The sequence below is a fragment of the Mesorhizobium sp. B2-4-12 genome (assembly GCF_006441575.1).
Classification (GTDB): Bacteria; Pseudomonadota; Alphaproteobacteria; order Rhizobiales; family Rhizobiaceae; genus Mesorhizobium.
The window spans coordinates 1-47716 of sequence record NZ_VFVC01000046.1 but is presented as its reverse complement, the minus strand read 5'-3'; the positions used below and the strand labels follow the sequence as shown (position 1 = coordinate 47716).

48 protein-coding genes, 1 tRNA gene and 3 pseudogenes are annotated in these 47716 nt (G+C 63.2%); 16 read left to right on the top strand and 36 right to left on the bottom strand.

The annotated features are described in order from the left end of the window. Nucleotides 1–189 precede the first annotated feature (189 nt). The 6 genes from FJ934_RS22930 to gcvA all read right to left on the bottom strand — a co-directional run bounded on the left by FJ934_RS22930 (nucleotide 190) and on the right by gcvA (nucleotide 6302). Nucleotides 190–960 carry an L-iditol 2-dehydrogenase gene (locus FJ934_RS22930; protein ID WP_140612716.1) on the bottom strand — a complete coding sequence of 257 codons (771 nt, stop codon included), beginning with the start codon at nucleotides 958–960 and terminating at the stop codon, nucleotides 190–192. Between the two features lie 2 nt (nucleotides 961–962). After that, nucleotides 963–1961 (bottom strand): ABC transporter ATP-binding protein, encoded by a 999-nt coding sequence (locus tag FJ934_RS22925; RefSeq protein WP_140612714.1) that lies wholly within the window; start codon nucleotides 1959–1961, stop codon nucleotides 963–965. Nucleotides 1962–2027: 66 nt separating this feature from the next. Beyond that, nucleotides 2028–2852 (bottom strand): carbohydrate ABC transporter permease, encoded by an 825-nt coding sequence (locus tag FJ934_RS22920; RefSeq protein ID WP_140612712.1) that lies wholly within the window; start codon nucleotides 2850–2852, stop codon nucleotides 2028–2030. 10 nt (nucleotides 2853–2862) lie between these two features. Further along, the gene (locus FJ934_RS22915) at nucleotides 2863–3735 is read right to left on the bottom strand and encodes a sugar ABC transporter permease (protein WP_140612710.1); all 873 of its coding nucleotides are present in this window, start codon (nucleotides 3733–3735) and stop codon (nucleotides 2863–2865) included. Between the two features lie 122 nt (nucleotides 3736–3857). Next, on the bottom strand, nucleotides 3858–5168 hold the full coding sequence (locus FJ934_RS22910) for a sugar ABC transporter substrate-binding protein (RefSeq protein WP_140612708.1): 1311 nt from the start codon (nucleotides 5166–5168) through the stop codon (nucleotides 3858–3860). 228 nt (nucleotides 5169–5396) lie between these two features. Next, nucleotides 5397–6302, bottom strand: coding sequence for a transcriptional regulator GcvA (gene gcvA, locus FJ934_RS22905; protein WP_140612706.1), 906 nt, complete (start codon nucleotides 6300–6302; stop codon nucleotides 5397–5399). A 110-nt stretch (nucleotides 6303–6412) separates the two neighbouring features. Here gcvA and FJ934_RS22900 point away from each other — a divergent pair, with 110 nt between their 5' ends. Continuing rightward, the gene (locus FJ934_RS22900) at nucleotides 6413–6598 is read left to right on the top strand and encodes a hypothetical protein (protein ID WP_140612704.1); all 186 of its coding nucleotides are present in this window, start codon (nucleotides 6413–6415) and stop codon (nucleotides 6596–6598) included. Between the two features lie 64 nt (nucleotides 6599–6662). Here the strand turns inward: FJ934_RS22900 and FJ934_RS22895 are convergent, their stop codons facing one another. After that, nucleotides 6663–7622 carry a sugar-binding transcriptional regulator gene (locus tag FJ934_RS22895; protein WP_140612702.1) on the bottom strand — a complete coding sequence of 320 codons (960 nt, stop codon included), beginning with the start codon at nucleotides 7620–7622 and terminating at the stop codon, nucleotides 6663–6665. A gap of 243 nt (nucleotides 7623–7865) precedes the next feature. Here FJ934_RS22895 and FJ934_RS22890 point away from each other — a divergent pair, with 243 nt between their 5' ends. Beyond that, nucleotides 7866–8498, top strand: a complete 633-nt coding sequence (locus FJ934_RS22890) for an HAD family phosphatase (protein ID WP_140612700.1) — start codon at nucleotides 7866–7868, stop codon at nucleotides 8496–8498. 205 nt (nucleotides 8499–8703) lie between these two features. On the opposite strand, the gene FJ934_RS22885 is transcribed toward FJ934_RS22890, so the two are convergent. The 8 genes and pseudogenes from FJ934_RS22885 to ureC all read right to left on the bottom strand — a co-directional run bounded on the left by FJ934_RS22885 (nucleotide 8704) and on the right by ureC (nucleotide 14922). Then, nucleotides 8704–9471, bottom strand: a complete 768-nt coding sequence (locus FJ934_RS22885; protein WP_140612698.1) for a class II aldolase and adducin N-terminal domain-containing protein — start codon at nucleotides 9469–9471, stop codon at nucleotides 8704–8706. A 104-nt stretch (nucleotides 9472–9575) separates the two neighbouring features. Continuing rightward, nucleotides 9576–10184: pseudogene (ureG, locus tag FJ934_RS22880) on the bottom strand (urease accessory protein UreG); the annotation flags it as partial. After that, nucleotides 10181–10621, bottom strand: a complete 441-nt coding sequence (locus tag FJ934_RS22875; RefSeq protein WP_140612696.1) for a DUF3995 domain-containing protein — start codon at nucleotides 10619–10621, stop codon at nucleotides 10181–10183. The gene FJ934_RS22875 and the pseudogene ureG, both read right to left, overlap by 4 nt. Further along, a complete protein-coding gene (locus FJ934_RS22870; protein WP_140612694.1) occupies nucleotides 10618–11289 on the bottom strand; it encodes an urease accessory protein UreF in 672 nt (223 codons plus the stop codon). The genes FJ934_RS22875 and FJ934_RS22870 overlap by 4 nt, the downstream gene beginning before the upstream one ends. Next, the gene (gene ureE / locus FJ934_RS22865; protein WP_140612692.1) at nucleotides 11282–11872 is read right to left on the bottom strand and encodes an urease accessory protein UreE; all 591 of its coding nucleotides are present in this window, start codon (nucleotides 11870–11872) and stop codon (nucleotides 11282–11284) included. The genes FJ934_RS22870 and ureE overlap by 8 nt, the downstream gene beginning before the upstream one ends. Then, nucleotides 11869–12474, bottom strand: coding sequence for a glutathione S-transferase family protein (locus FJ934_RS22860; RefSeq protein WP_140612690.1), 606 nt, complete (start codon nucleotides 12472–12474; stop codon nucleotides 11869–11871). Before FJ934_RS22860 ends, ureE begins: the two co-directional genes overlap by 4 nt. Nucleotides 12475–12516: 42 nt before the next feature. After that, nucleotides 12517–13111: pseudogene (locus tag FJ934_RS22855) on the bottom strand (hypothetical protein). 98 nt (nucleotides 13112–13209) lie between these two features. After that, the gene (gene ureC, locus FJ934_RS22850; protein ID WP_140612688.1) at nucleotides 13210–14922 is read right to left on the bottom strand and encodes an urease subunit alpha; all 1713 of its coding nucleotides are present in this window, start codon (nucleotides 14920–14922) and stop codon (nucleotides 13210–13212) included. Between the two features lie 167 nt (nucleotides 14923–15089). Here ureC and FJ934_RS22845 point away from each other — a divergent pair, with 167 nt between their 5' ends. Both FJ934_RS22845 and FJ934_RS22840 read left to right on the top strand, forming a co-directional pair. After that, the gene (locus tag FJ934_RS22845) at nucleotides 15090–15467 is read left to right on the top strand and encodes a hypothetical protein (RefSeq protein ID WP_140612686.1); all 378 of its coding nucleotides are present in this window, start codon (nucleotides 15090–15092) and stop codon (nucleotides 15465–15467) included. A 111-nt stretch (nucleotides 15468–15578) separates the two neighbouring features. Next, on the top strand, nucleotides 15579–16073 hold the full coding sequence (locus FJ934_RS22840; RefSeq protein ID WP_140612684.1) for a hypothetical protein: 495 nt from the start codon (nucleotides 15579–15581) through the stop codon (nucleotides 16071–16073). A gap of 98 nt (nucleotides 16074–16171) precedes the next feature. Here the strand turns inward: FJ934_RS22840 and FJ934_RS22835 are convergent, their stop codons facing one another. Genes FJ934_RS22835 through FJ934_RS22815 form a run of 5 tightly spaced genes read right to left on the bottom strand, consistent with a single transcriptional unit; the run spans nucleotide 16172 to nucleotide 18530 of the window. Next, entirely contained in the window at nucleotides 16172–16477 is a 306-nt protein-coding gene (locus FJ934_RS22835) for an urease subunit beta (protein ID WP_140612682.1), read from the bottom strand. Between the two features lie 6 nt (nucleotides 16478–16483). Then, the gene (locus FJ934_RS22830; RefSeq protein WP_140612680.1) at nucleotides 16484–17071 is read right to left on the bottom strand and encodes a HupE/UreJ family protein; all 588 of its coding nucleotides are present in this window, start codon (nucleotides 17069–17071) and stop codon (nucleotides 16484–16486) included. Between the two features lie 35 nt (nucleotides 17072–17106). After that, a complete protein-coding gene (locus FJ934_RS22825; protein ID WP_140612678.1) occupies nucleotides 17107–17361 on the bottom strand; it encodes a DUF1272 domain-containing protein in 255 nt (84 codons plus the stop codon). A gap of 10 nt (nucleotides 17362–17371) precedes the next feature. Continuing rightward, nucleotides 17372–17674, bottom strand: coding sequence for an urease subunit gamma (locus FJ934_RS22820; protein WP_140612676.1), 303 nt, complete (start codon nucleotides 17672–17674; stop codon nucleotides 17372–17374). A 13-nt stretch (nucleotides 17675–17687) separates the two neighbouring features. Further along, nucleotides 17688–18530, bottom strand: a complete 843-nt coding sequence (locus FJ934_RS22815; RefSeq protein WP_140612674.1) for an urease accessory protein UreD — start codon at nucleotides 18528–18530, stop codon at nucleotides 17688–17690. A gap of 202 nt (nucleotides 18531–18732) precedes the next feature. Here FJ934_RS22815 and FJ934_RS22810 point away from each other — a divergent pair, with 202 nt between their 5' ends. The 3 genes from FJ934_RS22810 (at nucleotide 18733) to FJ934_RS22800 (ending at nucleotide 21053) form a co-directional block, all read left to right on the top strand. Further along, nucleotides 18733–18987 (top strand): acyl carrier protein, encoded by a 255-nt coding sequence (locus tag FJ934_RS22810; RefSeq protein WP_140491308.1) that lies wholly within the window; start codon nucleotides 18733–18735, stop codon nucleotides 18985–18987. A gap of 4 nt (nucleotides 18988–18991) precedes the next feature. After that, nucleotides 18992–20200, top strand: coding sequence for a beta-ketoacyl-[acyl-carrier-protein] synthase family protein (locus FJ934_RS22805; protein ID WP_140612672.1), 1209 nt, complete (start codon nucleotides 18992–18994; stop codon nucleotides 20198–20200). A gap of 148 nt (nucleotides 20201–20348) precedes the next feature. Continuing rightward, nucleotides 20349–21053 carry a glutathione S-transferase N-terminal domain-containing protein gene (locus FJ934_RS22800; RefSeq protein WP_140612670.1) on the top strand — a complete coding sequence of 235 codons (705 nt, stop codon included), beginning with the start codon at nucleotides 20349–20351 and terminating at the stop codon, nucleotides 21051–21053. Between the two features lie 53 nt (nucleotides 21054–21106). Here the strand turns inward: FJ934_RS22800 and FJ934_RS22795 are convergent, their stop codons facing one another. The 3 genes from FJ934_RS22795 to FJ934_RS22785 form a co-directional block, all read right to left on the bottom strand. Next, nucleotides 21107–21424, bottom strand: coding sequence for a hypothetical protein (locus tag FJ934_RS22795; RefSeq protein ID WP_140612668.1), 318 nt, complete (start codon nucleotides 21422–21424; stop codon nucleotides 21107–21109). Between the two features lie 93 nt (nucleotides 21425–21517). Next, nucleotides 21518–22129, bottom strand: a complete 612-nt coding sequence (locus tag FJ934_RS22790; RefSeq protein WP_140612666.1) for a nucleoside triphosphate hydrolase — start codon at nucleotides 22127–22129, stop codon at nucleotides 21518–21520. Nucleotides 22130–22224: 95 nt separating this feature from the next. Further along, complete coding sequence (locus FJ934_RS22785; protein ID WP_140612664.1) at nucleotides 22225–23325, bottom strand: hypothetical protein; 1101 nt, start codon at nucleotides 23323–23325, stop codon at nucleotides 22225–22227. Between the two features lie 201 nt (nucleotides 23326–23526). Between FJ934_RS22785 and FJ934_RS22780 the strand changes: the two genes are divergently transcribed. The 6 genes from FJ934_RS22780 (at nucleotide 23527) to FJ934_RS22755 (ending at nucleotide 29851) form a co-directional block, all read left to right on the top strand. After that, complete coding sequence (locus FJ934_RS22780; RefSeq protein WP_140612662.1) at nucleotides 23527–24420, top strand: D-alanyl-D-alanine carboxypeptidase family protein; 894 nt, start codon at nucleotides 23527–23529, stop codon at nucleotides 24418–24420. Nucleotides 24421–24843: 423 nt separating this feature from the next. Further along, a complete protein-coding gene (locus tag FJ934_RS22775; RefSeq protein ID WP_140612660.1) occupies nucleotides 24844–25773 on the top strand; it encodes a DUF1003 domain-containing protein in 930 nt (309 codons plus the stop codon). Nucleotides 25774–26034: 261 nt separating this feature from the next. Continuing rightward, nucleotides 26035–26111: transfer RNA gene (locus FJ934_RS22770), tRNA-Arg, on the top strand. A gap of 851 nt (nucleotides 26112–26962) precedes the next feature. Then, a complete protein-coding gene (locus FJ934_RS22765; protein WP_246671600.1) occupies nucleotides 26963–28039 on the top strand; it encodes a hypothetical protein in 1077 nt (358 codons plus the stop codon). Further along, nucleotides 28036–29172, top strand: coding sequence for a DUF262 domain-containing protein (locus FJ934_RS22760; RefSeq protein ID WP_140612656.1), 1137 nt, complete (start codon nucleotides 28036–28038; stop codon nucleotides 29170–29172). Before FJ934_RS22765 ends, FJ934_RS22760 begins: the two co-directional genes overlap by 4 nt. Beyond that, nucleotides 29156–29851: an MAE_28990/MAE_18760 family HEPN-like nuclease gene (locus FJ934_RS22755; RefSeq protein ID WP_140612654.1), complete on the top strand. Its 696-nt coding sequence runs from the start codon at nucleotides 29156–29158 to the stop codon at nucleotides 29849–29851. The genes FJ934_RS22760 and FJ934_RS22755 overlap by 17 nt, the downstream gene beginning before the upstream one ends. A 241-nt stretch (nucleotides 29852–30092) precedes the next feature. Here the strand turns inward: FJ934_RS22755 and FJ934_RS22750 are convergent, their stop codons facing one another. The 3 genes and pseudogenes from FJ934_RS22750 to FJ934_RS22740 form a co-directional block, all read right to left on the bottom strand. After that, nucleotides 30093–31373: a DNA sulfur modification protein DndB gene (locus FJ934_RS22750; RefSeq protein WP_181165735.1), complete on the bottom strand. Its 1281-nt coding sequence runs from the start codon at nucleotides 31371–31373 to the stop codon at nucleotides 30093–30095. A 354-nt stretch (nucleotides 31374–31727) separates the two neighbouring features. Then, nucleotides 31728–32329 (bottom strand): annotated as a pseudogene (locus FJ934_RS22745) (hypothetical protein). A 208-nt stretch (nucleotides 32330–32537) separates the two neighbouring features. Continuing rightward, nucleotides 32538–33635, bottom strand: coding sequence for a LacI family DNA-binding transcriptional regulator (locus FJ934_RS22740; protein WP_181165734.1), 1098 nt, complete (start codon nucleotides 33633–33635; stop codon nucleotides 32538–32540). A gap of 606 nt (nucleotides 33636–34241) precedes the next feature. Between FJ934_RS22740 and FJ934_RS22735 the strand changes: the two genes are divergently transcribed. The 3 genes from FJ934_RS22735 (at nucleotide 34242) to FJ934_RS22725 (ending at nucleotide 37918) form a co-directional block, all read left to right on the top strand. Further along, on the top strand, nucleotides 34242–35204 hold the full coding sequence (locus FJ934_RS22735) for a sugar-binding protein (RefSeq protein WP_140612650.1): 963 nt from the start codon (nucleotides 34242–34244) through the stop codon (nucleotides 35202–35204). Between the two features lie 121 nt (nucleotides 35205–35325). Then, nucleotides 35326–36864 (top strand): sugar ABC transporter ATP-binding protein, encoded by a 1539-nt coding sequence (locus FJ934_RS22730; protein WP_140612718.1) that lies wholly within the window; start codon nucleotides 35326–35328, stop codon nucleotides 36862–36864. A gap of 58 nt (nucleotides 36865–36922) precedes the next feature. Next, nucleotides 36923–37918, top strand: a complete 996-nt coding sequence (locus tag FJ934_RS22725) for an ABC transporter permease (protein ID WP_140612648.1) — start codon at nucleotides 36923–36925, stop codon at nucleotides 37916–37918. An 80-nt stretch (nucleotides 37919–37998) separates the two neighbouring features. On the opposite strand, the gene FJ934_RS22720 is transcribed toward FJ934_RS22725, so the two are convergent. The 10 genes from FJ934_RS22720 to iolB form a co-directional block, all read right to left on the bottom strand. Continuing rightward, a complete protein-coding gene (locus FJ934_RS22720; protein WP_140612646.1) occupies nucleotides 37999–38214 on the bottom strand; it encodes a hypothetical protein in 216 nt (71 codons plus the stop codon). Beyond that, the gene (locus FJ934_RS22715) at nucleotides 38211–38966 is read right to left on the bottom strand and encodes a COG4280 domain-containing protein (RefSeq protein ID WP_140612644.1); all 756 of its coding nucleotides are present in this window, start codon (nucleotides 38964–38966) and stop codon (nucleotides 38211–38213) included. Before FJ934_RS22715 ends, FJ934_RS22720 begins: the two co-directional genes overlap by 4 nt. A 76-nt stretch (nucleotides 38967–39042) precedes the next feature. After that, on the bottom strand, nucleotides 39043–40086 hold the full coding sequence (locus FJ934_RS22710) for an ABC transporter ATP-binding protein (protein ID WP_140612642.1): 1044 nt from the start codon (nucleotides 40084–40086) through the stop codon (nucleotides 39043–39045). Next, on the bottom strand, nucleotides 40083–41912 hold the full coding sequence (locus FJ934_RS22705) for an ABC transporter permease subunit (protein WP_181165733.1): 1830 nt from the start codon (nucleotides 41910–41912) through the stop codon (nucleotides 40083–40085). Before FJ934_RS22705 ends, FJ934_RS22710 begins: the two co-directional genes overlap by 4 nt. A 16-nt stretch (nucleotides 41913–41928) precedes the next feature. Next, nucleotides 41929–42933: an extracellular solute-binding protein gene (locus FJ934_RS22700; protein WP_181165732.1), complete on the bottom strand. Its 1005-nt coding sequence runs from the start codon at nucleotides 42931–42933 to the stop codon at nucleotides 41929–41931. A gap of 91 nt (nucleotides 42934–43024) precedes the next feature. Continuing rightward, nucleotides 43025–43942, bottom strand: coding sequence for a MurR/RpiR family transcriptional regulator (locus FJ934_RS22695; RefSeq protein ID WP_140612636.1), 918 nt, complete (start codon nucleotides 43940–43942; stop codon nucleotides 43025–43027). Nucleotides 43943–44135: 193 nt separating this feature from the next. Continuing rightward, on the bottom strand, nucleotides 44136–44765 hold the full coding sequence (gene phnN / locus FJ934_RS22690) for a phosphonate metabolism protein/1,5-bisphosphokinase (PRPP-forming) PhnN (RefSeq protein ID WP_181165731.1): 630 nt from the start codon (nucleotides 44763–44765) through the stop codon (nucleotides 44136–44138). Then, entirely contained in the window at nucleotides 44762–45901 is a 1140-nt protein-coding gene (locus tag FJ934_RS22685) for an alpha-D-ribose 1-methylphosphonate 5-triphosphate diphosphatase (RefSeq protein WP_140612634.1), read from the bottom strand. The genes phnN and FJ934_RS22685 overlap by 4 nt, the downstream gene beginning before the upstream one ends. Nucleotides 45902–45949: 48 nt before the next feature. Next, nucleotides 45950–46657 carry a DUF1045 domain-containing protein gene (locus FJ934_RS22680; protein ID WP_140612632.1) on the bottom strand — a complete coding sequence of 236 codons (708 nt, stop codon included), beginning with the start codon at nucleotides 46655–46657 and terminating at the stop codon, nucleotides 45950–45952. A gap of 152 nt (nucleotides 46658–46809) precedes the next feature. Beyond that, nucleotides 46810–47622: a 5-deoxy-glucuronate isomerase gene (gene iolB, locus FJ934_RS22675; protein WP_140612630.1), complete on the bottom strand. Its 813-nt coding sequence runs from the start codon at nucleotides 47620–47622 to the stop codon at nucleotides 46810–46812. Nucleotides 47623–47716 lie beyond the last annotated feature (94 nt).

Sequence of the window (47716 nt, the reverse complement as noted above, 5' to 3'; positions counted from 1 at the left end):
GAGTTTCACGGTCATCTGCTTTACCCTTCGGCCGGGCTGCGGCCTTGATCATTCTCCCTCTCCCCGTCCTTCACGGGGAGAGGGTAAGGGTGAGGGGCAGCGCCAACGCTTCCGATGGCTGCGATGCCCCTCATCTGCCTGCCGGCATCCTCTCCCGTGAAGGACGGGGAGAAGAGCGCTTTCACCCCCTCAACTCATCCACTGGCCGCCATCGACATTGTAGGTCTGGGCGACGATGTATTCGGCGTCGCTGCTGGCCAGAAACACCGCCATGCCGGTGAGATCCTGCGCCGTGCCCATGCGGCCGTAAGGCACGCTCTCGCCGACCAGCTTCTTCTTTTCGCCCTTCGGTCGGTTCTCGTATTTGGCAAACAGTGAATCGACGTGGTCCCAGTGCTCGCCGTCGACGACGCCGGGCGCGATGGCGTTGACGTTGATGCGGTGCTTGATGAGGTCGAGCCCCGCCGACTGGGTCAGCGAGATGACAGCGGCCTTGGTGGCACAATAAATTGCGACCAAGCCTTCGCCGCGCCGTCCGGCCTGGCTTGCCATATTGATGATCCTGCCGCCCTTGCCCCGCGCGATCATCGAGCGTGCCGCCGCCTGCAGCGTGAACAGCGTGCCGGCGACATTGACCGAGAACAGCTTGTCGTAGCTCGCCCGGGAGATCTCGACGATCGGCGCCAAATCGAACAAGGCGGCGTTGTTGATCAGGATGTCGAGGCCGCCGGCCTTGTCCTCCACCGCCTTTACCGCGGCATCGATGGATGCCTGATCCGTGACGTCGAGCTTCACCGCATAGGTGCCGCCGCCAATCTCGGCGGCTGTCTTCTGCGCGGCCTCGAGGTTGATGTCGGCAATCGCGACGATAGCGCCCTCGCGCACATAGGCTTCGGCGAAGGCCTTGCCGATGCCGCGCGCCGAACCCGTGATCAGCGCCGATTTGCCAGCCAGTCGCATGCTTACATCGCCTTTCCGTCAGGACCGAAGCGATGCAGCTTGGCCTTGTCTGGCGTCAGGTAGATCGTGTCGCCGTGATGAACGGCCAGTTCGCCGTCGGCGCGGACCGTCAGTGGGCCCACGCCATCGGCTTGGACATGCAGGAACGTGTCGGATCCCAAATGCTCGGCAACGCCGACGGTCGCCTTCCAGTCGCCCGCCGTCGTCGAGATCTGCATGTGCTCGGGTCGGATGCCGATGGTCTTGGCGCCGTATTTGGTGGCGGGCGCGCCCTCGATGAGGTTCATTTTCGGCGAACCGATGAAGCCGGCGACGAACAGATTGTTCGGGCTTTTGTAGAGCTCCATCGGCGAGCCGACCTGCTCGATATTGCCGGCGTTCAGCACGACGATCTTGTCGGCCATGGTCATGGCCTCGACCTGATCGTGGGTGACGTAGATCATCGTGGTCTTGAGCTGGTGGTGCAGTTCGCTGATCTCCAGCCGCATCGTGCCGCGCAGCGCCGCGTCGAGGTTGGACAGCGGCTCGTCGAACAGGAAGGCCGAGGGCTGGCGCACGATGGCGCGGCCGATCGCGACGCGCTGGCGCTGGCCGCCGGAGAGCTGGCCCGGGCGGCGCTCAAGATAGTTGGTGAGGTTCAGGACGCGCGCCGCGTCCTTCACCTTCTTGTCGATCGTCGCCTGATCCTCGCCCGCCATCTTCAGCGGGAAGGCGATGTTCTTGGCCACGGTCATGTGCGGGTAGAGCGCATAGGACTGGAACACCATCGCGAGCTTGCGCTTGGCCGGCGCCTCGCCGGTGACGTCGCGGCCGTCGATGTTGATGGTGCCGCCGCTGGTGTCCTCCAGTCCGGCGATCAGCCGCAGCAGCGTGGACTTGCCGCAACCCGACGGGCCGACGAAGACGACGAACTCGCCATTCTCGATCACCAGGTCGAGGCCGGGGATGATGGACGTCGATCCGAAGGATTTGGAGACGTTCTTGAGCGTGATGTTTCCCATGGTTTCCTCCCCGAGGGGTTATTGTCCGCCGTCTGTTTGTTCGTGGCGCTGCCTACGATCTGCCCGCTATTTCACGGCACCGAATGTCAGGCCGCGCACCAGCTGTTTCTGGCTGAACCAGCCCATGATCAGGATCGGCGCGATCGCCAGCGTCGAGGCCGCCGAAAGCTTGGCCCAGAACAGGCCTTGCGGGCTGGAGAACGAACTGATGAAGGCAGTGAGCGGCGCGGCATCCGTGGTGGTCAGGCGGATCGTCCAGAACGCCTCGTTCCAGGCCAGGATGATGTTGAGCAGCATGGTCGAGGCAATGCCCGGCACCGCCATCGGGGTCAGCACATAGATGATCTCGTTCCACAGCGAGGCGCCGTCCATGCGCGCCGCTTCCAAAATCTCGCCGGGGATTTCGCGGAAATAGGTGTAGAGCATCCACACCACGATCGGCAGGTTGATCAGCATTAGCATCACCATCAGGCCGATGCGGCTGTCCAACAGTCCGAGGTTGCGGAAGATCAGGTAGATCGGGAACAGCACGGCGACCGCCGGCATCATCTTGGTGGACAGCATCCACATCAAGATGTCCTTGGTCCGCTTGGTCGGCGAGAACGCCATCGACCATGCCGCCGGTATCGCCACCAACAGGGCCAGGATGGTCGAGCCGACCGAGAGCAGCACCGAGTTCAGGAAGAACTTGAAATAGCCGCTCTGCGCCTGAACCTCGGAATAGCTCTCGAATGTCCCCGACGGGATCAGGTTGAAGCCCTGGATCGCCTCCTGTTCCGACTTGAACGAGGTGATGATCGTATAGAGGATCGGGAAAAAGATCAGCAGGGCGACGATCCAGGCGGCTGCCGTCGCGATGGTCTTGTGCCGGGTGGTGACTGCGCGTGCCATCTTTTCCTCCTTATCTGTCCAGGTTCTTGCCGACGGCGCGCATGGCGAAGAAGGCGACGATGTTGGCGAGAATGACGGCGATCACACCGCCCGCGGATGCCTGGCCGATTTTGAACTCCAGCAGCGCCTTCTGGTAAACGAGGAAGGGCAGGTTGGTGGAGGCGTAGCCGGGGCCGCCATTGGTGGTGACCAGGATTTCGGCATAGACCGAGAGCAGGAAGATCGTCTGGATCAGGATGACGACGGTGATCGCCCGCGACATGTGCGGCAGCGTCAGATAGATGAAGCGGCTGATGAAGCCGGCGCCGTCCATCTCGGCGGCTTCCTTCTGCTCGCCGTCGAGCGACTGCAGCGCGGTGAGCAGGATCAATGTCGCGAAAGGCAGCCACTGCCAGGCGACGATGATGATGATCGCCGTCATCGGATGCTGCCCGAACCAGTCGATTGGTTGTGCCCCGAAGAAGCGCGCTATGTCGGCGAACACGCCATATTGCGGGTGCATGATCATGTTCTTCCAGACCAATGCGGCCACCGGCGGCATGACGAAGAACGGCGAGATGACGAGGATGCGCACGATCCCCTGGCCCCACATCGGCTGATCGATGAGCAGCGCCAGCAGGATGCCGCCGATCACCGTGATCAGCAGCACGCTGACGACGAGTGTGAGTGTGTTGAGGATCGATTGCAGGAAGGCCGGGTTGGAATAGAAGAGCTTGTAATTGGAGAACCAGACAAATCCATCGCGGACCGGATTGAGCGGGTTGTACTGGAGGAATGAGAACCAGATGGTGAAAATCAGCGGCACGATCATCCAGACGAACAGCAGCACCACGGAAGGCGCCATCATGAATCGGGCAAGCGAACGGGTCTGCTGAGTAGCCATGACGGTCACCCTTCAAGGATCAGGCTGAATTTTCAGAGGCATTGAAGACGGCCGCCCGAACTGGGTTTCGGGCGGCCGTTGCCGGTCAGCAAGCTGGCCGGCATTCGGCACCGGGAGGAGCCTTACTTGATATACCCGCCCTCGGTCATCGTCGCGGTGGCGGCGTCCTGGGCCTGCTTCAGCGCATCGTCGACGCTCGACTGGCCGGCAAGAGCCGCCGAGAAGAGCTGGCCGACGGTGGTGCCAAGACCCTGGAACTCAGGGATGGCGACAAACTGCACGCCGACATAGGGCACCGGCTTGACGGTTGGATGCGTCGGATCGGCGGCGTTGATGGACTCCAGCGTCATCTTGGCGAACGGAGCCGCCTTCTGGTACTCGGGGTTGGCGTAGAGCGAGGAGCGCGTGCCCGGAGGAACGTTGGCCCAGCCTTCCTTCGACGCGACGAGCTCCGCATAGTGCTTGCTGGTCGCCCACGACACGAACTTCTCTGCGGCGTCAGCCTTCTTGGTGCCGGCGGGAATGGCCAGCGACCAGGCCCACAGCCAGTTGCCGCGCTTGCCCAGGCCGTTGTCGGGCGCCAGCGCATAGCCGACCTTGTCGGCGACGGTCGAGTTCTTCGGATCGGAGACGAAGGACGCCGCGACGGTGGCGTCGATCCACATGCCGCACTTGCCCTGCTGGAACAGCGCCAAGTTCTCGTTGAAGCCGTTCGACGAAGCGCCCTCGGGGCCGTCGGCCTTCATCAGGTCGACGTAGAACTGCAGCGTCTTCTTCCATTCGGGCTGGTCGAACTGCGGCTTCCAGTTCTCGTCGAACCAGCGGGCGCCGAAAGAGTTCGACATCGCGGTCAGGAAGGCCATGTTCTCGCCCCAGCCGGCCTTGCCGCGCAGGCAGACCCCGTTCACGCCGTTGGCGCGGTCGGTCATCTTGTCGGCGGCCTGCTTGATGAAGTCCCAGGTGGGGGCATCGGGCATCTTCAGCCCGGCCTTGTCCATCAGGTCCTTGCGGTACATGACGAAGGAACTCTCGCCATAAAAAGGCGCTGCATAGAGCTTGCCGTCGACCGTAAGGCCGCCGGCAATGGCCGGGATGATATCCTTGACATCATAGTCGTCGCCGAGCTTGTCGAGCGGTAGGAGCCAGCTTTGCTTGGCCCAGATCGGAACCTCATAGGTGCCGATGGTCATCACGTCATACTGGCCGCCCTTGGTGGCGATGTCCGTGGTGACGCGCTCACGCAGCACGTTTTCCTCGAGCGTGACCCAGTTGAGCTGGATGTCGGGATTGGCCTTGGTGAAGTCGTCGGTCAGCTTCTGCATGCGGACCATATCGCCATTGTTGACGGTGGCGATGGTGATGGATTCGGCATGTGCGGCGAAGGCGAGGGCGCTGGCCGACAACAAGCCCAGGGTGAGCGTGCGAAGTTTCATCAAATTCCTCCCATAAACCAAGATGAGCATTTGCCTTGGCTGTGAGCAATTACTCACTTAGTCTTAATTGTGTCAAGACGGATTCGATGCTGCAGCGCAGCACGCGACCCAAGAATGGCGACGAACGGTCGAGGATTCGGGGGGTGCAATGGCCGGGTTGCCACCGCCTGAGGCCAGGCAGTGGGATCAAAATCTTTGAAATCGGATGTTGGTTCCGTCGCCTGCCGATCAGCAGGCGATTTCAGCCAACAGCCAGTCCCGGAAGGCGCGGATCTTCGGCACGTTGCGGCGCGCCTCGGGATAGACCAGCCAGTAGGCGTGGCCATCGTCACCGACCAGGTCGAAGGGCTGGATCAGGCGGCCGTCGGCGAGTTCGGCCTTGAACAGCGCTCTGGTCAGGATCGCCACGCCATGGCCGGCGATCGCGGCATTGGCCTCGTAGGCCTGCGCGCCCATGCTGCTGCCGGGCCGCTTGGCAAGGTCGTGCGCGTGCACGCCGGCGGTTTCGAACCACTGTGTCCACCAGATGTCACCCGGATCGAGGATCGGCAGCCGCAGCAGGTCGGCCGGCTCCTTGATGCCGCCAATGCTCGCCGCGAGCTTGGGGCTCAGCATCGGCGTAAAATCGGCGTCGAGCAGTTTGTGGGCTTCCAGCCCCGGCCATTTGCCGCCGCCCGAGCGGATGGCGAGGTCGACATCCTCGCGGGCGAAATCCGTTAGCCGGCTCGACGTCTCCAGCCGCACGGCAAGCGACGGATGAGTAATCTGGAAAGAGCCGAGGTGGTGCGCCAGCCAGTTCGAGGCGAAGGTCAGCACAGTCGTGACGCACAGCAGACCATCCGCGCCGCCACGCGCCGCGGCATAGGCCTGGCCGAGAATGGCAAAGGCTTCGCTGACAGCCGGTGCCAGGCGCTGTCCGGCTTCGGTCAGCGCAATCTGGCGAGGGCGCCTCAGGAACAGCGGCGCTCCGATCCGCTCCTCCAGCACCTTGATCTGATAGCTGACCGCCACCTGCGTCATGGCGAGCTCCTCGGCGGCCTTGGTGAAGGAAAGATGCCGCGCCACCGCTTCGAACACCCGGATCGCCTGCAGCGGCGGGAGTTGCGAAACCTGGCGCGAGCTGAGGTCCGGCATAAAACCTCCTTATGGGTCCTTATCGACGTTCGATTGGCAAAGCTGGCCGGCAAGACCGACATTCAGTGTCAACCTGTCATTCGGGTTCAGGATAGCGAAGGTTTACGAGCATGACCATGGCGCAGCAAAAGTGCACTCCCGCTCCGGATCACCGCTGGATTTCGTGGCTTACGGACGGTTTTGGCTGGTTCGCGATCAGAAAAAAGACGCATCTCGACATCAGGGACCTGTCGCCGCATCTGCAGCGCGACCTCGGTTTCCTCGATGGCAACGACCCTTTCGGGCGGCACAGATAGCCCTGTTGGTTTTATCGCGACGCGGACGGCATCGACCCGTTCCGCCAGCAGCAGCGGCTGTCGGTCAGACGCCGGCCAAAAGGGCGGTCGCCGTCCGCTCATCGGTGATGAGCCCGTTGACCAGCCGGCGGTTCACGGCCGCCAGTATGCCCGGCAGCTTGCGCTCGCCCATGGCCAGCGCGATGACCAGCGACCTCTCGCGCGACGGCAGCGACGCCGACGACACGCGGTCGTTGGTGATGCCTTCGATCATCCGCCCGTCGCGATCGAACACCCAGCCGACGATCTCGGCGATGCCGCCGGCCTTCTGCAAGGCCTTCAACTCGGTTTCCGAAATGAAGCCGTCCTCGTAGAGGGGCGCCTTTGGGCCGAGGTCGCCGATGCCGACGAAGGTGACGTCGGCCTCGGCGGCGAGCGCCAGCGTTGGCTGGATCATCGGCTGGTTGAGCAGCATCTCGCGTTCCTGCGGCGAGGAGGCGATGACCGGCAGCGGCATCGGGAAGGAGCGCGCCTTGACTCTGTCGGCCATGGTGAAGATGACGTTGTAGAAGGCAGCCGAGCCGTCCGGCGAGATGTTGCCGGTCAAGGACACCACCTTGTGCTGCGGACACTCCATCGGCGGCAATTGTTCGATCGCCGCCTTCAGCGTGCGGCCTGTGCCGATCGCGAGCACGATCGGGCTCGGCGATCTCAATCGCCTTTCGATCTCGGCTGCCGCCGCCTCGGCAATGCCGATTGTCGTCGACGACGAGGTCGGGTCGCTCGGCACAACCTCGACGAGGTCGAGCGCGAAGCGCGATTTCAGCCGCGCCGCAAGGTCCAGGCAGTTGGCGATCGGATGGTCGACGCGGACCTTGATCAAGCCCTCCGACACAGCCAGCGACACCAGCCGCTGCGCGGTCTGCCGCGAGATGCCGAGTGTAGCTGCTATCTGGTCCTGTGTGTTGCCGGCAACATAATAGAGCCAGCCGGCGCGCGCCGCGTCGTCCAGCCTGTTGCTGCCGCCATCCTGCCGGGTATTCACGTCCTGCCTCCCAAACCGCTGGTCACACGAGCGGTCCGCCTCTAGTTTCGCAGGGAACGGTCTGCTGCGCAATTGTCAATCTCAAGAGCAAATGCTTGGATATCGCGCCTGGGAGATTTTGCCGCCAACTAGGTCTGTCGGACAAAGCGGGTGGTCTTGGTCCCGGCCGATGGCACGTTCTGTCGCCCAGATGGTTTATCTCCCGGCGCAAACCCTTTAAGGGATCGCAAAAAGGAGCGCTGCATGACACCGAAGGCGGTTTTCTGGGACATGGACGGTACGCTGGTCGACAGCGAACCGCTGCACGCGGCGGCCCTGGTGGCGGCAATGCACAATGCCGGGCTCGAACCGCCGGTCGACCTGCACGAGCGCGTGCTGGGCGTTGCCGCCTGGCCGGTCTATGAGATGATGCGCGACGAATTCGGCCTCGACATGCCTTTCGACGACTGGATCATGCGCAAATACGAGCACTATCTGCCATTGGTCGAGGGCCTGAAGCCGCGCCCCGGCGCCATCGAAGTCTTCAACGAATTGCGCGCGCTTGGCGTGCAGCAGGCCGTGGTTTCCAATTCGGACCGAATGATCGTGGACGCCAATCTGCGGATGGTTGGCCTCACCTATCCCGGCATGAAGTCGATCAGCCGCAACGATGTGCGCGAAGGCAAGCCGCACGCCGAGCCCTTCCTGCGCGCCGCTTACCTTGCCGGCGTCGATCCCGCGCACGCGTTTGCGGTCGACGACAGCTGGCCGGGTACCATGGCCGGGCTCGCGGCAGGCATGAAGACGATCTTCTGGCCGGAAGCGCCGATGGAAGGGCCGCCTGGCGCTATCGTCATCAACAGCGCGGTGGAATTGCGCAGGGAACTCGGGCTCTGAGCGAGAATTAACATAGGTTCGCGCTGCCCCTCATCCGCCTGCCGGCACCTTCTCCCCGTGAAGAACGGGGAGAAGGGACAAGCTCCATCGCTGGCCCCCTCTCCCCGTTCTTCACGGGGAGAGGGTAAGGGTGAGGGGCAGCGCCAAGCTCACAAAACCAAGTGGAGCTCGCGAGAGCCGCAGCGTCAGCTAAAACGCGGGATCTTCAGTTCCGGTAGACCGGTTCCTGCTCGTCGAGGATCGCCTTCAGCTCGGCGAGGTGGCGCTCGGCCTGGCCAGGATAGTCGTCCATCTCGGCCGCGGCCTTCTCGGCGATGGCGTCGGACAGCGTGCGCAGCGGCCGACCGGTCCACAGCGCCTTGATATAGGTCTCGGCGGCACGCTCGAAATAGAACATACGGTTGAAGGCATCGGCAACCGTATCGCCGACGACAAGCACGCCGTGATTGCCCATCACCATCACCTTGATCTTCGGATCGGTGAGAAGCTGCGAGCAGCGTTCGCCCTCTTCCTCGAAGGCCAGCCCGCCATAGTGAGCGTCGACGACATGGCGGTTGAAGAACATCGCCGAATTCTGGTCGATCGGCGGCAATGTCGAGTCGGCGAGCGAGGCCAGCACCGTGGCGTGGATGGAATGGACATGCATGACGCAGCGCGCGTGCGGCACATTGCGATGGATGGCGCCGTGCAGGCCCCACGCCGTCGGGTCGGGCGCATTTGGGCCGGACAGCGTGTCGGGGTCGTTGGCATCGATCTCGATCAGGTCGCTCGCCTTGATGCGCGAGAAATGCACCTGGTTGGGATTCGTCAGGAACTTTGTGCCGCCTTCATTGACCGCCAGCGAGAAATGGTTGGCCACCGCTTCGTGCATGTTGAGCCGCGCCGTCCAGCGAAAGGCACAGGCGAGATCGACGCGCTCCTCGTAAAAGGGCAGGTTGATCAGCGTTTCCCTTGGCAGGCGGGCAATGCTCATGAAAAATCCTCCAGTTTTCGCAAGAATGCCGCGCTCCGCTGGTGCCCGCAACCGCTTTCGTTTGGTGCAGACCACGCTGCAGTGCTCGCGGTAGCGCTCGCCCTCAGCCCGCCATGCTCGACGATGAAGTCGATGACTTCCTGCAGGCCCTTGCCGCGCGACAGGTCGGTGAAGCCGAACGGCCGCTTGCCGCGCATGCGGGCGGCGTCGCTTTCCATGACATCAAGGTTGACGTTCACATAGGGCGCCAGGTCGCTCTTGTTGATGATCAGGAAATCGGAGCGGGTTATCGCCGGCCCGCCCTTGCGCGGGATTTCTTCACCCTGGCAGACTGAGATGACATAGAGCGTGAGATCGGCAAGGTCAGGCGAGAAGGTGGCGGCAAGGTTATCGCCGCCGGATTCGATGAAGATGATGTCGAGGTTCGGGAATTTGCGGTTCAGCTCGGCGATCGCCTGCAAATTGATCGAAGCGTCCTCGCGAATGGCGGTATGCGGACACCCGCCGGTCTCGACGCCGACGATGCGGTCCTCCGGCAGCGCCTGCAGCCGGGCCAGCATCATGGCGTCTTCCCTGGTGTAGATATCGTTGGTGACGACGGCGATGGAAAATTCGTCGCGCAGCGCCTTGCAGAGTTTTTCTGTGAGCGTGGTCTTGCCCGAGCCGACGGGGCCGCCAATGCCGACGCGAAGAGGACCGTTGGGCTGCGTCATGTTGGGAACTCCGTGATGGCAAGGACTGCGAAACCGAGCCCGATCAACATGCACAGCGGCGAATAGTAGCGGACATCGAGCCGGGCGAAAGGTTGTTCGGGCGCCAGCCGCCGCCACCACGGCGTGAAGCCGGCAATACCGCGCCCCAGGAACACCAGCCCGATGAGCAGCGACGTGGCGGCTAGGCCCTCGCGGGGAAAGGGCGAGGCAAAGAAGCCGATGAGCGCCAGCGGCCAGAGCGTTGCCAGGCAAAGGCACGCCGCGACGGCGAAACTGGCGAAAGGCGTCGGCATTTCATCGACGCCGCGAAACCCGACCACCGCCCGGGCGCAGGTCGCAGCATCCCTGCCCGGCCAGATGCCGCCGATGCCCCAATAGACGTGCAGCGCTGTGATCAGCAGCAGGACGAATGAGAGGATGAAGGCAAGCAGGATCATGAGCGGAACAGTCGCGAATACTGGGTTTCGTGCTTCATCGCCATGATTTCGGAGACGAAGGCGCAGCCGCCGAGATCATCCAAAGTCGAGCGGGAAGCACGGGCGGCGGTTGCCAGGGCCAGCGGCTCGAAGCCGGCCAGCAGCAAGGTGGCCTCGCTCTGGCCGATGGTGCCGAGGCGGATGGCCGCCTGGACGAGGTTGGAGAAGAAGGCTTGCAGGAAAGCGGACAGCGCGTCCTGCAGCCCTATGCCATGGCCGCCGGCAGCGGCACCGACGGCAATGCAATAGGCGCAATCGGCCGGCAAGCGCTCCAGAACCGGATTGGGCCAGGCGGCTGCGGCCTTCAGGAAGGCGGCGCCTTGCTGCGTGGTCTCCGCGTGACGTTCCCGCGAGCCGGCGAGCGCCTCGGCCAGTGCCGCGACGTCGTCGAGATCGCCGGCTGTGCGGGCGCGGCGCCAGCTCTCGGCGAACAGCACGGCATCGTTCCAGCCGGAGCCCATCTCGACCAGCGTCTCCAGCCATTGGGCGAGGCTCCCGGCATCGGCAATTAGCCCATCATGCATCGCCCGCTCCAGGCCGTGGCTATAGGCAAAGCCGCCGACCGGAAAGGCTGGCGACAGCCACGCCATCAGCCGCAGCAGCGCCATGTTCGAAGGTTGGTCAGTCATGATCGTGATGGTCGTGCGAATGGCTGTGTGAATGCGCCTCGCTGTGACTGTGGCCATGACTGTGCGCTTCGGCGTGGGCATGAGCGTGGCCGTGATCATGTCCATGCGCGCCGCCATGGCCGGAATAGGCGCCGCGCACCGGCTTGAACGGCTCGGAGACGTCGGTCACCGTGGCGCCCAGCCCCTGCAGCATCGCCTTGATGACGTGGTCGCGCAGGATGAGGATGCGGTGCGCCTCGATCGCCGCCGCCAGATGGCGGTTGCCGATGTGCCAGGCAAGCTCGGCCAGATGCACGGCGTCGCGGGCGCGGATGTCATGGACTTCTTCCGGCGCGGCGGCGATCTCGATGTGGCGGCCATCCTCCAGCACCAGCCGGTCGCCGTCGTTCAGGGCAACGGGCTCGGGCAGGTCGACCAGCACCTTGCTGCCGTCGGCGAGTTCGATGGCGCGGCGGCGCAGATGCCGCTCATCATGAGCAAGAACCGCGCGGCCCGCCGGCGCCGTGGTCCCGGCCTCGTTTCCTGTCAGCACCGAAACCGCGCGCGGGAATTTGGTGAAATCGATCTTGATATCGAGCTTCATGTCATGGCTCCGCCATTAGCTTGTGCCCGCGCACGGGCAGGGCGCGAAAGCACCCGGTCGAAATAGGCGCTGACGCGGCCGGAGTCGATCGGGAAGCGGCCGGCGCGCGCCCAGCCGCCCATGTCACCGAGCAACACATCAACGGCCGAAAAGCGGTCGCCGAGCGCGAACGGTCTGTCGCCCAGCCGCCGGTCCAAGGCCTTGACCTCCGAGGCAAAGTCGTACGTTGCGGCGGGGCCGACATCGACGCGCACTTCCTTGGGCAGCAGGAAGCGGTGGCGCAGCTTGTTCCACAGCGGCGCCTCGAACTCGCTCTGGGCAAAATGCATCCAGGAATCCATCTCGGCGCGGCCGGCAACGCCCGGACTGGCGCCCATTCCCTTCTCCGCGTGCTTGTCGGCGAGATAAACGCAGATCGCCGCCGAATCCGTCACCGTCAGCTCGCCGTCGATCAGGATCGGCACCTTGCCCGACGGGTTGAGCGCATAGGCTTCCGGCGAGCGCAGTTTGACCTCGGCGAATTCATAGGGCTGCCCGAGCTCCTCGAGCATCCAGAGAACGCGGCTGACCCGCGATCCGCGCGATCCGATGGCCTTGTACATGAGAACCTGCCTTTTCCCCGGACTCTAGACCATCCGCTATAATCATACGATCGTGTCGAAGAGCCGCAGGATGAACGATATCTGGTAGATGAGCGCTGCCGCGACGAAAGCGATGTGGAAGCGGCGGTCGCGCACCAGGATCGCGGCGATGCAGAGCGCGACGAAGACCGGCGTGCGGAACAGGTATTCGTTGCCGAAGCGGGCGAAATGCTCCGGTCCTTTCAGCAGCGTGTCGATCACATCGAGCAGGTAGGTCGCGGCCAACAGGCCGAAGAACCAGGCGCGGCGGGAATAGAAGAAGTCCTCGTAGCTGGTGTAGTCCAGCATCGAGTCCGGAAACAGCAGCGCGCAGAGCAGGAACAGCGTGATGGCGTAGAAGATGATGAAAAGGTACTTGCCGAAGGTCCATGTTTCGATGGCGTAGAGGCCAAAACTCCCACCACCAGAAATGCACCAGCGTCAACAGCACCGAGGCGACCCAGGCCAGGTGCACGGGATAGAGCCGGTATTGGCCGGGATGCTGGACGATGCGCGCCACCCCTGACAGCAGGCGGGCGACGCCGAGCCCGATCACCATGCCCATGACGATGCGGATATGCGGGAAGATGTCGTGGGGTGAGGCTAGTTCAGTTGCCATGCGTGATCACGATGCGGCTTTTCGAGGCCGCATATTGCGGTGTCGAATCCTCTGCTGCAACGGATTTTGCGGCACCTGTCGCAATCGCCGTTTTTGCCTTAAAACAGAAAATACCGCTGCGCCATCGGAAGCACCGTTGCCGGTTCGCAGGTCAACAACTCCCCATCCGCGCGCACCTCGTAGGTTTCGGGATCGACCTCGACATGCGGCGTGGCGTCGTTGAGCACCATCGAATGTTTGCCGATGCCGCCGCGGGTGTTTTCGACGGCGACGAACTGCTTGTCGACGCCAAGACGGCCATGCAAACCGGATTCGAGCGCGGCCTTCGAGACGAAGGTCACGGATGAATTGGTCCTCGCCTTGCCGAAGGCGCCGAACATCGGCCGATAGTGCATCGGCTGCGGCGTCGGGATCGAGGCGTTGGGGTCGCCCATCGGGGCGGCGGCGATTATGCCGCCAAGCAACACCATGTCCGGCTTGACGCCGAAGAAGGCAGGGTTCCACAGCACCAGGTCGGCGCGTTTTCCGACCGCGATCGAGCCGATCTCCTTCGACAGCCCGTGCGCGATGGCCGGGTTGATCGTGTATTTGGCGATGTAGCGGCGGACGCGGAAATTGTCGTTGTCGCCGGTTTCCTGTGGCAGCGCGCCACGCTGGCGCTTCATCTTGTCGGCGGTCTGCCAGGTGCGGATCGCCACCTCGCCGACCCGGCCCATCGCCTGGCTATCCGACGAGATGATCGAGAAGGCGCCGATATCGTGCAAGATGTCCTCCGCCGCGATCGTCTCCTTGCGGATACGGCTTTCAGCAAAGGCGATGTCCTCGGGAATCGACGGCGACAGGTGATGGCAGACCATCAGCATGTCGAGATGCTCGGCCAGCGTGTTGACCGTATAGGGCCGCGTCGGATTGGTCGAGGACGGGATGACGTTGGGCAGGCCACAGACCTTGATGATGTCGGGCGCATGGCCGCCGCCAGCGCCCTCGGTATGGAAGGCGTGGATGGTGCGGCCCTTGATCGCCGCCACGGTGTTTTCGACAAAGCCGGATTCATTCAATGTGTCGGTGTGGATCATCACCTGTACGTCATAGGTGTCGGCGACCGACAGGCAGCAGTCGATCGCCGCCGGCGTCGTGCCCCAGTCTTCATGCAGCTTCAGCGAACAGGCGCCGCCCAGCACCATTTCCTCGAGCGCCGCCGGCTGCGAGGCGTTGCCCTTGCCCGACAGGCCGATATTCATCGGGAAGGCGTCGAAGGATTGGATCATGCGGGCCATATGCCATGGTCCCGGCGTGCAAGTGGTGGCCAGCGTGCCATGCGCCGGACCGGTGCCGCCGCCAAGCATGGTGGTGATGCCGCTCATCAGCGCTTCCTCGATCTGCTGCGGACAGATGAAGTGGATATGCGCGTCGAAACCACCCGCGGTCAGAATCTTGCCTTCGCCGGCGATGATCTCGGTGCCGGGGCCGATGATGATGGTGACACCGTCTTGCGTGTCTGGATTGCCGGCCTTGCCTATGGCCGCGATTTGTCCGCCCCTGAGGCCGATATCGGCCTTGAAGATGCCGGCGCCGGCATCGATCACCAGCGCATTGGTGATGACGGTGTCGACCGCGCCCTGCGCCCGCGGCACCTGGCTCTGGCCCATGCCGTCGCGGATCACCTTGCCGCCGCCGAATTTCACCTCCTCACCATGAACGGTGAGATCTCTCTCAACCTCGATGATGAGTTCGGTGTCGGCCAACCGGACCTTGTCGCCGACCGTCGGACCATACATCTGGGCGTAGGCGGCACGAGTTATTCTGGCCATCGGCGATTGCTCCCGAAATGCGCTGCGGTTGAAGCCGGGCTGCACATTGCCGCCATCCAATGGTCACGCAATGACCCGCTGGGCGACACCTTCTCATCCCATTTGGCGGTTGAGGTTGGCAGGTCACCCCAAAACGACCGTTTGCCAAATCGATGGAAGGAAAATCCATGCGCAAATCGATAGTTCTTGCAGCCGCCGCCAGCCTGATGCTGGCCGGTGCCGCCAGTGCCCAGCAACAGCCCACCCCGGCCACGCCCGCCCCTGCGGCGAAATCGCCGGCGCCCGGCGGCCAGCAGGCCGCGCCGGCGATCCAGAGCGTCAACATTGTCGACATCACCGAACTGCCAAAGGATACCCAGACGCAGGTCAATCAGGTGATCGCCCAGCGTGGCGATGCTGGGCTGCAGAAACTGCGCAGTTCGATCGACGCCACCCCCAAGGTCAAGTCCGCCCTTCAGGCCAAGGGAATGACCTCGGCACAGGTGGTCGCGGCCAGCATGGAGCCCAATGGCGCGCTGACCCTGATCACCAAGAAAGCCAGCTGACGAATCGGCGCGGCGGGCCGGTAACCGGTCCGCCGATCGCTTCAAGAAGGGAACCGTGGCAGGGCCGGAGTCGTTTCGTTTCCTGAGTGAAACAAACCCCGAAAGCCAACGATGACCGTCATCACCTTGCCCGATTCCCGATGGCTGCATGCCATCGCGGCGGCTGCGTTTCTGGCCGCGAGCCTTCCCCAGGCCGCGCTGAACGCGCAGGGCCTCGAAAGCCCGGAAACCGTCGACCGGATCGTCGGCTCGCAGGTCAATCAGGAAGAAGCCAAGACAACAGCTGAAATCGATAAAGTGAGTTCGGCGATCGACCGCACGCGTGAAAACATCAGCACGGTGCGCAAGACGTCCAAGCTCGACAAGGTCGACATCGTGTTCCTGACCGACGCCGCGCGCAGCGAGGGCGGTCCGCCGCCGGCTATCGAAAACAAGGTCCGGCAGCATCAGGAGGATGTCGCCGAACTGCGCAAGGAGATCGAGGCCAACGCCTTGCTTTACAATGCCATCGATTCGCGGCGCGTGCTTGCCGAGGACGTTCTCGCCGTGGAGTTCGATGATCCCGGGAAGATCGTCATCTACGCGGCCGCCAAGCCGTCGGACTAGAGCGATTCCAGGAGAAATGTGAAGCGGGTTTCCCGGGAAAAGCGCATGGCGCTTTCCCTTGGGAAGCTGTGCGCGCCGCGCACGAGACGCCACAAAACTCACAGCTTGCCCATCACCTTCTGCTGGAACCCATAGACCTCGCGCTTGCCGCCAAGCGGCACCAGCGTGACGTCGCGCTCCTGGCCTGGCTCGAAGCGCATGGCCGTGCCCGCGGCGATGTCGAGGCGCATGCCGCGCGACTGTTCGCGGTCGAATTTCAGTCCGTCATTGGTTTCGAAAAAATGATAGTGGCTGCCGACCTGGATCGGCCGGTCGCCGCTGTTGGCGACTTTCAGGGTGACGGTCGGCAGACCCTTGTTGAGTTCGATGTCGCCTTGCGCGGGGATGATTTCGCCGGGGATCATCTGATATCACACGACGCCGAAGGCGAGGCCGACGCCGATCGCCGCGCAGGCCGCGCCCGCAACGCGAGCCAGGCCACGCAACCTCTGGCCAAGGCTCAGGCCGGCGGCGATGCCGACGGCATGGAGCAGCGCGGTGGCGATGGCAAAGCCGGCCATGTATTCAAGCCCGCCGGCATTTTCCGGCACTTCGGTGCCATGGGCGTGCCCGTGGAACAGTGCGAACAGGCCGATGATGGCGACCCCGGCCGAGACGGGCAGATCGACCGCCAGCGCCACCAGCAGCCCGAGCGCCACCACGGAGGCCAGTATGCCCGGCTCCACGAACGGCATCGGCACATGGGCCATGCCAAGCGCCGCGCCGCCCAGCAAGACGCCGATAAAGGCGAGCGGCCAGGCCCAGATCGCTCGGCCGCCCTTGAGTGCCGCCCACAGTCCGACCGCGATCATGGCGGTCATGTGGTCGAGGCCGGAAAGCGGATGCATGAAGCCGGCCATCAGGGAGGAGGTGGTGCCGACGCCGACATGGGCATAGGCCGGCATGGCGGCGGCCATCAACAGGATCGCAGAGAGGCAGAGGCGTTTGGCAGGGATCATTCTACTTGCCTTTCATGGTTGCGGTGCCGCGGTGGTCACGCGGCCTTGCGCGGGCCCCAGCCTTCGGCCTTGAGGATGCGCTTCGTCGAAGCCGGATATTTCTTCAGCATCGCGGCAGGTCGGATCGGTCGGGCCGAAAAATTGCCGCCGCAGTTCGGGCAGACCCCATCCAGCACATGTTCCACACAATCGGCACAGAAGGTGCATTCGAAGGTGCAGATCAACGCATCCGCCGCCCCGGGCGGCAGGTCCTTGTCGCAGCATTCGCAGTTCGGGCGCAGTTCAAGCATTTTTCTCTCCTCACCGGATGGGTTGGTGCACGGTCACCAGCTTGGTGCCGTCGGGGAAGGTCGCCTCCACCTGCACGTCATGGATCATCTCGGCGATTCCTTCCATCACCTGTGCGCGGTTGACGACATGGGCGCCGGCCTCCATCAGTTCGGCGACCGGGCGGCCGTCGCGGGCGCCCTCGACGACGAAATCGGTAATCAGCGCGATCGCTTCCGGATGGTTGAGCTTGACGCCGCGCTCCAGCCGCTTGCGTGCCACGATCGCCGCCATGGCGATCAACAGCTTATCCTTCTCTCGCGGCGTCAGGTTCATGCGGTTTCCTGAATCACATTGACCATAATTTGGGCAGCCCCGCCCTTCCGCTGAGCAATCCGACGAGCGGAACCAGCCGCTGGCGCAGCTGGTAGCCGTCCTCGGCGTAGAGCCTCGCAAGAAGCTTGCCAGATCTCTTCACGCTCCAGGCGCTCGCACCGCCCCGGTCGCCGATGATTTCCCGCACCGGATCGAGCAAATCCTCGGCCCGCGCCGACACCATCAACAGCGTGGCCATGGCGATTGCGCCTCCGGCGACTGCCGGACGGGACATGCTTGCTGCGATGTCAGGCCCGATGCGGAAATCCTCGGCATGGATGAGAAAACCGTTCTGGCGAACTCGCCAGCGGTCCCGGAAAGTGCCCAGCGTGGCGCGTTCGCCCATCGCCAGCCGGCCGAAGACCGTCGCTTCCAGCACCAGCGCCTCGGCTCCGGCGGCAAGTTCGACATCGAGCGTGCGGGCGAAGGCCGCCCGGTTGAAGACGATGGTTTCCTGCGGCAGCCAGACGATGCGGCCGTTTTCGCCGACAGTCAGCTTGACCCGCACTTCGGCTTGGTCGGATGCGGCGCGATAGACCTTCTCGCAGGCCTGGGTCGTTATCGTGGCGCTGGCATCCGCGCCGACATCCACATCCCATTCGAGGCGATCGCCGCCGGTCAGTCCGCCGGCGGTGTTGATCAGGACCGCTTCCAGCGGCTCGACCGAAACGGCCGGCAGCCTGATCTTGGCGGAGCCGTCCTGATAGAGGCGCCGCAGCCGCGTGCGGCCGCCTGCGCTGGCGCAGCCCAGCTGTGCCAGGCCCGCGGCGCGCTGGGCGCGAGGGGCCGAAAACCTCGTATATTCGATGGTGTCCACGCCGTCAGGTTAAGCACTGCGGCGGTTTTGTCGATATATAGCTTGTTGCTTGATGGCGTTTCCGTTTCTATAGAGGGAGCCACCTTGGTGCGGTCACGCGATGCCTGGCGGGGGTGTAAGGCGACGGTCGCGGCCTGATATCGAGGACAACAAGGCGCTGTTCAGTTGGCGTCGGGAAACGACAAAGTGGGGAAGAAACCGTATGGCTGACCAGCTGGCAACGGAAATCATCGAGAAGATCAAGGCCCATGCCGAGCCGGGCGGTGAAGAAATCACCACCAGCACCGAATTGACGGCGCTCGGCATCCATTCTCTGGAGCTGACGGAGATCATCTTCGATCTCGAGGAGCAGTATGGCATCGAGATCGAGATGAACACCGTCGATGCCTGGAGCAATCTCAAGAATGTTGGCGACATGGTCGAGGCCGTTCGCGCGCTGATCGCGAAAAAAGCCTGACCGAATGCTGAAGCGCGTCGTCATTACCGGCATTGGTGGGCTGTGCGGACTAGGCGCCGATGCGCAGGCAATCTGGGCCGAGATGCGGGCCGGCCGTTCGGCGATAGGCCCGATCGACAATCCTTTCCTGCACGATTTGAAGGTCAAGACCGGCTGCGAGATCAAGGCGCTGCCCGATCACGGCATCGAGCGCAGGCAACTGGTGTCGATGGACCGCTTCAGCCTGCTGGCTGTGATCGCGGCGAAGGAAGCCATGCAGCAGTCCGGCCTCGTCCCGCATGCGGACAACACTTACCGGATGGGCACGGTCATCGGCATCGGCGTCTGCGGGTTCGAGACGATTGAGGAGAACTACCGGGCGATCCTGATCGAGGGCAAGAACCGCGCCGGCATTTTCACCGTGCCCAGGGTCATGCCTGGCGCTGCCGCCGGCCAGGTCAGCATGCATCTGGGCCTGCGCGGGCCCGTGTTCGGCGTCACCTCGGCCTGCTCTTCGGCCAACCATGCCATCGCCTCGGCGGTCGACCAGATCAGGCTCGGCCGCGCCGATGTCATGGTCGCCGGCGGCACCGAGGCGCCGCTGGTCTGGGGCGTGCTCAAGGGCTGGGAGGCGTTGCGCGTGCTGTCGCCCGACACGTGCCGGCCGTTCTCGGCCGATCGCCAGGGACTGGTGCTGGGCGAAGGCGCCGGCATGGCGGTTCTTGAAAGCTACGATCATGCCATGGCGCGTGGCGCCACCATCCTCGCCGAAATCGCCGGTGCCGGCCTCTCGGCCGACGCCTCCGACATCGTCGCTCCGACAGTCGAGGGGCCGGAAGCGGCAATGCGCTTCTGCCTCGCCGATGCCGGGCTCAATCCAGAGGACATCGATTACCTCAACGCCCACGGCACCGGAACCAAGGCCAACGACCAGATCGAAACCAACGCGATCAAGCGCGTCTTTGGCGAGCATGCGCGCTCACTGTCGGTTTCCTCGACCAAATCGATGCATGCGCATTGCCTGGGCGCATCGGGCGGACTGGAGATGATCGCCTGTGTCATGGCGATCCGCGAGGGCGTCGTTCCGCCGACCGCGAATTACCGCGAACCCGATCCCGATTGCGATCTCGACGTGACGCCCAATGTCGCGCGCGAGCGCAAGGTGCGCGCCGCGATCAGCAACGGCTTTGCCTTCGGCGGAACCAACGCGGTGCTGGCGTTCAAGGCCATCTGATCCCGGGCCACCATCTGTCTCGGGCGGTGGACTGTCCGTGCGCGGCCAAACTGTCGCCGCATATTGATCATGCCGGGTCGCGCGCATAATTCTTGGCCTATCCCGCCACACCGCGCCCCTTGGCGCAAATCCCCCGCAGGAGTTCCCGATGGCCGATTTGTCCGCCTTTCCGATCACCACCCGTTGGCCGGCCAAACATCCGGACCAGATCCAGCTCTATTCGGCAACGACGCCGAACGGAGTGAAGATATCGATCGCCCTGGAAGAGCTCGGCCTGCCCTATGAGCCGCACCTGATCAACATCAGCAAGGACGAAAGCTGGACGCCGGAGTTCCTGTCGCTCAATCCCAATGGCAAGATCCCGGCGATCATCGATCCCAACGGCCCGGACGGCAAACCGATCGGCCTGTTCGAATCCGGCGCCATCCTGCTCTACCTCGCCGACAAGACCGGCCTGCTCGTCCCGGCGGACGCAGCCCGGCGCTACGAGACGATCCAATGGGTGTTCTTCCAGATGTCCTCAATCGGGCCGATCTTCGGCCAGGTCGGTTTCTTCCACAAATTCGCCGGCCGCGAGATCGCCGACAAGCGCCCGCTGGAGCGCTATCGCGATGAATCGCGGCGCCTGATCGGCGTGCTGGACGGCAGGTTGAAGGGTCGAAAATGGATCATGGGCAACGACTACACCATCGCTGACATCTCGCTGCTCGGCTGGGTGCGCAACCTGATCGGCTTCTATGAAGCGCGCGACCTTGTCGGTTTTGATGACTTCGCCAATGTGGTGGCATGGCTGGAGCGCGGCTTGGCCCGACCGGCGGTGCGGAAGGGCCTGACCATTCCGGCAAAGAACTGACGCGGCCTGTCCAATAGACTGGCTGCCTGGCCGCGGATGACCGGGCCGCTCAGCTACTTGGTCTTTGCTTTCGGGCCGCCCTTGCCGATCACGGAGGCCGCGAGCGAGGCAGCGCCGCGCGCAGTTGCCACCACCGCGCCGGCCGCGATGTTCGCCGCTGTGCGAACGGCACCGGTCTTGGCTGGCGCCGGTTTACGCGGGCTGGCTGTCTTCGCGGCGGCCGGCACGACCTTTCTCGGCGCGGCCTTGCCGAAAGCGGCCTTCGCGTCTTTCGAGCGCTCGGCAAGCGCTGGACCGGCACCGGCCTTCGCCTGACTGGCCTTCGCGGACCTGGTCTTGGCGGCTGCGGGTTTTCTTGCCTTGGTTGCCATTGGAAAATCCCTTACGCCAAACAATCGGGTTCTCGGCCATAACGGCGCGAAAGTCTTAAGGTTCCCGTCAAAAAATATCGAAAATTAAGCGGGTTAACCAATGATCAGATCGGCGACCCGGCGCCGTGCCAGCACCCGTTCGATGTTGGGCATGTCGTTGGAGGCGATCCATGCGCGCGCATCCTCGTCGGAACGCCCATGGCCGTGCCAGCGTTCCATCAGGCGGCGTTCGAGTTCGTTGCGCGGCACCTCGACGAAGATCGAGTAATCGAACAGCGGCGCCAGCCGCGACCACGGCTCCTCATCGAGCAGCAGATAATTGCCTTCGACCAAGATGAATTTGGTCTCGGTGCCGATGATCGCCGCCGCCGCACGCGATAGTTCCATGCTGCGGTCGAAGACCGGGATGGCGATGTCGGGTTCGCCGGCACGAATGCGTTTCAGCAAGGTTTCGAAGCCGGCGAAATCGAAGGTTTCCGGCGCGCCCTTGCGCGCGCGCAGGCCGCGCTGGTCGAGCACGACGTCGTCGTAGTGGAAGCCATCCATCGGCACGACTTCCACGGCCCCTTCCGGCAGCAGGTCATGCAGGCCGGCCGACAGCGTCGACTTGCCTGCGCCGGGCGGCCCGGCAATGGCGACGATGAAGCGCTTTGCCTTGCCGGCGCGCTTGAAGATGGTGGCGGCCAGGTGGGCGATTTCGGACATGGGAGCCTCACTTGCCTGGATGATCGGCATGGTGTTTCCGCCGCATTTTGGCGGCACTCGCTGGAAATTTCAAACCCCGTGTTGCGCAACCCGGCTCAAACAGGGACGGGCTGGCCAATGCGCAGGAAATCGTCGTCGAAGGGGACGTTCCATTGGGTGTCGCCGGCCGAGAGCCGCATCTGGCCGTTGGCCGTGGCGATCGCCCGCGGCGGCGTGCCGCCTGACAGGGGCAGAGCGCCGATGACATGGCGAAAGGAAAAACTGTGCCCTTCACCGAGCGTAAACGCTGTCGCCACCCCTTCGCGCTTCAGCCAGTTGTCGCCGATCGAGGCGGCATGGCCGACAGCCGTGCGCCCATCCTCGATGCCGAGCACGCCCAGGTGACGGCCGCTCCAGGGTGCGTAGTCACGCCCGCCATTGCTGAGCCACAGCATGGTGACCGGCAGTTCGGCCGGGTTCTTCAGCACCAGCACAAGGTCCTCCTCGGCACGGCGCGCCAGCGCCGTCCAGCCCGGCCCGCCATGGTCAGCCTCGACAAGCGTGACGAAATCCTCGCGCCGGTCCTCCATGCAGTACTGCGTCAGGTCGAGCGTGCCGCCGCCGGCGGCGGGAAAATGGCTAAGGTCCGCCGACCGCGCCGGATAGGCCAGCATGAAGCGGCCGCGCGCGGGGTCCGGCTCCAGCGGATCGGCCGGCGTCGCGGCAAGGCGCTTCGGCGAAAAGGCCAGCCTGCCGCCGCCCGTCATCACCGTCATTGGATGATGGGCGACGGAAATCGCGCCGGAACCGCCAGAAAACACGTGTTCCTGATAGAGGAAAGGATGGTCGTCGACGAGCGTGAATATCTTGTCGACGCTGGCGCCCATGACCCTGTGCCGCAGCCGGAATACGGCCCGCCAGCCGCCCTCCGTCGCGCCGCTGTCGACCACGTCCCAGGCGCTATTGGCCGGCCAGCCATGCAGCGGCGCCGCCTCGACATCGCTGCGTGAAAACGGCGCGCACAGGAAGTCGCCGGACAGCCGGACCGTACCTTGCGGCAGGTCCTTGGGCAGCGCCTCGCCCGCATCAATCCATGGCGCGCGGTGCAGCGGTTTTATCAGGCGGCCGCCGCTCTCGACGGTCATGTCGGCGATATGGCCGACGGTGAGATCGAGCGAAACCGAAATGCCCTTGGCCGTGATCGTGCAGGTATCCATAGCGTGCTCACCCGATTCTGAAGGCGCAAGCAGAACCCTTTCGGCGCCCTTCGCGCAAGCGCCACAACCGGCATTTTGCATCAGCGGTGCTTGTGAAGGCGGACAATCCTGGGGCTAACCACCATTAACCAAATGGACGCATCAATCGCGTTACGTTAGCTTCGCCTCATCTCAGCAACCCATCGCCAGAACAGACCTGCCTTGTCCAATTTGCGTTCCTTCCCGCTTGTCCAGAGACTTTTCGTCGCTCTTGGCCTGTTGCTGCTTGTTGCCGGCTGCTCGACCACGACCCCGCCGGACTCGGTGCTGGCCGTGCCCGCGCCACCGCAGAAATACGCAGCGATCGTCGTCGACGCCAGGACCGGCAAGCAGCTGTTCGAAGTCAACTCGACGGCGCAGCGCTATCCGGCGTCGCTGACCAAGATGATGACGCTCTATCTCCTGTTCGAGGCGATGGACTCCGGCCGCGTCACCAAGGAAACCCAAATCCCGGTGTCGGATCACGCCGCCTCGCAGCCGCCCACCAAGATGCGCTTCCGGCGCGGGGAGTCCATCGACGTCGATTCCGCCATTCGCGCCATCGTCGTCAAATCGGCCAATGATGTAGCGGTGGCGGTCGGCGAATATCTCGGCGGCTCGGAGGACCAGTTCGCCGCCATGATGACATCCAAGGCGCGCGCGCTCGGCATGACCGGCACCACCTTCCGCAACGCATCCGGCCTGCCCGACAATGGCCAGGTGACGACGGCGCGCGACATGGCGGTGCTCGGCATGGCCCTGCGTCAGCGCTTTCCCCAGCATTTCCACTATTTCTCCGAAAGCGATTTCATGTTCCGCGGCAGGCTGGTGCGCGGCCACAACGACATGCTCGGCCGCGTGCGCGGCGTCGACGGCATCAAGACCGGCTACATCAGGGCTTCCGGCTTCAACATCGTGACCTCCTACAATGCCGATGGCCGCCAGCTGATCGTGGTGGTGATGGGCGCCGACAGCGCCCGCCAGCGCAACGACCATGTCGAGGCGCTGATCCAGCGCAGCCTGTCGCCCGCGATGGCCGACAGCAAGGCAAGGCTGATGTTCGCCGAACAGCAGTAGCAAGAGAGGGGCATCGGCGCCGCCCTTGATTTCGTCATCCCAGGGCGAAGCAGCCGCGCAGCGGCGTCGCGGAGACCCTGGGATCCATGCCGCGACCTTGCCACGGAGTGCAGCAGAGCGGAGTTCCGCACCGCAGCGGCATTTTGGAAGTCGCGGCATGGATCCTCGGGCCTGCGCCGCGTCGCTGCGCTCCTTGCTCCGCCCGTGGATGACGAAGTTCGAGAGGCTTCGGCTAATCTCGAATGTCTAGATGATACGCCGCCTTCAGCCCGCCAAGAGCCGCCAAAGACCCGCAGCCGGCTATCGTCTTGCAGCTGTCACGCAATCGTGCGGAAGACATGGCATAGGCTGCGGAAACCGACAGTGGATATGTCCCGCCACCTCGGCGTATCCTCCCGTGCAGCGCGACAGCAGGAGCCCATCATGAGCACCACTCCCAAGGCATCCGAGCAGCAAGCCGCCGACAATCAGAACGACAGCGGCGGCGAATATCTCGAGGCGCCGACCACTCAGGAGGATTTGCACGGGGTTTCGGACGAGCATTTCGACACGCCCGAAGTGCCGGACTCCGAACCGGCCGGCCCCGGCGCGTCGCGGATAAAGCCGAAGAAGAAGCCGTCGGCGATCTCGGGCCGCAAATTCCGCAAGCGCGACTTGGTGCGCATCGACGATCTCAGGCCGAGCCTCGCCGACCGCATCCGCTCCGACCATCCTGACCTGCCCAGGGGCGCCCGCATCAGCCGCGAGGAACTCGGCCGCTACCGCATGCGCTACATGGAGGAGTTGCTGCAGCAGGAGCACGGCGAATTCTCCGAGCTCGACCGCCAAGTGGTGGAATCGATCGCCCGGCAGGACACGATCTCCGAAAACTCGGAAGAGGAGTTCGAGGAGCACCGCTCTTTCGCTGACCGCATCTCCGACAACATGGCCGCCTTCGGCGGCAGCTGGTGGTTCCTGATCTCGTTTGCAAGCGTGCTTCTGGTGTGGATCGGCATCAACCTGTTCGAGGGCATGGCCGGCGCCTTCGACCCCTACCCCTTCATCCTGCTCAACCTGCTGCTCTCCTGCATCGCCGCCATCCAGGCGCCTGTCATCATGATGAGCCAGAAGCGCCAGGAAGTGAAAGACCGCCTGCGCTCCTTCAACGACTACCGCGTCAACCTCAAGGCCGAGCTCGAAGTGCGCCACCTGCATGAAAAACTCGACTACCTCATCTCGCGCCAATGGACGCGGCTGGCCGAAATGCAGCAGATGCAGCTCGACGCCATGCACGAGCTGGCGGGAGCGAAAAAGGCGAAACGGGCGACGCGTGGCGTGAGACGCAGGGCAGTGAAGAGTGAAGTGGGGGAGTGACGGGTTGCTAGTCCCCGTGGAATAGGGGGTCCGAAGGACGGGCGAGACCCGTGGCTCGCCCCGGCAAGGTGGCTCGGCGGAGCCGAGACGGAGAGGGGGAGCGCCATATGCAAATAGCCCGCATCAGTGACAGGGGCACCTCGCATCGCATCACGGGGCGCCGCACAATCGCCAATTGCCCGTTGAAGCCCGCGCCCGCTTCCGCTAAGAAGCCGTGACTTGCCGGTTCACCGGCTGGTTCGTTTTCCGCATCGCCGGAAAGCACCCGTAGCTCAGCTGGATAGAGCGCTGCCCTCCGAAGGCAGAGGTCACAGGTTCGAATCCTGTCGGGTGCGCCAGATTTCGCTCTGCATTTCAGCTGGTTGCACCCACAAAGTGATGCAGCTTGCGTCGAAGCAAAAACCACCGAAGTAACTCGCTTTCTTCGTTGGCCGACCGATGCCGATCGACGCAGTATAGTCGGGCTCGTATCACCATTCTCTGCAGAGACAGCCGTTCATAAACCCCCAGCACCGATCGCGCGTTGCCTAGGAAGGTAGGAGTCAGCTATTCGGCTAGCAGTTCGTGTGAACAGTCTTGGGTGATAAATGCACGTGGCATCACGCAGAAAGTGAGACATTCCAACCCCAGGCGTCTCATGGCGCCGAACTCAGGTTAACAAAAAGCTGCGAAGTGTCGGTTGCATTGCATGGACGAACCACAGTTCGCATGTTTTTGCGACGGAGAGCGCTGCCTAAGCCCGTCATGCGAGTCCTCGTTCCATCAAAACTCAACCAAGGGTCGTGGCAAAAGGCACCAAGGTAAACTTTGTTAACCTGGATTCGTTGCCTGCAGGTGTCTAAGGCTGACTTGTGCGAATGTGTCTAGATGGGGCAGAATCCGGTTGGCCTGAGTCGGCCGCGCCGCCGGTCGCCCGTCCGCGCCACTAAGTTACAGGAAGAGAGAAGTGGTCGCGTTCGAGTCCCTTAACATACAATCACCTAAGCGGTCGCCCCAAACCCAGCGGGGTTGGGATGGATTCTTCCCCTACTACGCGGGCTATCCAGAAAGCTTCGCTCGGGCACTGCTAAAGAGCGCACTCCTTCCGAAGGGGGCGGTCGTTCTCGACCCTTGGAATGGAAGTGGTACGACCACATTTTCTGCGTCGCAACTTGGCCTTGTCTCGCGTGGATTCGATCTGAATCCAGTGATGATCGTGATCGCGCGGGCACGTCTGCTATCGCCTTCCGAGGCCGATAGTCTCGAAGCGCTGGCTCGGGACACCATAAAAGGCGTTCGAGCCGATCCACGAATCCTGCGGCCTGACGATCCGCTGCTCTGGTGGTTCGAACTGTCTACAGCTGCGCTCATCCGGGCGCTCGAGCGTCGCATTCGCGGCCAGTTGGTTGGCGAGTATACGTTGACGGCCAACGGCGTTAAACTGGATCATATATCCGGTTTAGCGGCCACCTTCTATGTGGCGCTGTTTTCCGTTTGCCGACAGATGGCTGGGCATTTTCGCTCATCCAATCCTACTTGGTTCCGCAAGCCTAAGATCGACGAGAGTCTCATCACAGGAGATCGAGAAGCTATCCTCTCGTCGTTTGCGGCGAACGTCAAGAACATGGCCGCCGCCCTAGCTCAGCGCGCTACCGAACAGCATACCGACCATGCAGTAGCGGAGCTACAACTGGCGAACACCACCTTGACCGCTCTGACCGAAGCCAGCGTCGACATGGTGCTGACTTCGCCGCCCTATTGCACACGAATAGATTACAGCGCGGCGACACGCATAGAGCTCGCCGTGATGCATCCCCTGGTTGAGGTGAAGATGGAGGATCTCGGTCGTCAGATGATCGGCTCGACTCGAGTGCCGGATCACGACATTGCAGTAGACGCCGCCTGGGGACCGATCTGTGGCCGGTTTCTTGGGGATCTGAAGGCACATCCGTCAAAGGCTTCAGCCGGTTACTACTACAAAACTCATCTCGACTACTTCGAAAAGATGGCCCTCTCGCTCACCCATCTTGCTAAGGGACTTAAGCCTGCCGGGGCTGCAATCCTCGTGGTCCAAGACTCTTATTATAAGGACATCCACAACGATCTTCCCGGCATAGTGACGGAGATGGGTGCGGCTGCGGGCCTTCAGTTAAGACGGCGCCATGACTTCGAGTTCAAGCGCTCCATGGCCGGTATAAACCCCCACACTCGAACCTATAAGCGCGCCGCTGGGGCCATCGAGGCAGTACTCTGCTTCGAGAAGAGTCGAGAGGCGATCCAGCAATGACAAATGCGTCCCCCTTGATTGAGTCTATTGCCGCAACGTTGAAGCAGGCGAGCACTCAATCCTTGGATCTGTCGTTCAACGAACTTTTGGACATGAGTGAGAACGGTGAACTCAACATAACACCAGATTACCAGCGCCTGTTTCGTTGGAGTGAGGGACAACGATCCCGTTTCATCGAGTCTTTGCTTCTTGAGATGCCGGTGCCGCCCATCTTTGTTATCGAGGAACCGGACGGAACGTATCAATTGATCGATGGACTACAACGTATCTCGTCGTACCTACATATGCGCGCTAAGCTCTCGGCAGCGCATTTGGACCCGCCGGTTGCCCCTGGTGAGTTCCTGATCTTGTCGGATTGCGACATTGTTCCAGCCCTGAATGGCTTGACCTATAACGACTTTCCGACCGCCCTGCAGATCCGACTAAAGCGGGCTTTTATCCGCGTCGAGGTGGTCCGCAAGGAGACCGATCCTCGTTTCAAGTATCATATGTTCAAGCGGCTCAACACAGGCGGGGAGTTGCTGTCGGCGCAGCAGCTACGCAACTGTACTATCCGCCTGCTGGGTGCGGACTTTCCCGATTTCCTCATTCGTATGAGCGAGGTCGACAACTTCAAGGAATGCACCAGTGGCATGACCCCGGCGCGCAAGTTGTCGGCCTTTGATCAGGAGCTGGTCCTCAGGTTCTTCGCCTTGAAGAACAGGCGCGCGCGGTTCAAACACGAGGTTACGGACTTCCTGACCGAATATATGGAAGAGGTGGCCGATCCTATGGAGGCGGAAACTTTCGACTATGAGGTTGAGGAGAGCGTTTTTCGGCGGACTTTCCTAGCTCTACGTAAGGCGCTAGGAGATATGTCCTTCGCTATCGCCTATAAGACGCGTGACAAGCTGACGGCCGGGTTTGGTGCCTATCATTATGAGGCGATAACCATCGGTCTTCAGCCGGTGCTCGACCGTCTGGATCTAAACGATGATGTTGTGATCGAGCGCCTGAAGGACACTCTTATTGCCACCAAGCTTGACCCGGCCTTCATTGAAATGACCACTGGAGGCGGCAAGAATTCGCCTGGCCCGCTGAACGATCGCATCGGCTTTGTAGAACGACGGCTGGTAGATGCGTTCCCCGGATGACGTCTTTCAGGATCTCGAATCAGATCGGCTTCAGCGCGAGGCCGAACTCCGCCTGATCGAGAACATCGCCTCGCGGACCGAGGTCGAGGCTGAGCGCAACATGCTGTTCCGCTCGTTGACCCTCTTGACCTATGCTCATCTGGAAGGCTTCTGCAAGTTCGCTCTGCTGGCCTACGCGGGTGCAGTCAATGCTTTGGCCTTGTCTTGCCGCGACGCAGCCTTCCCAGTACTGGCTGCCAGCCTTGGCGATATTTTCGCGGCACTCCGCAATCCGAACAGCAAGGCACCAGAATTTCGTACTGGCCTGCCGGACGACCAAGAGCTCCATATGCTGTGGAGGGAACGAACGTTCGTCGAAGCCTACGAAGGAATCCTCAGCCGCACGGTCGAGATCCCCGATCGGGTAATCGACACGAAAGCCAATCTGAATTCAGTCGTGCTGAAACGGAACTTATACCAGCTTGGCCTCGACTATCCAGCAATCGATCGGCATCGCGGCACCATCGATCGGTTGCTTGGCGTGCGCAATGCCATCGCACACGGTGATGCTCTGCGGGTGCCGAGCGCCGATCATGTCCGCGAATACACTGCTGTCGCCTTCGAAGTAATGCAGTTCGTTCAAAGTGGTGTCTTCATTGCCCTGCGAGATGGGGCTTTTCGTCGAGTACCATCTATTTAAATCGCAGAGCCATCATATCATATCGCGTGCGGCCGCCACGCACCGTGAACCGTCAACCTGGCTGGTCGATCTGACCAATGGTTGCTCTTGCCCGCCCATTTAACGCACAAGATATTGCCAGCGATCACGTCGTTGCCGTCGAAGTTTCGGTCATCGATCAGAGGACTAGAATACCCCAAGATCAGCTCCAAGTAGAATCTGACCGGGCTCATAGGCTAAGCCCGGCCAGATCTACGCAGCATCACGCAGCGGCAGCGTTGCTCTCGGTCGGCGCGCCAACTTCGGAGGGAGCTGTTTTGGCTTGGAGCCGATCCCATGTCCCAAGATATTGATGAGCCTTGCGGCGGATGGCCTGCCGGCTCTCGTAGCCTCCGCCGACAAAAGTCAGCATCATCTTCCCACGAACCTCCCTCTCACGCATAACATCGGACCAGAACTCGGCGTCGCGCCTCCAGTCGAGCTCTCCTAGCCTCCTGCCCATGGCCGCGATGTCGTCGACCTCCAACGTCACGTCGAGGTCGTGGAAGATGGTCCCTAGTGCCCCCCAGCCTGGGCCTGTCAGATGGATGCTGTTCTTGGTATCCGAGAAACGCTCAGCGCCCATCATTTCGGTCATGCCGCTCAGGAAGCGATTGGCCTGGGTGACAAATTCATCAATACTGTCCTCGGACAGACGGCGCTGCCCCTCCGCCTTGTCCACGTTGGTCTTGGCCTCGGTGAACGCATCGCCCTCGGCGGCGCCGCGCACGAAGCGGACGAGGTGCTGCAGGACTACGAGGGCCGTCGACTTGGCACCGAGTGACGCGGCCTTCGTCTCCATGCCCCCGTTCGACTTGATAACGGCACGATCAGCGAGGCGACGGGTAGCCTCAACATAGATGTCGCTCGAATCGTAGTTCATAGCCATGGTGGGACTGATCGACGTCTGTTTGAAGTTGAAGTCCGCAAATAACTGCCTCAACTCCTTGAGATCGAGAGGCTTGTCGGCCTGCCGCGGCGCAAAGATCACAAGCGGGAGAGTGAACTGGTCGATCAATTCGTTGAGGGCCCTGCGTTCATCAATGCTCAGTGCTTCATCGTTGGCCAATTCCACAAGCTCAATAACTCCAGACACACGAGCGAGACCATCGAGGACGATCCTCCCGTTCGACTTCGACATGTCGAGGTGAAGGGTGCCGGCCCCCTCCACGCCGCTCTCATTGAACGGATCGAACCGGAGATGTCTTTTAACGGCGACGGAAATCGCAGGGAAGGCACCGAGGATTACCGCTAACTGGGAGAACCGCTTCCGGATGTAGGCCTGAATGGCACGGAGACGATCGCTGGTGGTGGTGCGCTGGAGTTGGACGTAGATTTGCTCGAGCTCCGGATCGAGCTTCTTCCAGAAGCGCGAACGCGGATCGTGCCCAAGGAATGCCTCCAGCGAGCGCGGCGAGATTTGGGTAGCATAGGTTGCGAGCCGATGACCGTAGGCGCCTTGAACGGCCGCAATGCGGATGGTAAGTTGAGTAGAATTAAGCACGGTGTTCTCCATGGTGCTTGGTTGAATGATGCCGGTGAGGGCAGAAACCTCGCCGGCATTTTCTTTTGGAGCATACCCGACCGGGCGGGGTCAAGACGTCCCCGTAGGTAATTTCCTATTCCCCGTAGGATTTTTCTACGGGGATGGCTACAAATGATGCGGGATTTCGGAAGGCCTGCTGGCTTGTCGGATTGGACGTCGTCCGGATTTCCAGAATCGACATCTCGCAATGCGCCTAACCGCTCGTCGGAGGATGGCAGCGATCTTTCGCAGTGCAATGAGCCGTAGAGCCCCGATCGTGAAGATGCTCAGCCACCCAACCGAAGAACCAATCCTCGTCCCTAACACCAGCCCCTACGACGAAGGAACCCTTGGCTCCTCCACCAGATAAAACCTATCCTTCGGCGAAAAGTCCGTGATCAGAAATGAAAACGAGGCTGTCTCCAGCGGGTCGACCTTGCCTTTGCGGAACAGCAGCCTGTCATAGGGCTCGAAGTCGCGTTTGAATTCGGCGAAGCTGTCGGATTTGATCATTTTGTCCTCGCGCTGCGCCTGGTCGAAGGACAGCCCGTCGCCATAGTCGCTCGGCCGGTTCATGATCGGCTGCAGCTCGAATTCGAATTCGATCCAGGCGTCGCCGCTGTTGTTGCGGGCGACGATCTTCAGCGGCAGGAAGCCGGTCGCGTAATTGCCTGCCGTTCCGAACGGCTGGATCGGCATGGCGGCGCGTATGGTCAGCGTCACCGGGTCCGCGGTCTCCAGTTCCTCGGTGACACGATCGGGTCGGTGCGCGTTCCGGCGCCGGTGGCCGAAAGGATCCTGAAGCCGCCGAGTTCGTCCGAGAACGAGTAGGCGCCCGCCTGGAAGAGTTTGGTCCCGTCGGCTTCGGCGCGTGGGCAGTCCGCGGCCAGCAAAGCCGCACACACCTGCACACAGCGCAAGCCTCGACCCATCATGGCTCAAGTATGGACGACAATTGCCCGGCCGCCTACTGGCAACAGACGGCATGATGGTGACCGCGATCGATGGGCCCACAGGGTGGTCGCAGGCAAGGGCGCTGCCGCAAAAGGGTGAGCTGGGTTGTCGGATCTGCCGGCGGACCGCCGGAATACACCCTCGCGGCCCGCTGGCGGACAAGGCGCTGTGTCAGCCCGTCGCCTCGCCTCAGCCTGCCGCCATGGCCCGCACGCTCTCGCGTTCCACCAGCGGGCATTCCAGCTTGGTGATGGGATAGCGCCCCCGCCCGGGCGGCGAGGGCGCCTCGAGCTGTTCGATTGCCCATTGGCCCATCGCCATATGCGGCAGGATCGAGGTGGTCAGCGGCGGGAACAGGTGACGGGCGATTTCCTCGTCGTCGTAGCCGACCACGGAGATGTCCTGCGGGATGTGCAGGCCGGCTTCCTTCAGCGCCTCGTAGCAGCCGATCGCCGTGCGGTCGTTCTGGCAGAAGATGGCGGTCGGGCGGTCTTTCAGCGCCAGCAGCTTCACCGTTGCGGCATAGCCCGCGCTGGCCGACCAGTCGCCTTCGACCACCAGTTCGGGGTCGAAGGGGATGTCGGCCGTGGCGAGCGCGCGGCGGTAGCCTTTCAGCCGGTCCTGCGCCGCTTGCATCCAGGGTTCGCCGGTGATGGTGGCGATACGGCGGTGGCCGTGGCTGATCAGGTGCCGGGTCGAACTCTGGCCGCCGGCGATCTCGGAGGGAACCACGGCGGGGAAGGCATAGTCCGACGTGTAGCAGTTGAGCAGGATCACCGGAATGTCGAGGCTGTAGAGAAAGTCGGGCGCCGTGATCTCGCGGGTGAAGATGGTCATGTAGATCAGCGCCGAAATGCCCCGCCGGGTCAGCGCCTGTATGGCGCGGGGCTCCATCACGGCATCGCCCATGGTCTGCGCCACCAGCAGCACGTTGCCGGCATTCCACGAGGCCTGGCGCGCGCCCTCGATGGCCACCACGGCCTCCGGGCTGGTGGCGAGCTGGTCGACGGCAAAGCCGATGACCCCGTCAAGACCTTCAAAGGCCGCAACCGGCGTCTTCAGCGCGGAGAAGGCCGGCGCGCTGTAGCCCAGCGCCCTGGCGGCCTCGATCACCCGCTCGCGCGTCTGCCGCGACAGCCGTATCCCTGGCGAATTGTTCAGCACGAAGGAAACGGTCGCTTGCGAGCAGCCAGCAGCCCTTGCGATGTCGGTCATGGTGACCCGGCCCTTGGGTTTTGCCGGCGCCTTACGGCGCCTCGCTGTCTCCCGATCCGTCGTTTCGCTCATTGCATTCCTGTCCCAATCCCCGGTGCTGTCTAGCGGCAGCCTGCCGGATCGACAAGATGGCGCGGTGGCATCGATTTATAGAAACTGCCCCATGACTTATATCTATTAGCAATCTCGCGGTCCATTGCTCATGCGGCTCCGCACACCAGAAATGCAACGGCAAAGCGGCATTAAGCGCCGCGCGACCAAAGTCTTGGCTAGCCGGCGCGTCGACTGCGGGACCGCAGTGGCAGGGTCAGGTCGAGGTTCGGAACTAATACTGTTTACTAATACAAAAATGCGCTGTAACGTCAATCCGTCGCATCCGGCCCATCGGTTCCGGGGGGCGGCGGAAAGCGAGCGTGGCTGGCCCGATGGCGAGCGGACTTGGGCTCCGCGAGCTTTGTCTCGGACATATGATATGTCAGACAAATCGGACTATTTACGAACGAAGGATGAGTCTCTAAAGTCCCTGGCCGTGGCTGGAACGACGCCATTCTTTCAGTGCCGGGAACCCCTGAGGAGGAGGGGCATCCAAGCCGCAAAAGGCAAATTCAGGTGAGCAAGGCAAATTCTCAGTGAGCAAGACCGGTCGGCCGATGGCTGGACCAAAACGGGAGGTTGAACATGAAGTCTTTGATACGCAATGCATCCGTGGCCGCCGCGGCTCTCGCCGTCGGCCTGGCGGCGACCGCCATCGCGCGCGCCGACGACAAGCCGACGCTGGCCTTCGTCGTCAACGGCGCGTCCGATTTCTGGAAAGCCGCCGAAGCCGGCGTCAAGAAAGCGCAGGGCGAACTGCCCGACTACACGCTTGAGCTCAAATATCCGGAACAATCCTCGGTCGCCATCCAGCAGCGGCTGATGGACGATCTGGTGACGGCCGGCGTCAAGGGCATCATGGTCTCGGCCGTCGATCCCAAGACCTCGACCGATGGCCTGAACAAGATCGCCTCGCAAACCGCGTTGTTCACCACCGACAGCGACGCCCCGCAGACCAAGCGTGTCGCCTATATCGGTTCCTCCAATGTCGATGCCGGCAAGCAGGCGGCCGAAATCGCCAAGAAGGCGATGCCGAACGGCGGCAAATGCCTGGGCTTCGTCGGCCTTCTCGGCGCCGACAACGCCAAGGAGCGCATCCAGGGCATGAAGGATGGTCTCGCCGGTACCAAAATCGAGCTCGTCGACGTGCGCGGCGACGACATCGACCAGGCCCGCGCCAAGAAGAATGTCGAGGACGCGCTGGTCGCCAGCCCCGACGTCACCTGCATGGTCGGCTTCTATTCCTACAACACGCCGCGCATCTATGAAGCGCTGCGCGACGCCGGCAAGCTCGGCTCGATCACCGTCGTCGGCTTCGACGATGATCCGATCACGCTGGGCGGCGTCAAGGAAGGCACCATTGCCGCCACCGTCGTGCAGCAGCCCTTCGAATGGGCCTATCAGGGCATGAAGCTGATGGCAGCCTACCTCAAGGGCGACAAGTCGGGCATCCCGGCCGGCAATCTGATCATCATCCCGACCAAGATCATCGGCAAGGATGATGTCGACGCATATGCCGCCAACCTGAAGGCGATGGCTGGAAAATAAGGCCACAGGCAGTTCAGCCGGCTCAAGCTAGCCTTGAGCCGGCTGCTCGCATTGACGAACACCGCGAGGATCGTCAGTCTGAAGATGGACCAAAATGGCCCACCGGCTGCTGTCAGGCATGATGAATTATTCCGACACATCCATCTCGGCAATCACCCCGTTCCTCAGCCTCGAGAACGTGCGCAAGACCTATCCGGGCGTCGTCGCGCTCGATGGCTTTTCGATGGAGGTGAGGCCTGGCGAGGTCATCGGCCTCGTCGGCGAGAACGGCGCCGGCAAGTCGACCCTGATGAAGATCCTCGGCGGCGTCACCACGCCGGACACCGGCACCATCACCGTCGACGGCACCGCCCACAAGGGCCTGAGCGTCGAAGGCAGCCTTGGCTCGGGCATTGCCTTCGTCCACCAGGAGCTCAACCTGTTCGAGAACCTCGACGTCGCCGCCAACATCTTCTTCGGCCGCGAGCCGCTGCGCGCCGGGCCGCTCAGGCTCGTCGACCGCGCCAGGCTGCGCGAGATGGTGGCGCCGTTGCTCAAGCGCGTCGGCGCCAATTTCTCCGCCGACACGCAGGTCGCCGACCTGTCGCTCGCCCAGCAGCAGATGGTCGAGATCGCCAAGGCGCTGTCGATCAAGGCAAGGCTGGTCATCCTCGACGAGCCGACCTCGAGCCTGCCGATCGCCGAGACCGACAAGCTGCTCGACGTCATCAAGGGGCTGAAGGCCGACGGCATCAGCGTCATCTTCATTTCGCACCGCCTGCACGAGGTCGAGCGTGTCGCCGATCGCGTCGTCGTGCTGCGCGACGGCATGCTGGCCGGCACGCTGGGCAAGCGCGATATAAACCATGACCAGATGGTCAAGCTGATGATCGGCCGCATGCTGAAGGAGCGCGAGAAGGCTTCCGAGGCCGCGCGTGCGCCGGGCGCCGTCGCCCTGTCGGCCAAGGCCGTCCGCACCCCCACCTATCCCGGCCGGCCGGTCGAACTCGACGTCAGGCGCGGCGAAATCCTCGGCCTTGCCGGCCTTGTCGGCTCCGGCCGCACCGAACTGGCACGCGTGTTCTTCGGCATCGACGGCTGCCTCGGCGGCACGCTCGAACTCAACGGCACGCCGCTTGTCCTGCGCTCGGCCGCCGACGCCGTCGCGCATGGCATCTTCCTGGTGCCGGAAGACCGCAAGCTCACCGGCATCCTGCTCGATTTGTCGATCGCGCAGAATATTTCGCTGCCCAATCTGCCGGCCCATGCGAAGCGATCGCTCGTGTCCGCAGGCGCCGAAACGGCAACCGCCGAAAAGCAGAAGAAGAATCTCGGCATCAAGGCGCCCTCGGTGCAGACCCGCACCGGCACGCTGTCGGGCGGCAACCAGCAGAAGGTCGTCCTCGGCAAATGGCTGGCTATGAACCCGAAGGTGATGATCCTCGACGAGCCGACGCGTGGTATCGACATCGGCGCCAAGGCGGAGATTTACGGGCTGATGCGCGCGCTCGCCGATGCCGGGGTCGCCGTGCTGATGATCTCCAGCGACATGGAAGAGGTGATCGGCGTGTCCGACCGCATCGCCGTCATGCATGAGGGCCAGATCTCGGGCATTCTCGACAAGGACCGGTTCAGCCAGGAAAACGTGCTGCTGCTGGCGGTGGGCAAGCAGCCGAAATAGTTTTTGCCTCGGGGTCGCGGAAGCGCGAGCTGCTCGGGCAAGCATTGGGGAGAAGACGATGAGCAAGAAAGATCTCGGCCTGCTGATCCTGATCCTGGTGGTCGGGGCCATCGTTGCCATCATCAACCCGCGCTTCCTGTTGCCGATCAACCTTGCCAACACCTCGAACCTGATCGGCCTGTTCGGCATCCTTTCCATCGGCCAGGCCTTTGTCATCATCACCGGCGGCATCGAGCTGTCGGTCGGTTCGCTGGTGGCGTTGCTGGGCACGCTGTTCATCGACTTCATCGCCGTGCGCGAACTCGACTGGCCGCTGGCCTTCGTGCTGATCATCGCATTGGGGGCCATTATCGGCCTGGTGCATGGCTGGCTGATCACGCGGCTCAAGCTGCAGCCCTTCGTCGTCACGCTGTGCGGCCTGTTGATATATCGCGGCGTCGCCCGCTTCTACACCGCCGACGGCACCGCCGGCTTCGCCTTCGGCCAGAACTTTCCGGAGCTCGAATTCCTCTCTGCCGGCCGCTCCTGGGGCGTGCCGAACTCCTTCTTCGCCTTGATCGTCATCGCCATCGTCATGTGGGTGGTGCTGCACCGCTCGGTGTTCGGCCGTTATCTCTACGCCATCGGCAAGAACGAGGAGGCGGCGAAATATTCGGGCATCCGCACCGGGCGCATCGTCATGGCGGCCTATGTCATCTGCGGCGTGCTGACGGCGCTGTCGGCGATCTATTTCGCCATGTACACGCGCTCGATCTCGCCGGCCAGCCACGGCCAGTTCTACGAGCTTTACGCCATCGCCGCGGCGGTGCTTGGCGGCTTCTCGTTGCGTGGCGGCGAGGGCTCGCTGATCGGCGTCCTCCTCGGCACCGTGCTGCTGCAGGAGTTGCAGAACCTCGTCAACCTGCTCGGCATTCCGTCCTCCCTCAACTTCGCGGTGATGGGTGGCGTTATCCTCATCGGCGTGCTCGTCGACCAGCAATGGGGCGTGTTCCGGGCCCGGCGGCGCATGATCGACGCCAGCCGCAAGACCATAGCTGGCGCGGCCGCTGAGTAACATCCCTGCCACTCTGCGCCGCGCTTGCCCGCACCTTGCGCGGCTGAGCCCGTCAGGCTTCAGCCGCGTGCCTGTCGGAGCTACCGGTTGGTCGCGCTTGCGGCGCGGCGAACGCTTTGCAACAGGATGGCGAGACAGCCGACCAGCAGCAACGCGCCGCCGAGCAACGGCGGCAGTGCCAGCAGCTTCACCGCCGCAAGCACGGCGGCCACCAGCACCAGCGCCAGCAGCGCCAGATTGCCGTCATCGACGAACATGCCGAAGAATTCCTTGGCGATAAGACGAATGACGTTCATCGGACGAGCCCTCCAGCGGCTGCGGGGTGGGTAATGCGCAACCAGCGCACCATGGCGAAGGACGCCACCGCGATGATGGCGAAGATGGCGAGCAGGGCGAGATCGGCGCCTGGCCAGTCGGCGCCGATGCCTTCGCCGGTCCAGAAGATGCCGAAGCTGGTCAGCATCAGACCGACCACGAATTTGAGTGCATTCTCCGGAACGCGCGCCAGCGGCCGGTGCACGGCAAGGCCGACAAGCATCACCAGGACGAAGGCCGCCAGCGCACCCAGGCTGGCGTAGAGCGTCTGCCCGTGCGCGGCACCGACGGCAATGACGATGAACACCACCTCGACGCCTTCGAGCAGCACCGCCTTGAACGACGCCAGACCGGCAAGATAGTCGGCGCGGCGGTCATTGGCCTGCCGGTTCAGGGCGGCGGTTTCCTTGGCAAAGGCCGCCTCCTCGTCATGCAGGGCGATCACGCCGACACTGCGCAGGATGGCCTTTCGCAGCCAGCGCATGCCGAACAGGATCAGCAGCACCCCAACAACGAACTGCAGCGTGGAGATCGGCACCAGCGCCAGCAGCGGGCCGAACGCCAGTACCAGGGCCGCCAGCACCGCCAGCGCCAGGGCGGCGCCGGTCAGGGCCGGGCGCCAGCTGCGTGTCACCCCGACCGCGAGCACGATGGTGAAGGCCTCGACGACCTCGACCAAGGAGGCGAGAAATGCCGCCGTGACCGTCGAGAGAATGGGTGTCAGTGTCTGCATGAAGGCGCCCTGTGTCTTCGTTTGATCATGAACTTTTGAAAGGCCGTTTCCACATTCGGCATCGTGGTTAGCATCACTATGCGGTCAGCACCACACAGCGCTCCGGCGGCAGCGAAAAAGCAAGCGAAGCGCCAACCGGCGGCGCTTCGGGCCAATCGAGCCGCACGCGGTGGGGGCCGAGGTCGACCGCCAGCCGCCAGCATCGGCCCTGGAAGGCGCTCGACAGAACCTTGCCCTGCAGACGGTTGTCCGGATAGGCGTTGGCCGGGCGTGCGTCTTCGGGACGGATGACGAGCATGCCGGCGCCAGGGCGTGCGCCCGGCGTGCGCACGGTTTCGGCGTCGCTCTCGGCGATTGTGAAGCGTTCGTCACGGACCTGTCCGTGAACGATCGAAAAGCCGCCGATGAAGCTGGCCACGAAGGAATCGGCGGGCGCCTCGTAGATCGCACGTGGTGTATCGAACTGGACGATCTCGCCTGCCCGCATGATGGCGATGCGGTCGGAGACCGCCATCGCCTCCGCCTGGTCATGCGTCACATAGACGACGGTGATGGCCTCGCGGCGCACCAGTTCCATCATCTCGATGCGCATATCCTCGCGCAGGGCCGCGTCGAGATTGCTCAGCGGCTCATCGAACAGCATCAGCGCTGGACGCGCCGCAAGGCAACGCGCGATGGCGACCCGCTGCTGCTGGCCGCCGGACAGTTCGGTCGGGTAACGATCCCTGTAGGGAGCAAGGCGGGTGACGTCGAGCGCGTGGGCGAGCCGCTGGGCGATGTCGCGATCCGAAAGCCGCTGTGAGCGCAGCCCGAAGGCCAGATTGTTGGCGACCGTCATGTGCGGCCACAGCGCATAGTCCTGGAAAACCATGCCGATCCGCCGCTTCTCGGCGGGGATGACCGACGTTTCGCTCCACACGACACGCCCGTCCAGCGTGATCGATCCGCTTTCGGGTTCGACCAGCCCAGCGATGATGCGCAGGAGCGTGGTCTTGCCGGAGCCGCTGGCGCCAAGAAGCGACACCACTTCGCCGGCATCGATCTTGAGATTGAGGTCGCTCAGGACCGGACGTCCACCGAGCGATTTGCAGATGCCGGCACAATGCAGGGAGGCGGTCATGACAAGGTTCCCGTTCTCGCGGCTTGACCGCTGCCCACGCCGGTATAGCCCACACTTCGACGCGGTTTGACGAACCGCCGAAGCGGGTACCAGACCAGCGCGGCACCGATGCCGGCGGCCGCCATGGCGACCAGCGCGATCGCCGATGCCAGCCCATCACGATCGTGGCTGAACAGTTTCAGGATGAGCGTCGGCGCCGGCGGCCCGCTCTGCGGAATGAGCATCTGCGAGATGGGCAACTCGAATACGGTGCGGATGAACGTCAGCAGAAAGGCCGTCACCACGCTCAGCAGCACCAGCGGCAAGGTGATCGCCAGCAGTCGCCGGATTGTCCCGACGCCATGCAGGCGCGCCGCGTCCGTCAGGCTCGGTGCCAACTGGCCGATGGCTGAAAGGATCACCACCAGACAGTAGGGAAGTGCTGCCGCGACATAGCCCATAACCAGCAGCGAGCCGTCGCCATAGTGGGGAAACGGCCAGTCGCGGAACCCCGGCAGGCGATTCCAGACCAGGATATAGCCGAAGCCGAGCACGATGCCCGGTATCGCCACCGATCCCAGCGACAGGCCGACGACGGCGCTGCGCAGCACCGGGCCCGCGCGATCGAGTTGCGCCGACAGGAGTAGGGCAAGCGAACTGGCGATAAGCGCCGTCAGCCCGGCGTAAAAGAGGCTGCGCAACAGGCCGTCATTGGCCGCGGTGTTCAGGCTGAGCGCCGCCACCACATTGGCACTGGTGAAGTTGCTCCAGATGAGCCCGTGACCCAGCGTCTGCGTCAGGGCGCGTGCCGCGATCGCGGCAAGCGGCAATGCCAGTGCGAGGAAAGCGATGGCCAGGGCCGCCGCCATGGCAAGCCAGCGCCACGCCCCGAGATTGTAAAGCCGGGCGGGCCTTGCGCGGCCGGAGATCAGGCGCGGGTCGGCGCGGCGGCGCAGCAGCCTGTCCGCCACCACGACGAGCAGCACAAGGCTGAGCAGGATGAGCGCCTGGGCGCCGGCGGCGGGAAAGTCGACGGGGTAGTCGCTGGCGGCGGCGTAGATGCCGTAGGTCAGCACGCCGAAATTCGACATTCTGGCGATGGTCGAGGCCAGGCCGAAGTCGGACAGCACCTCGGCGAAGGTGGCGATGAAGCTCAAGGCGATGGCCGGCGCCAGCAAGGGGCCGTTGATGCGGAGCCAGATCCTGAGTGGCGTGGCACCGGAGAGCCGCGCGGCATCCTCCAGTTCGCTGCCCAGGCCGGCGAGCGCGCTGCCGATGATGAAGGCGGCCAGCGGAAACAGGCTGAGCGTGTGGACAAACACCAGGCCGGCCAGGCCGAAAAAAGCCGAGCCCAGCGCGGCAGGCAGCAGCCCGAACTGCGCCAGGTAACCGCCGGAGGACATCAGCAGCACCCAGGCGAGCGCCTTGAGATAGGACGGCGTCAGGAAAACCAGCCACGGCACGATTGAAATCGCTGTCCGCCCCGGAATGTCGCAGCGCTGGACCAGGACCGCGAAGGCGCCACCCAGCGCCGTCGTGGTGCAGGCGACGAGCATGCCGAGTTCAAGCGAATGCAGGACAGAGCCCGCGACATAGGGCGAGTTGAAGACGCGGGCCAGCGGCTCGAAACTCAGGCCGCTGCTGGCATCTTGCGCGGCAAACAGGCCGGGCATGACCGCCTGAACCAGCACCAGGGCAAGCGGCAATCCGATCAGCAGGCCAAACACGGCGTAAACCGCAAGTGGACCGCCATAGCGGGCGAGCGACGACAGACGGCCCAGCGGCGGTTTTCTGGCGCCGGCGCCGCGGGCAAAAGCCGCGGCGCCGGAATGCTGGACGATCGTCATTTCCCGAACAGCCGGGTCACTGGACGAAATTGGCCTTATACCACTGCTTCCACTCGGTCTCGTGAGCGGAGGCCACGGCATCGTCGAGATGCGTGTAGGTGATGTTCGTTTCACGGCCCGGCTTGGCGTTGATGCCCTTGATGATCGGGATGTAGAAGAAGTCGGTATCGTCGCCATTCTGCATGGCGGCCTGGCCTTCGGCGCTGGTGACGAAGTCGATGAATTTCCGCGCCGCATCCATGTGCTGGGTCTTGGCGCTGATGCCGAGGCCCTGCGGCAGCGACACCGAACCTTCGCTTGGATAGACCGCGACGACGGGTTCGCCGGCGGCGATCTTCGAGAAGATGGCGCTGTCTTGATTGATGCCGACCGAGGCATCGCCGGTCAGCACCGCCTTGTTCACCTTGCCGCCGCTCGACAGGCCCGACAGGGACTTGTTGGTCAGCGTCTTGGTCAACAGGGCCTTCCCGGCGTCGAGGCCGTTGGTCTGAAAGAAGCCGGCCAGCCATTGATAGGCAGGGCCCGACAGATTGGGATCCTTGGCCGCGACCTTGCCTGCGAAGGACTGAAGATCGGCCCACGACTTGGGCAGCTTGTCGGCGGGTACTTTCTTGGTGTTGACCTCGATGGCCGTGGTGCTGGTGCCGGTCGGCAGGAAAGCGTGGCTCTGCGGGATCAGCGACTTGCCGAGATCGGTGAATGCCACCTTATCGTAGGCGGCAGCGGGAATGGCCTGCAGCACGTGGTCGGCCGCCATGCGCTCCATGACGGCGGAGCCGTCGAGCCAGACGATATCGAACTGCGGGTTGCTGCCTTCGGCAGCGATCTTGCCCAGCGTCTCGCCGGTGCTGCCAGGCTCGACGACGTCGACCGTGAGACCGGTCTTGGCCTGGAAGGCCTTGGCCACCGGGCCAGCGAAATCGAGCGCATCATAAAGCACGAGGTCTGATGCCGAAGCAGGTGCTGCGGCGGTCAGCGCGCTCAAGCCAATTGCGAAGCAGAAAATGGTACGGGCGTTCATCTTGTTCTCCAGTGGATTTCCCATGGGCATAGTAAGCCCCATTGTATCATGTACGAACAAATTGAATGTTTTGTGTCACGCGCAGGAGTTTCTAGCTTTTATTGTTATTATTCTTGCGGACGCCGCGCTTTGTCCATGCCTTGTCGATCGCCCCACGAACCGTGCTCAGCCGCTCGAGGGCATCAAAGGCGGCTTCGCTGTTTCGTTTCGCCAGCCCGATGATCATCGCTTCGATGAGCACGATCGTGCCGCCATGCATGGCCAGGTGATCGGCCTTGCCGCGCGGTATTGGCAGCGTCTCGGCCACCTTGCCGGACACCAGTGGAGCCAGATTGTCGCTGATGAGCACGACCGGGACATCGACCTGCCTGGCTTGTTCGAGAATGATCTCGACCTCGCGGTAGAGCGGCGCATAGGCCATCATCAGCACGGCGTCGCCCTTGGCGAGCCACAGCAGGCGGTCGGCGAGCGCAATTCCCGATACCGACAGCGCGCTGGTCGGCAGGCCAATCCGGTTGAATTGCAAACTGGCATAGTCGGCCATGGCGCCCGATGGACCGATGCCGAAGACATGGCGGCGATTGGCCTGCGCCAGAATGTCGATGCTGCGCTCGAACGCGGCCGCCATCTCCGGACGCTTCAGCACGTCGAGCACGCTCTCGTGGATGTCGATCACATGTCGCAATGCGCCGGCGCTGTCGTCGCCGGTCTCCTGCAAGGTGCGCGCCAGGCGCTTGCCGGGGGATGGCGTGCCGGTCAGGTCCGACAGCAGCATCTGGCGAAGCGCCGAGAGGCTTTCGAAGCCAAGCGAGCGCGCCGTCCTAACGACGGTGGCGTCGCTTGTGCCGGCCAATTCGGCGATCTCGGCCGCCGATCCCAGCAGGACGGACTGCTTCTGGTCGACGAAGAACCGCGCCATGCGCTGCTCGGCGGGCGGCAGATTTTCGAGCGCCGCCTGGACCCGGGCATCGACCGTCGCCTTCCGATCTTTCGAGGCATCATATGTCATGTCGGGCGGTCATTTTTCTGGCTGTAGCAATTGCAACGGGCGCCACCATCCGAAATGTCTATTACAAGGATGTGACAATGGCGGTCGGCCCAGGCGAACATGTCTGCCTGCCGAAAGACGAGCGGCCGCAAACCGCCGGAAGCGGCGGCCGTTGCCTCGTGAGGTGCGAAAATCGAGCTGTAGGGCGGAGGGCCTAGATCATGCCCGACATGTCGGAAAAGGCCATTGCCTTGCGCAGCAGTTCGGCGAAGCGCTCGCCAGCCGCCTCGCGCGGACCGCTGTTGTCGATCGTGGTGACGCCGGGACCGGACAAGGTCACATTGGCGCTGCGCGCCAGCCGGGCCAGCACTTCGCCGCGCGATTCCCGGCCGCGCATTGCCAGTCGCTCGGCCAGCACGTCAGGCGAAGCAGTGATCTCGACAATGGCCAGATTGGCGTAGCGCTCGCGCAAGGAGGGTATGATCGAACGCGACACGTTCGCCACCGCGACATGGCCATTGGCGACCGACCAGTCGACATCGGCGGGCAGGCCATAGCGCAACCCATGCGCCTCCCAGGAGATGGCGAAGGCGCCGTCAGCCTCGGCCTCGACAAAGGCGGCATCGGCCAGCGTGTCGTGATCCTCGCTCGCCGCATCGCTCGGCCTGGTGATGACGCGGCGCACGAATTCCAGCCGGCTCTCGTCGGCAAAAAGCGCGCGGGCGTAGCCGATCACCGTGTCCTTGCCGGCACCGCTTGGGCCTACGACCGCTACAAACACGCCATGGCGGATCGGGAACGTTTCGGCGGACAACTCACGCTCGATCAAGGCCGACACCATCATGCGACCCGGCGCCCCTGCCGCCATACGGTGCGCACGACCGGAACATGATCGTCGACGCGCACGCGCACCAGATCGGCGCGGCGGCCCTGTTCGATGATGCCGCGGTCGGTCAGGCCAACGGCTTCGGCCGGGTTTTTCGAAACCATGGCGACCGCCTGCGGCAGCGAAATGCCTTCGACCATGTCGCCGAGGAAGAAGGCGGACTGGATCAGGCTGAAGGGGATATAGTCGGATGACAGAATGTCGAGCAGGCCGTTGCCGGCCAGCGTGCGTGCCGAGACATTGCCCGAATGCGAGCCGCCGCGCATGACGTTGGGCGCGCCCATCAGCACGCCGAGTCCGGCGGCTTTCGAAGCCCGCGCCGCTTCCTCGGTGGTCGGAAACTCGGCGACCCGGACGCCTTGCTCGATCGCCTCGTCGACATGGCTTGTCGTCGCATCGTCATGGCTCGCCAGAACGATGCCGCGCTCATGGCAGGCCGCCGCGATGAAGACCCGGTTTGGGCCGGAATTGCTTGCCGATTCGCCCATTCGCTTCTCGCAGAATTTCTGGAAGTCCTGGTCGCTCAGCTTCAGCTTGCGCTGGTAATAATAGGCATAGGTCTCGAGATTGACGAACTGGCGCTGGCCCGGCGCATGGTCCATCAGCGACGCCAATTTCACCCGGTCGTCAGTCTCGAAATTGGCAAAGGCCCGCAGGCAGTCCGGCGCCGAAACTTCGCAACGCAGATGGATAAAGTGGTCGGCGCGCAGCCGGTCTTCCCGCACGCTGTCCTCGATCGCATCGGCGAGCTTGCGGATGTCGTCCGAGGTCAGGTCGGCGTCTTCATCCATGCCGACCCGCAAGGCGTCGAGCACGGTGGTGATGCCGGCGGTCGCGACCTGCGCGTCATGGGCGAGCACGGCCGCGATAGGGTTCCAGCGCACCTTCGGCCGCGGCGCGTAATGGCCCTCGAGATGATCTGTGTGCAGTTCGACCAGTCCCGGAATTATATAGTCGCCGCCCATGTCGTCGCCGGTTCGGGCAGCACCTGGATCGATGCCGGTGATTAAGCCGTCACGCAGCACCAGCGAACCCTCGACGATCTCGTCGGCAAGCACGATGCGGGCGTTGGAAAGAACAGTCTCGGCGGTCATTTCGGGCAGTCCTCGGTTATCTCCGGCCGGAGCTATTCCGGCAGGCGGTCAGGCGGTTTTTCTGGTCGGGCGCCGTCCCAGCGCGTGCTGCGAAAGCACCAGGAATGGCGCGCCTGGTTCGGGTTCGACGAACAGCGTCAGTCCATCCACCAGCACCGGCTGCCGAAGCACATCCGCGAACAGGCTGTCGATTGCCGCGCGCAGACGAGGGCTTTCCTGTGGCCCTGCCCGCCCGGACAGCGTCATATGAAAGCGGAACGTCTCGAAGACATAGGGGTAACCCCACTGGCAGAGATTGCGGAACTCGGCCGGCTTCAGCGAATCCGGACTGCGCCGTTCGATCTCGGCTTCGGTCAGGGGCGCACGGAACCGGTCGAAATCGCGCACGACGTCGTCGGCGAAGCGGTTGAGCGGCGGCAGCGGACCGTCCGGCACCAGCGCGAAAAAGCTGTCGATCTGGCTGACAACGAGACGCGGGATCGTCACCACCGGCGTCGCCTCGGCGAATTGGTCGAGTGCCGCGCGCAGCGAACTCTCTGTCTCGTTCACCGCAAGACGGAACGGGGCTTTCAGCGTCGCGTGGAAGCCATAGCGACGCGCCGAAGCGGTGTGGAAAGCAACTTCCGCCGCCGCAAGGTCGGCCACGGCCTCAACCGGCTTTGTCGCCGCGCCGAACGGGTCGCGGCCCAGCCAGTTGGCGGCGATCCGCGCCAGCGGTTCGTCCTGCCGGGGGGCGAAATAGATGGCATAACGCATGGCAAGTCCTCATCAGATCCGTTGCCATAGGTGATTTCCATGACGGATTGACGAAGCTTTGAAGGGTTTTCGAAGGCAAATCGCTCCTTCAGTTCCTTAGCCGACGATTTTTCCGAGCTGGACCAATAGCTTCACCGGTCCCGCCCCGATTCTCAGGCCTTCATCAACCATTCGTGCTCGGGGGCATTGTGGAATTTCCACGTCCGCTTTGGTCCGGCCATGACGTTGAGATAGTAGAGGTCGTAGCCGTGGCAGGCGGCGCAGGGGTGATAGCCCTTGGGCACCAGCACCACGTCGCCATCCTCGATCGCCATGGCCTCGTCCAGTGCGCGATGCCCATTCTTGTCGGCGTCGGTATAGACGCGCTGGAAGGCAAAGCCCTGCGGCGGGTTGAGGCGGTGATAGTAGGTTTCCTCGAGATAGGATTCGGCGGGCAGATTGTCCTGGTCATGCTTGTGCGGCGGGTAGCTCGACGTATGGCCGCCCGGCGTGATGACCTCGACCACCAGGAGTGAGTCCGCTGGCTTGCCTTCCGGCAGGATGTTGGTGACGTAGCGCGTATTGGTGCCCTTGCCGCGCACCTCCTGGCCGAGATCGTCCGGCCCGATCACCCGAACCGGCAACCGGCCGCCCAGGCCCGGCGCCGAGCAGACCGCCAGTTCCAGCTCGGTATCGGCCGTTACCGACCAGTCCGATCCCTCGGGAACATAGACCGACCACGGCTTGCCATCGAAGGGCGACATTCGCTCGCCGAGCACCCCAAGATCCTTGCCGCCGGCGGTGGCGGTGCCCTTGCCGGCCACGAACACCAGGCAGACCTCGCGATCGGCCGTTTGGCCCGAGGCACTTTCGCCCGGCTTCAGCCGATGCAGGTCGAAACCGACATACGTCCAGCCGGCGCTTTTCGGCGTCACGTGGGCAACGCGGCCATGGCCCTTGTCGGCCTTCACCAGCAGTTTCGACATTTTTGTCTCCTATTCCGTTGGCTTGAAGGATTCCCTGAAGCCAAGCCGCCTGTTTGAAAGGGTGCAGTGCTTCTAACTTCGTCATCCTAGGGCG

Excerpts from the sequence above, each read along its gene's own strand:
- iolB (WP_140612630.1), bottom strand. The coding sequence starts at position 47,622 with ATGTCGAAACTGCTGGTGAAGGCCGACAAGGGCCATGGCCGCGTTGCC.
- FJ934_RS22725 (WP_140612648.1), top strand. The coding sequence starts at position 36,923 with ATGAGCAAGAAAGATCTCGGCCTGCTGATCCTGATCCTGGTGGTCGGG.
- FJ934_RS22680 (WP_140612632.1), bottom strand. The coding sequence starts at position 46,657 with ATGCGTTATGCCATCTATTTCGCCCCCCGGCAGGACGAACCGCTGGCG.
- FJ934_RS22715 (WP_140612644.1), bottom strand. The coding sequence starts at position 38,966 with ATGCAGACACTGACACCCATTCTCTCGACGGTCACGGCGGCATTTCTC.
- FJ934_RS22810 (WP_140491308.1), top strand. The coding sequence starts at position 18,733 with ATGGCTGACCAGCTGGCAACGGAAATCATCGAGAAGATCAAGGCCCAT.
- FJ934_RS22710 (WP_140612642.1), bottom strand. The coding sequence starts at position 40,086 with ATGACCGCCTCCCTGCATTGTGCCGGCATCTGCAAATCGCTCGGTGGA.
- FJ934_RS22860 (WP_140612690.1), bottom strand. The coding sequence starts at position 12,474 with ATGTACAAGGCCATCGGATCGCGCGGATCGCGGGTCAGCCGCGTTCTC.
- FJ934_RS22820 (WP_140612676.1), bottom strand. The coding sequence starts at position 17,674 with ATGAACCTGACGCCGCGAGAGAAGGATAAGCTGTTGATCGCCATGGCG.
- FJ934_RS22720 (WP_140612646.1), bottom strand. The coding sequence starts at position 38,214 with ATGAACGTCATTCGTCTTATCGCCAAGGAATTCTTCGGCATGTTCGTC.
- FJ934_RS22800 (WP_140612670.1), top strand. The coding sequence starts at position 20,349 with ATGGCCGATTTGTCCGCCTTTCCGATCACCACCCGTTGGCCGGCCAAA.
- FJ934_RS22805 (WP_140612672.1), top strand. The coding sequence starts at position 18,992 with ATGCTGAAGCGCGTCGTCATTACCGGCATTGGTGGGCTGTGCGGACTA.
- FJ934_RS22740 (WP_181165734.1), bottom strand. The coding sequence starts at position 33,635 with ATGAGCGAAACGACGGATCGGGAGACAGCGAGGCGCCGTAAGGCGCCG.
- FJ934_RS22840 (WP_140612684.1), top strand. The coding sequence starts at position 15,579 with ATGACCGTCATCACCTTGCCCGATTCCCGATGGCTGCATGCCATCGCG.
- FJ934_RS22925 (WP_140612714.1), bottom strand. The coding sequence starts at position 1,961 with ATGGGAAACATCACGCTCAAGAACGTCTCCAAATCCTTCGGATCGACG.
- ureC (WP_140612688.1), bottom strand. The coding sequence starts at position 14,922 with ATGGCCAGAATAACTCGTGCCGCCTACGCCCAGATGTATGGTCCGACG.
- FJ934_RS22700 (WP_181165732.1), bottom strand. The coding sequence starts at position 42,933 with ATGAACGCCCGTACCATTTTCTGCTTCGCAATTGGCTTGAGCGCGCTG.
- FJ934_RS22685 (WP_140612634.1), bottom strand. The coding sequence starts at position 45,901 with ATGACCGCCGAGACTGTTCTTTCCAACGCCCGCATCGTGCTTGCCGAC.
- FJ934_RS22705 (WP_181165733.1), bottom strand. The coding sequence starts at position 41,912 with ATGACGATCGTCCAGCATTCCGGCGCCGCGGCTTTTGCCCGCGGCGCC.
- FJ934_RS22915 (WP_140612710.1), bottom strand. The coding sequence starts at position 3,735 with ATGGCTACTCAGCAGACCCGTTCGCTTGCCCGATTCATGATGGCGCCT.
- FJ934_RS22920 (WP_140612712.1), bottom strand. The coding sequence starts at position 2,852 with ATGGCACGCGCAGTCACCACCCGGCACAAGACCATCGCGACGGCAGCC.
- FJ934_RS22785 (WP_140612664.1), bottom strand. The coding sequence starts at position 23,325 with ATGGATACCTGCACGATCACGGCCAAGGGCATTTCGGTTTCGCTCGAT.
- FJ934_RS22845 (WP_140612686.1), top strand. The coding sequence starts at position 15,090 with ATGCGCAAATCGATAGTTCTTGCAGCCGCCGCCAGCCTGATGCTGGCC.
- FJ934_RS22795 (WP_140612668.1), bottom strand. The coding sequence starts at position 21,424 with ATGGCAACCAAGGCAAGAAAACCCGCAGCCGCCAAGACCAGGTCCGCG.
- FJ934_RS22900 (WP_140612704.1), top strand. The coding sequence starts at position 6,413 with ATGACCATGGCGCAGCAAAAGTGCACTCCCGCTCCGGATCACCGCTGG.
- FJ934_RS22730 (WP_140612718.1), top strand. The coding sequence starts at position 35,326 with ATGAATTATTCCGACACATCCATCTCGGCAATCACCCCGTTCCTCAGC.
- FJ934_RS22870 (WP_140612694.1), bottom strand. The coding sequence starts at position 11,289 with ATGACTGACCAACCTTCGAACATGGCGCTGCTGCGGCTGATGGCGTGG.
- phnN (WP_181165731.1), bottom strand. The coding sequence starts at position 44,765 with ATGATGGTGTCGGCCTTGATCGAGCGTGAGTTGTCCGCCGAAACGTTC.
- ureE (WP_140612692.1), bottom strand. The coding sequence starts at position 11,872 with ATGAAGCTCGATATCAAGATCGATTTCACCAAATTCCCGCGCGCGGTT.
- FJ934_RS22735 (WP_140612650.1), top strand. The coding sequence starts at position 34,242 with ATGAAGTCTTTGATACGCAATGCATCCGTGGCCGCCGCGGCTCTCGCC.
- FJ934_RS22930 (WP_140612716.1), bottom strand. The coding sequence starts at position 960 with ATGCGACTGGCTGGCAAATCGGCGCTGATCACGGGTTCGGCGCGCGGC.
- FJ934_RS22830 (WP_140612680.1), bottom strand. The coding sequence starts at position 17,071 with ATGATCCCTGCCAAACGCCTCTGCCTCTCTGCGATCCTGTTGATGGCC.
- FJ934_RS22910 (WP_140612708.1), bottom strand. The coding sequence starts at position 5,168 with ATGAAACTTCGCACGCTCACCCTGGGCTTGTTGTCGGCCAGCGCCCTC.
- FJ934_RS22835 (WP_140612682.1), bottom strand. The coding sequence starts at position 16,477 with ATGATCCCCGGCGAAATCATCCCCGCGCAAGGCGACATCGAACTCAAC.
- FJ934_RS22760 (WP_140612656.1), top strand. The coding sequence starts at position 28,036 with ATGACAAATGCGTCCCCCTTGATTGAGTCTATTGCCGCAACGTTGAAG.
- FJ934_RS22755 (WP_140612654.1), top strand. The coding sequence starts at position 29,156 with ATGCGTTCCCCGGATGACGTCTTTCAGGATCTCGAATCAGATCGGCTT.
- gcvA (WP_140612706.1), bottom strand. The coding sequence starts at position 6,302 with ATGCCGGACCTCAGCTCGCGCCAGGTTTCGCAACTCCCGCCGCTGCAG.
- FJ934_RS22825 (WP_140612678.1), bottom strand. The coding sequence starts at position 17,361 with ATGCTTGAACTGCGCCCGAACTGCGAATGCTGCGACAAGGACCTGCCG.
- FJ934_RS22885 (WP_140612698.1), bottom strand. The coding sequence starts at position 9,471 with ATGAGCATTGCCCGCCTGCCAAGGGAAACGCTGATCAACCTGCCCTTT.
- FJ934_RS22875 (WP_140612696.1), bottom strand. The coding sequence starts at position 10,621 with ATGATCCTGCTTGCCTTCATCCTCTCATTCGTCCTGCTGCTGATCACA.
- FJ934_RS22765 (WP_246671600.1), top strand. The coding sequence starts at position 26,963 with ATGATCGTGATCGCGCGGGCACGTCTGCTATCGCCTTCCGAGGCCGAT.
- FJ934_RS22775 (WP_140612660.1), top strand. The coding sequence starts at position 24,844 with ATGAGCACCACTCCCAAGGCATCCGAGCAGCAAGCCGCCGACAATCAG.
- FJ934_RS22790 (WP_140612666.1), bottom strand. The coding sequence starts at position 22,129 with ATGTCCGAAATCGCCCACCTGGCCGCCACCATCTTCAAGCGCGCCGGC.
- FJ934_RS22890 (WP_140612700.1), top strand. The coding sequence starts at position 7,866 with ATGACACCGAAGGCGGTTTTCTGGGACATGGACGGTACGCTGGTCGAC.
- FJ934_RS22695 (WP_140612636.1), bottom strand. The coding sequence starts at position 43,942 with ATGACATATGATGCCTCGAAAGATCGGAAGGCGACGGTCGATGCCCGG.